The organism is Pseudomonas sp. MWU13-2862 (assembly GCF_023242495.1).
GTDB lineage: Bacteria > Pseudomonadota > Gammaproteobacteria > Pseudomonadales > Pseudomonadaceae > Aquipseudomonas > Aquipseudomonas gingeri_D.
On record NZ_JALMEZ010000009.1, the window covers coordinates 113783 to 169510 of the forward strand.

Below are 55728 nucleotides of genomic sequence, written 5' to 3' on the forward strand. Positions count from 1 at the left end.
TCATTACCACGCGACCGGGGCGGATAAAAAGCATGTCACTGGCAGCGCCCCGGCCATAAGAGGGGCGCGATTGTCCGGGATTAAGCTTGAGAAGCAAAGGGTTAGCTGAGTAACGGTCGATTGCAGCGGCAGTTTTATCCGCCATCGCCCGTGGAGTATTGATACACTGTAACAATCAACTTCAGCCTCTCGATCAGTGCCCTCCCATGACCCCCGTGCAATGTCGTGCCTGTTTTACCGCCCTTGTCCTGTTACTGGGCTGCTCCTCGGCCCCGGCTGACGACCTGATCATCACCTGGCCCGGCGACTGGGAAGTACAGACCCTGCCTCCGGCCCAGAACGCCGCGGGCGAAGCGATCAGTGGCCTGCGCCAGCGCGCGGTGAAGAATGATGCCAACGGCGACCCGCTGATGGTCATGGAGTTGACCGAGTCGGGACTCAACCCCGACCACGCAGTCAACCTCCCCGGGGTGTTGCTGGAGATGCGCAAGGCGGTGCAGAAGAACTTCGTCGAGCGCGGTTTCATGAGTGTCTGCAACCGGATTCACGACAGCACCCTGGGCGGCATGGCGGCGGTAGAGACTACCTGCACCATCACCCAGAACGGCGGGCACGTGATGACCCAGACCCTGGTGGCCGCAGCCCGCGACGGCAAGGCGTATTCCTTGCTTTATGCCGGGTCGGCGGACGGTTACAAGAGTGTGGAGCCAGTGGTCAATGGCATCCGGGCGAGCCTGCACCTGCAGCCCTGATTCCCCAGCTACCCGGCCAGGAATCCCCGGGCCATGCCGCTGGCGGCAATCACCATCAGCATGATCAACAAGGCTTCGATATGGCTGCTCCGCGCGAATAGCCGGGCACGGCCGATATCGATGACCGAGCCCTTCTTCCGGGCGATACGCCATTTGATCAAGGTGATCATCGGCGCCAGTTCCAGCAGCAGGATAATCACGAACAAGGTCAACTTAAGGTGGAACAGCGGCTGGTGCAGGTAGTAATCCGTGCCCTTCTCGAAACCGCCGAAAGCACGCAGAGCGCCGGTGATCAACAGGACACCGGCGCTGATGCCCCAGAGATTGTCCCAGACAAACACCTGCCGCAGCTCGGCCGGACTGGTGCCGGTGAGACGACGCAAGGTCCCGCCGCGTGCGAGGACCGCCGCCAGGGCGATACCGAACGCCAGAAGGTGAAGCGCTGCCAGGGACCAGTGAGCAAACATTGAGTCGTCTCCTTGAATGAGCAAGACAGTTGTAGCTCAAGCCGCCGATATTTGCGCAGGTCCCCGGCTCGACTCAGGGTCTCAAGGCAACAGGATCACCTTGTCACTACCGCCCTGATTGACCTCGGCATAACGCGCCAGGCCCTCGGACAGCGGCGACTCCAGCAACCCCGTCGGCAGCTCCAGCAAGCCCTCGTCAAAGAAGCGCCCGAACTGATCGAGCATTCGCGCACAGGCCTCGGTGCCATAGAGCAACGAGTTGATCCCGACCACCGAACCGCCCTTGCGGTACAACGCCAGTGCCGGCAATTGCACATGGCCGTCCACCGGCGCGGCGATGATCGCGATCCGACCGAAAGGCGCCAGGGCCGTCACGGCCGGCGGCAGCCAGAAGCCAGTGGTGTCGAAGATCACATCGGCGCCACCGGGGAATACACCATTGACCGACGCCGCGAGGTCTTCCGGCTTGTCCAGTTGAATGGCATCAAAGCCCTTGTCCTGAAGCGCCTTGACCTGCTCCGCACGGCGCACCGCGCCCAGCACCCGGGCCCCGCGAATCTTCGCCAGGGCCAGCGCGGCGCTGCCGACGGCGCCATTGGCACCGATCACCAGCAAACGCGTGTCGGCCTTCACCAGGCTGCGTTCCAGGGCATCCCAGGCGGTGGTGAACGGCACGCCGAGGCTGGCGGCCTGGGCGAAGCTCAGGTGCGTCGGCTTGATCGCCACACCGCTGGCGGGCAGGGTCAGGTATTGGGCGTGGGAACCGTCGCCGGTAAAGCCCAGTTCCTTGCCGGTGCCCCAGACTTCCTGGCCCAGCAGCGATTGCGGCCCTTCGATCACCACCCCGGCGAAGTCCCGGCCGGGAATCCGTGGCAGCGTGGTGTAGGAGAAACGCCCCAGCACGTTTTTCACATCGCTGGGGTTCAGGCCGGCCGCCTTGATCTGCACCAGGACTTCTCCGGCAGCAGGCACAGGGGTGGGCACGTCGACCAGTTGCAGGGCCGAGAGATCGCCGGTTTTCGCAAATTGCAGGGCTTTCATAAAGTACGTATCCAGTCAGAGAAAAACGCGGGATTCAGGACAGCCAGCCGGCGACCAATTGCTTGCCCAGGGGCCAGGCCTTTTCACCCAGTTGCATGCCCAAAAGGCCAACCAGGGCCACGGCGGGCGGTGCCGGGGAACGGAAGTCGAGCCCGCCGTAAAGCAGGCCGACAGCTATGCCGATGACGAGAGAAACAAGGTAGCTCATGACGAACTCCAGGCTCGGTGAGGGAATGCCCAGAGTCTATGACCGGCAAAGCGGGGGCGTCGGTCAAAGGCTTCTGTCTTTCGGCCAAAGCACCCTCCTCCGCAGGAACAGTGCTCGTCAGCCCGCCGGATAGTGGGACGGGGCAACGCCCAGGGCACGCCGGAACATATCGCTGAAGCTGCTGGGCGAATAACCCAGCTCCCGGGCGATACGACTGACCGGCACGCCCTGGATCAACTCCGCCACGGCCGTCGCCAATTGCACCTGGCGCCGCCATTCGGCGAAGCCCATGCCCAGCTCGCCCTGGAACAAACGCGCCAGGGTTCGCACGCTGGCCCCGGCCGATTGGGCGTGCTGTTCGAAAGAGATGTCCAGCGACGGCGCGCTCATGACCGCCTGACACAGGTTCATCAGGCGGCGATCACTGTCCGAGGGCATGGGAATCTTCAGAAATGCGCGGCGTGCCCGCTTGAGTTCCAGCAGCGCCAGGTTGACCAACGCTTCGTAATAGTCGCCCCGGGGATCCTCGGCCTGCTCCACCAGATGCACGATCAGCTCGCGCAGCAAGCCGCCGACCTCGATCACCTGGACCGTGTCTTCAAGGGTTTCGGCCAACGCCGGGCGCAGGTAGATATTGCGCATCTGCAGGTCCGATACCACCCGGATCCCGTGGGGAACACCGGGCGGCAGCCAAACCGCGCGCTGCGGCGGGACCGCCAGGGCTTCGTGGGGCGTCTCGACCCACATCACCCCCGACATCGCATAGAGCAACTGGCCCCAGGCATGGGCATGGGGCTCGATAAACAAGCCCCGCGGGTAAGTCCGGGCCAGAGGTTGTACCGGCCTGTCGGTGTCGCTCAGGTCCGGCGGTGCGGCCAGGGCCATGGTTCAGCCGGCAACCGGCGTGCGCATGGTGACGAACTCTTCGGCCGCCGTCGGGTGCACGCCGATGGTTTCGTCGAAATGCTGCTTGGTGGCGCCGGCTTTCAAGGCAATGGCCAGCCCCTGGACGATTTCCCCGGCATCCGGCCCAACCATGTGACAACCCAGCACCTTATCGGTCTTGGCATCCACCACCAGCTTCATCAGGGTCCGTTCCTGGCACTCGGTCAGGGTCAGCTTCATCGGCCGGAAGCGGCTTTCGAAGATCTGCACTTCATGGCCCTGCTCCCGCGCCTGCTCTTCGCTCAGGCCGACGGTGCCGATATTCGGCAGGCTGAATACCGCCGTCGGAATCATCGCGTAGTCCACCGGACGATACTGCTCAGGCTTGAACAGACGACGGGCCACCGCCATGCCTTCGGCCAGGGCCACCGGGGTCAGCTGCACACGACCGATGACATCACCCAGGGCGAGGATCGACGGTTCGTCGGTCTGGTATTGCTCGTCGACCTGGATAAAGCCGTTCTTGTCCAGCTTCACCCCGGTGTTTTCCAGGCCCAGATTGTCCAGCATCGGCCGCCGGCCGGTGGCGTAGAAGATGCAGTCCGCTTCCAGCTCGCGACCGTCCTTGAGGGTAGCCTTGAGGCTACCGTCGGCCTGCTTGTCGATCCGCTCGATATCGGCGTTGAAGTTCAGGCCCAGCCCGCGCTTGGTCAACTCTTCCTTCAGATGACGGCGCACCGAACCGTCAAAACCGCGCAGGAACAGGTCACCGCGATACAGCAACTGGGTATCGGCGCCCAGGCCGTGGAAGATCCCGGCGAATTCAACGGCAATGTAGCCGCCGCCGACCACCAGGATGCGCTTGGGCAGTTCCTTGAGGAAAAACGCTTCATTGGAACTGATGGCGTGCTCGCTGCCAGGGATATCGGGAATCTGCGGCCAGCCGCCGGTGGCGATCAGGATGTGTTTGGCACTGTAGCGTTGGCTGTTGACTTCGACCTGATGCGGGTCCACCAGCTTGCCGTGGCCTTCGAGCAGCGTCACGCCGCTGTTGACCAGCAAGCTGCGGTAGATGTCATTGAGGCGGTGAATTTCCTTGTCCTTGTTGGCGATCAGGGTCGCCCAGTCGAAGTCCGCCTCGCCCAGCGACCAGCCAAAACCCTGGGCCTGTTCGAAGTCCTCGGCGAAATGCGCGCCATACACCAGCAGCTTTTTCGGCACACAGCCGACGTTGACGCAGGTCCCGCCCAGGTAGCGGCTTTCGACCACCGCCACCTTGGCACCAAACCCCGCGGCAAACCGCGCCGCCCGTACACCGCCGGAACCGGCGCCAATCACAAACAGGTCAAAATCGTAGGCCATTTCAATCTCCTCGGCAGGCGCACAGCATACCCGCTGTAGCCTTCTGGGTCAGCGTCAGGCCTACATGAGGGCGCACTAACGAAAAAGCCACCCGGGTGGGTGGCTTTCTTTCTACGTGGTACTGTCTACAACAGCAGGCTCGATCAGTAAGCCTTGCCGGTCTTGTAGAAGTGCTCAAAGCAGAAGTTGGTCGCTTCGATGTAGCCTTCGGCGCCGCCGCAGTCGAAACGTTTGCCTTTGAACTTATAGGCAATCACGCAGCCGTCCTGGGCCTGTTTCATCAGGGCGTCGGTGATCTGGATCTCCCCACCCTTGCCTGGCTCGGTCTGCTCGATCAGGGCGAAGATGTCCGGGGTCAGGATGTAACGACCGATGATCGCCAGGTTCGACGGCGCATCTTCCGGCTTCGGCTTCTCGACCATGTTGCGTACGCGGTACAGGTCGTCACCGATCAGGTCGCCGGCAATCACGCCGTACTTGTTGGTTTCCTGCGGATCGACTTCCTGGATCGCGACGATGGTGCAGCGATACTGCTTGTACAGCTTGACCATCTGGGTCAGGACGCCGTCGCCTTCGAGGTTGACGCACAGGTCGTCCGCCAGTACCACGGCGAAGGGTTCGTCACCGATCAATGGACGGCCGGTCAGGATCGCGTGACCCAGGCCTTTCATTTCGGTCTGACGGGTGTAGGAGAACGAGCACTCGTCCAGCAGTTTGCGGATACCGACCAGGTACTTTTCCTTGTCGGTGCCCTTGATCTGGTTTTCCAGCTCGTAGCTGATGTCGAAGTGGTCTTCCAGCGCGCGCTTGCCGCGACCGGTGACGATCGAGATCTCGGTCAAGCCGGCATCCAGCGCTTCCTCGACGCCGTACTGGATCAGTGGCTTGTTCACCACCGGCAGCATTTCCTTGGGCATGGCTTTAGTCGCTGGGAGGAAGCGAGTACCGTAACCGGCTGCTGGGAACAAGCATTTCTTGATCATATAAGTCCTTGAAAGGGCGGTGTGTACAAGTTTCGGCGCAGTCTAATCAGGCAGCGGCCACCTTACAATGCCCTGCTGATAGCAGACTGACGTCAATCTAGAGAAACCTGGCGGCAGATAGTTCCGGGATTGTGTCAAATTTTGCTACATCCGGCGCTCACAGGCCCGGTCAAGCCTCGACCTTTACGCTTCGGCCAGCAACTCTAGCCGCTATTGACGGTTTATGCCTTGATCTGAGCTATCATCAGCACCTTTCATCAGCCCATGAGACAGATCGATGTCGGCAGCAAAGAACGTGAACGGTTACCTGATCAATCAAGCAAAAGATGGCCAATGGTGGCTGACCGGTGTCGATGGCGAACCTGTTGCCGGTCCGTTCCCGAGCGAAGCCCTGGCCATTGAAGTGGCCTCGGTGTTCGAAGATACACCCGCCCCCGCCGCCCGGCGTCGTGGCAACAAGGACTGAAGCCGGCATGAACAAATTTCTGGCATTGATCGCTCTACTGGCCCTTGGCGGCTGCGCCACGGCGTCCAAAACCTACCTGAACAACGGCCAGCAGGGCCTGGCTATCGACTGTTCGGGCGAGGCGATGTCCTGGGCCAAGTGCTACGAGAAGGCCGATGCCTCCTGTGCCGGTACCGGCTACACCATCGTCGGCACCGACGGCACCCCGTCGCCCAAGGAAAGCGACAAGACCCTGGGCGTCGACGTGGGCAACTTCAAAAGCCGTACGGTGATCGTCAAGTGCAAATAGCCGCAGGCCCCGTCGGGGCATGCGCGCTGGCCGGTTCAGCCTGAAATGCAATGTTCCGCAGCATTGAGTACAGCCTTGGAGCGCAAGGGGAAATTCGACATGCTCTCGAAGACCTTGATGCTGCTGCCGCTGGAACGCTCTTCAATAATCAGCACCGCCGACGGATGGGTGGAGAATTGGTCACGCACGACCACCTTGACCCCATCCTTGTGATAAGGCTCGATCAACGAAGGCCCCCGATCCTTGGTCAACCGCGTATCGAAGCACTGGGCATAAACCATGGGCTTCTTGCCGGAAATCACGGCCATCGTCGGCGGTGACTGCTCGATGTCCGATACGCTCGCACACCCACTCATGACCAGAGCAACCAACGCCCACACACCCCACTTCATAAGCAAATCTCCGATAAAGACGGTAGGACAGCGCTCAAGGGATTTTTCTCCCGAGCTCAAGGATTTAATCCAACTTTTATGGCGACAAGCCTACACAATCCGTCAAACTGGCGCCTGTGCCGGTCGAATAAATCCGCCAGCGCGCTAAAAACGCCCTGCGCCACATGCTATCTTTTTGATTTTGTAGAAAAAGCCTTCTGGAGACGCCCTTGAAATTCATCCACCAGCGCGAGCACCTCAACGAAGACGACATCGTCGTGATCGAATGCTCCCAGACGTGCAACATCCGCCTGATGAACGACGCCAACTTTCGCAGTTTCAAGAATGGCGGCCGACACACCTACCACGGCGGCGCCTTTGATACCTTTCCGGCGAAGATCACCATCCCGAGCACCGGTTTCTGGAACATCACCATTGATACCGTGGTGACCAAGCGCGCCATCAGCGTTACCCGCAAGCCGAACCTGACGCACTCGATTCGCATCATCCGACGCTCCAGCTCGAAACTGCGCTGAATCGCCACCGCTGTCCATCTTCTCGTTACTGGAATCGCCGTGAACACCACACCCACCACCAAGTACGTCATCAAATACAAGCTCAACGGTGAGCGTCGCTTCGAATTCGCCCAACTGGAAAACGGCAGCGACGAGCAAGCCCTGGCCGCGCTGAAAGCCATTCATGGTGAAAGTGGCGATGTCATCAGCGATGTGAAAGCGAGCAAGGCCCTGTAAACCTCGCCACCCGCAGCCTGCCATGACCCTCGATCTGTTTGCCGACGCCGACCTGCAGCAACCCGAACGCTTCGAAGCCATAGGCGCGCAATCCTGCGTGCTGCGCGGCTTCGCCCTGCCCTGGGTCGAGCGCCTGTTGCCGGCCCTGGCCGAAGTGCTGGTAGAGGCGCCGTTTCGGCAGATGGTCACCCCGGGTGGTTTCACCATGTCCGCCAGCCTGAGCAGTTGTGGCGAACTGGGCTGGACCACCGATCGCGACGGCTACCGCTATACCCGCATCGACCCGCAAAGCGGTCGACCCTGGCCGGAAATGCCCGAGGTGTTCCGGCAACTGGCGGTGGAGGCGGCCGAGGCGGCGGGGTTTACCCACTTCAGTCCCGATGCCTGCCTGATCAATCGCTACCTGCCGGGGGCGAAGATGTCCCTGCACCAGGACCGCAACGAACGCGATTTCAGCGCGCCCGTGGTCTCGGTCTCCCTGGGGCTGCCGGCGATCTTCCTGTTCGGCGGCCACGAACGCAGCGACAAGACCCGGCGCATCCCGTTGTTTCACGGCGATATCGTGGTGTGGGGCGGCGTCGACCGGCTGCGTTTCCATGGTGTCCTGCCGATCAAGGAAGGCCATCACCCACAGTTGGGGGCCGAGCGCCTCAACTTCACCTTGCGCAGCGCCGGTTAGCCGCCTGTGGCTTAGCGGTTGACGTCCACCACCACCCGACCGCGCACCTGCCCGGCGAGCAATCGCGGTGCTAGTTCAAGCGCCTCGCTCAGACTGATTTCCTGGCTGATCAGCGCCAGCAGCCCACGGTCGAGATCTTTTGCCAGGCGCTCCCAGGCGAGGATTCGTTGCGCCTTGGGTTGCGTCACGCTGTTGATCCCGGCCAGGGTCACGCCGCGCAGAATGAAGGGGGCCACCGAGGCCGGAAAGTCCATGCCCTGGGCCAGGCCGCAAGCGGCCACCGTGCCGTTGGCGCGGATACCGGCGCAGACGTTGGCCAGGGTGTGGCTGCCCACCGAATCGATGGCGGCCGCCCAGCGCTCTTTCGCCAGTGGTTTGCCCGGCTGCGACAGGGTCTCGCGATCGATGATCTCGGCCGCGCCCAGTTGTTGCAGGTAGGCATGCTCGGCGGTACGTCCGGTCGAGGCCACCACCCGATAGCCCAGCCGCGCGAGCAAGGCCACGGCAAAACTGCCGACGCCGCCGTTGGCCCCGGTCACCAGCACATCGCCCTGATCCGGCGTCAGGCCATTGCGCTCCAGGGCCAGGATGCTGAGCATGGCGGTGAAACCCGCGGTGCCGATGGCCATGGTCTGCGCCGGGGTGAAGCCCGCTGGCATCGGGATCAACCAGTCACCGTTGAGCCGGGCTTTCTGCGCCAGGCCACCCCAATGCCCTTCGCCGACACCCCAGCCATTAAGCAGCACCCCATCGCCGACCCGATAATCGGCGTGGCTGCTCTGCTCCACCGTTCCCACCAGATCGATTCCCGGCACCATCGGAAACTGTCGCACCACCGGGCTTGCGCCGGTGATCGCCAAGGCATCCTTGAAATTCAGGGTGCTGTAGGCCACCCGCACCGTCACATCGCCTTCCGGCAACTGCGCCTCGCTGATGGATGCCAGGTTGGCCCGATAACCGTCCGCGTCCTTTTCGATCAAGATGCCACTGAACATGCTTGCCTCCAATTTAGACCGATCGCCTAGAAATAAACCCAAAAAAATCAACCTGCCAGACTGCGTACAAATCCCTGCATGAAAATTTCCAACGGTGCATCGCTACGCACCAGCCGGGCGCGCAATACCGCACCTTCCCAGCCGATCCAGAAAAAACTCGCCAAGGCCTCGCAATCCGCATCCGCCGCCAACTCGCCCGCGGCTTGCGCCGCTTGCAGACAGCGTGACAGACGCAACTCCCAACTGCGAAACACCGCCTCCAGCTGCTCGTGGTAACTGTCCGGCAACAGCGTCACTTCCTGCCCGAGATTGCCCACCAGGCAACCGCGACGAAATTCATGCCGGGCCATGCCGGCCTTGGCCTCGTCGACAAAACCGCGCAGGCGCTGCAACGGCGCCAGGGACGCATCCAGCAGCCAGCGGTCGAGCTTGCGGGCAAAATACCCGGCGTAACTCTCAAGCACTGCATGGCCAAACGCTTCCTTGCTGTCGAAGTAATGGTAGAACGAGCCCTTGGGCACCCCCACCCGCTTGAGCACGGTATCGATCCCCGTGGCCATGAAACCTTGCTCGGTGAGGATCTCGGTGCCGCAACGAATCAGCATCTCGCGGGTTTGCAGGTTCTCCCGGGGGATCTTCGGCGGACGGCCAGGCTTGCGCGGTGCGGGGGTTATCGAGGTCATGGGCACAATATAGACCGATCGGCTACAAAATACATACGACCAAAGAGGTAGTCCCGGCTCAATCGACGACGCCGATATACACCGCCACACTGTCAGGCCCGGTATAGGCTTCGAAATCCGTGGCAAAACGACGCTGCCCGGGATGCTGCTCGAAGTAGGACCAGATCCGCCCCCAGGTGTCGATCACGGTTTGCGGCATGACGCCACGGCCCTCGAAGACCAGGTAGGGACCCGCCTGTACCTGCAGCGTCTCATAGCCTGGCGCGGGCGCGCTGACCGCCACCGCAGCCGTCACATCGAAATAGCCGCTGGCATCGGACTCGTAACCGGAATAGACGCCATACACCAGCGAGTCGGGCTGCCGGGTACTGATGCGTTCGGCCAATCCCTCGGCGAAAAAGCTGCCCCACAGCCCGCCGATCCTTGCCGTCCGAGGTTGCTGTTCATCCTGATTGCGGGTGCGGACCTGCGGGCCGCAGACCTGGAAAGCGGCCACTTCCACGCGTTTCACGTCCATCTGATTTGTGCTCCTGAGCGGGTGTTTTGAAGTGCGACAACTTTAGGTGGATTTTCCGGCGACGTCACCGGGAGGCATTTTTTTGCGTGTCCAAACAAGACAGCGGCTGGCCTTGCAGACCTTATTCCTGATACAAACCAGCCCTGTTCTCGTCGTTATCCTCTTATCTGCCCCGGAGAAAAGTCGTCATGAGCACCTGGCCCGACACCCGTATTCTTGACCTGTTCGGCATCGAACTCCCGATCATCCAGGGGCCGCTGGCCGGGGCGACCACGTCCGCCATGATGATCGGCGTTGCCCGGGCCGGCGGCCTCGCGTCCCTGCCCTGCGCGATGCTGACCCCGGAGCAGATTCGTCAGGAGGTGCAGCTCTTTCGCGGCGCGACCCAGGCGCCCTTGAACATCAACTTCTTCTGCCACCAACCGCCGGCCGCGGACCCGGAGCGGGAAAAACGCTGGAAAGAGCGCCTGGCCCCCTACTACCGTGAACTGGGCGTGGATTTCAATGCGCCGACACCGGTGTCCAGCCGTGCCCCCTTCGATGAAACCAGTTGCCAACTGGTGGAAGAGCTGCGCCCGGAGATCGTCAGTTTCCACTTCGGCCTGCCGCCCGAAGCCCTGCTCAACCGGGTGAAAGCCACCGGCGCGACCATCGTCGGTTGCGCCACCACTGTGGATGAGGCGCGCTGGCTGGAAGAGCGTGGCTGCCACGCGATCATCGCCATGGGCAACGAAGCCGGCGGCCATCGCGGTATCTTCCTGAGCAGCGACCTCAACACCCAGGTCGGCACCATCGCCCTGGTGCCACAGATCGCCGATGCGGTGGATGTGCCGGTGATTGCCGCCGGCGGTATCGGCGACGGCCGTGGCATCGCGGCGGCCTTTATGCTCGGGGCCTCGGCGGTACAGTTGGGGACCGCTTACCTGTTCACTCCAGAGGCCAAGGTCTCGGCGTCCCATCACCAGGCACTGCGCACGGCGAAGGAAAGCGAAACGGCCCTGACCAACCTGTTCACCGGCCGGCCGGCACGGGGCATCATGAACCGAGTGATGCGTGAGCTGGGGCCGATCAGCGACATGGCCCCGGCGTTTCCCCTGGCCGGCGGTGCGCTGCTGCCGCTGCGGGCCAAGGGCGAGGCGGACTTCAGCAATCTCTGGTCGGGCCAGGCATTGCGGCTGAGCGTGGAGCTGCCGGCCGAGGCGTTGACCCGGCAGCTGGCGGAACAGGCCCAGGCGATATTGACCAGACGCTGAGCAGGAGCCGGGCCCCTCGCCAGGGCCATCAAATCGCTATATATTTATTTATATAGCGATTTACCCTCTCAGCGCCGCACACTTCCTATAACAAGCGGCGCATTTGCCTGTCCCTTTCCTTTGAACGGAGCCGCTTCATGATCATTCGTGCCTCACGCTTTGCCCCGACTTGCCTGGCCACCCTCCTCGGCGTGCTCGCTTTCAGCTCGGCCCAGGCCGCCGAAGTCCAGGTCGCCGTCGCGGCCAACTTCACCGCGCCGATCCAGGCCATCGCCGCCGACTTCGAAAAAGACACCGGCCACAAGCTGGTCGCGGCCTATGGGGCCACCGGCCAGTTCTACACCCAGATCAAGAACGGCGCACCGTTCGAAGTCTTCCTCGCCGCCGACGACAGCACCCCCGCCAAGCTGGAAAAAGAAGGCGATATCGTTGCCGGCTCGCGCTTCACCTATGCCACCGGCACCCTGGCCCTGTGGTCGGCCAAGGACGGTTATGTCGATGCCAAGGGCCAGGTGCTCAAGGACAACCAGTACCAGCACCTGTCCATCGCCGACCCGAAAGCCGCGCCTTACGGCCTGGCCGCCACCCAGGTCCTGGCCAGACTCGGCCTGACCGACAAGGTCAAGGACAAGCTGGTCACCGGCCAGAACATCACCCAGGCCTACCAGTTCGTCTCCACCGGCAATGCCGAGTTGGGTTTTGTCGCCCTGTCGCAAATCTACAAGGACGGCAAGGTCACCAGCGGTTCGGCGTGGATCGTTCCGGCCGACATGCATGAGGCGATCAAGCAGGACGCGGTGATCCTGACCAAGGGCAAGGACAACGCCGCCGCCAAGGCCCTGGTCGAATACCTGAAGGGCCCGAAAGCCGCCGCCATCATCAAGTCCTACGGTTACCAGCTCTAAATGCCGCTCACGAGTGCTGATTTCGCCGCCATCTGGCTGACCCTGAAACTGGCGTCCCTGGTCACGCTCATCCTGTTGCTGATCGGCACTCCGATTGCACTCTGGCTGGCCCGCACCCGCTCCTGGCTGCGCGGACCGGTCGGCGCGGTGGTGGCGCTGCCGCTGGTGCTGCCGCCGACGGTGATCGGCTTCTACTTGCTGATCGCCTTCGGCCCCCACGGCTATATCGGCCAGTTCACCCAGTCCATCGGGCTGGGCACCCTCACCTTCAGCTTCACCGGGTTGGTGATCGGCTCGGTGATCTACTCGATGCCCTTTGTGGTGCAACCGCTGCAGAACGCGTTCAGTGCCATCGGCACACGCCCGCTGGAGGTGGCGGCGACCTTGCGCGCCAACCCCTGGGACACTTTTTTCAGCGTGGTCCTGCCCCTGGCACGACCCGGTTTTATCACCGCCGCGATCCTCGGCTTTGCCCATACCGTCGGCGAGTTCGGCGTGGTGTTGATGATCGGCGGCAATATCCCGGAAAAGACCCGGGTGGTCTCGGTGCAGATCTACGACCATGTCGAGGCCATGGAATACCTCCAGGCCCACTGGCTGGCCGGCGCCATGCTGGTGTTTTCCTTTATCGTGTTGCTGGCGCTTTACTCGAGCCGCAAGACCAAAATGGGCTGGAGTTGAGCCATGGCTTCTTCGATACAGGTTCGCCTGCACCTGGATTATCCGGACTTTGCCCTGGACCTCGACTTGCAACTGCCCGGCCGTGGCGTCACCGCCCTGTACGGGCACTCGGGCTCGGGCAAGACCACCTGCCTGCGCTGCATCGCCGGCCTGGAAAAAGCCCCCGAGGCCTTTATCCGGATCAACGACCAGGTCTGGCAGGACAGCGCCCGTAAACTCTTCGTCCCGCCCCACAAGCGCGCCCTGGGCTATGTGTTCCAGGAGGCCAGCCTGTTTGCGCACCTGTCGGTGCGGGCCAACCTGGAGTTCGGCCTGCGCCGCATTCCCCGCGCACAACGCCGGGTCGACATGGCCCACGCCACCCACTTGCTGGGCATCGGGCATCTACTCGACCGCCACCCACAGCACCTGTCCGGCGGCGAGCGCCAGCGCATCGGCATCGCCCGGGCACTGCTCACCAGCCCGCAACTGCTGCTGATGGACGAACCGCTGGCGGCGCTCGACAGCCAGCGCAAGAACGAGATCCTGCCATACCTCGAACGTCTGCATGACGAACTGGATATCCCGGTGCTCTACGTCAGTCACTCCCAGGACGAAGTGGCGCGCCTGGCCGACCATATCGTCCTGCTCAGCGCGGGCAAGGCTCTGGCCAGCGGTCCCATCGGTGAAACCCTGGCCCGGCTCGACCTGCCCATGGCCCTGGGCGATGACGCCGGGGTGGTGATCGAGGGCACGGTCAGCGCCTACGACGACCAGTATCAACTGCTGACCCTGCAATTGCCCGGCAGCCTGCTGAACGTGCGAGTGGCCCACGCACCGCTGGCCACGGGCAAGCGCCTGCGCGTCAAGATCCAGGCCCGGGACGTCAGCCTCAGCCGGCAACCGGGCGAACACAGCAGCATTCTCAATCTGTTGCCGGTGACCCTCATAGGGGAAATCCCCGCCGACAACAACGCCCATGTGCTGATCCGCCTGGAGGCCGCGGGTACCCCGTTGCTGGCGCGGATCACCCGTTACTCCCGTGACCAGCTCAAGCTGGCTCCGGGACAGACCCTCTGGGCACAGATCAAGTCGGTGGCGGTGCTCGCCTGACGGCACTCGATTCCCGCAAGACCGTCGCCGCGTTCTACACTGCTGCTCACTCCCCGAGCGACGGAAGACCCGATGACGGCCAAACCAACAGCGACGCTTCTCGACACCCTTGAAGGCCTGCGCCTGGCCGGTGAGGATGCCACCCGCTGGCGCGAATGGGGACCATACCTGAGTGAACGGCAATGGGGCACGGTACGCGAGGACTACAGCACCGACGGCGATGCCTGGGCCTATTTTCCCCACGAGCACGCCCGTAGTCGGGCCTATCGCTGGGGCGAGGAAGGTCTTGCGGGGTTTTCCGACAAGTCCCAGCACTGGTGCCTCGGACTGGCCCTCTGGAACGAGCGCGACCCGATTCTCAAGGAGCGCCTGTTCGGCCTGAACAATGCCGAAGGCAACCACGGCGAAGACGTCAAGGAGCTGTACTTCTACCTCGACGGCGTGCCCAGCCATGCCTATATGCGCATGCTCTACAAATACCCGCAGGCGGCCTTCCCCTACAACGACCTGATCACCGAAAACGCCCGGCGCGGCCTGGCCGATGCCGAGTACGAGATCCTCGATACCGGGGTGTTCGAGGACAACCGCTATTTCGATATCACGGTCGAGTACGCCAAGCAGGGCCCGAACGATATCGTCATGCGGGTCAGTGTGCATAACCGCTTTCACCAACCTGCCCGCCTGCGCGTGCTGCCCCATCTCTGGGCGCGCAATGACTGGAGCTGGAGCGACCACGCCCGACGGCCGCGCCTGGTCCTGGAAGGTGACAAAATCAGCGCCCAGCACGCCGGCTGCGACCCCATGCAAGCCAGCGCCTGGGGCGATGACAGCTTTGAGTGGCTGTTCTGCGAAAACGAAACCAACACTCGGCGACTGTATGGCTCGCAAGACCGCGGACCGTTCAAGGATGGTATCAACGACCATGTGGTGAACGGTGCCGATAGCATTCGCCGGGATACCGGGACACGGGTGGCAGCGCACTTTTCCCTGGCGCTGCAAGGGGATGAAACCCGCACGGTCTACCTGCGTTTCGCGCCGCCCGATGCCGCAAAAATCAATGCCCGCCACCTGTTCGAAAAGCGCCGCCAGGAAGCCGATGACTTCTATGCCGCCCTGCAGGACGGTCTCGAAGACGCCGACGCGCGCAATGTCCAGCGCCAGGCCCTGGCCGGCCTGCTGTGGTCCAAGCAGCTCTATTACTTCGATGTGAACCAGTGGCTCGACGGCGACCCGACCCAACCGCAACCACCGGCCGAACGCCTGCACATCCGCAACACCCACTGGCGGCACCTGTCGAACTTCGACATCGTCTCCATGCCGGACAAATGGGAATACCCCTGGTACGCCTCCTGGGACCTGGGTTTCCAGGCGGTGGCCTTCGCCCTGATCGATCCGGGCTTCGCCAAGCACCAGTTGCTGCTTCTGGTCAAAGACCGCTTCATGCACCCCAACGGCCAATTGCCCGCCTACGAGTGGCGTTTCGACGACGCCAACCCACCGGTGCATGCCTGGGCGTCATGGCGGGTCTACCAACGGGAAAAACAGCTGACCGGCAGCGGTGACCTGGATTTCCTCGAGCGGATCTTCCACAAACTGCTGCTGAACTTCTCCTGGTGGGTCAACCGCAAGGATGCCGAAGGCCGCAACCTGTTCCAGGGCGGCTTCCTGGGCCTGGACAATATCGCCCTGTTCAACCGCTCCGACGACATCCCGCCCGGCTACACCCTCGACCAGGCCGACGGCACCGCCTGGGTCGCCGCCTATGCCCTGGACATGATGCGCATCGCCCTGGAACTGGCCAAGCGCAACCCGGTGTATGTCGATATCGCGGTGAAATTCTTCGAGCACTTCCTCTATATCGCCGGGGCGATCAATCGGGTCGACGACAGCGCCGAAGGCCTCTGGGACAACCAGGACGAATTTTTCTACGACGTGCTGCAACACCCGGACGGCCAAAGCGAACCGGTGCGCCTGCGCTCCATCGTCGGCTTGATGCCACTGTTCGCCGTGCTGGTGCTGGAGCAGCGCGAACACGAAGGCCTGCCCGGCCTGCGCGAGCGGTTGCTGGGGTTCATGCACCATCGGCCCGACCTCGCGGCACTGGTCTCACGCTGGAACGAACCTGGCGACGGCAATCGCCTGCTGCTGGCCCTGCTGCGTGGCGAACGCACCAAGAACCTGCTCAAGCGCATGCTCGATGAAGCCGAGTTCCTCTCCGACTTTGGCATCCGCTCACTGTCCAAGGTGTTTGCCGAACAGCCGCTGGCGATGCAGCTCGACGGCAAGACCCTGAGCGCCCGCTACCAACCGGCGGAGTCCGACTCGCGCCTGTACGGCGGCAACTCCAACTGGCGCGGGCCGTTGTGGATGCCGGTCAACTACCTGCTGATCGAATCGCTGCGCGAATTCCACCGCTACTACGACGATCACTTTTCCGTGGAATACCCCAGCGGCTCGGGCTATCTGTCGTCCCTGGACGAAGTCGCCGACAGCCTGGGCCAACGCCTGACCTCACTGTTCCTGCTCGACGAGAACGGATGTCGCCCAGCCATGGCGGCCTACACGCAATTGCAGGCCGATCCGGCGAGTCGCGACCTGGTGCTGTTTCATGAATATTTCCATGGCGACAGCGGACGCGGCCTGGGGGCCTCCCATCAGACCGGCTGGAGCGCGTTGGTGGCCTTGCTGCTGCAACCGAGGCGCTGATCCGCGATAAAAAAGTCCGGTCAAAAAATTAAGTGGATATGTACTCGAGCGCCACGGCGATACATATTCACCTCATTGAAACAAACAACTTCAGAACTCAATACCCGAAGACTATCTCCTTCACTTCAGCTTATATTCAGGTTACTCCAACAAAACGCTGCATTTGATATTGACTTCAAGCACCCCGTTGAGTAAATTCCCCCTGCCTGCTGCTCAGGCCTTTTTTCAACTCACAAAAGAACCCAATGGACACAGTATCTAGACGCTGTCCGGTTCCCGCGAATGCGGCTCACCGGGCGCTTAACCCAGAAAATGACGGGACTCGACGTACAGGTCGGGTGAGCTGCGCCAGGGCTTGATGCTCTTTCCGTAACTCGCCTCTGCCGGCGCCAGTCCGGTCGAGAGGTGTGTTATGACTTTCAAAACCTACGTAATGCCAGGCGTTCGCGCCTTTGCTTCGAACATGCGCGTCAAATTGTCCCGTGAGCCGGTGAAGTCGGCCCGCGGCAACGCCCTGTTCGCCGCCCCCTCCTCCAAGGCTTCGGCACGCGCTTGCGTCTGCTGGCGTATCTGCCCGGCCACCGGCCAGCTGCAACAACGCTGGAATTTCGATGACAGCCAGGACCCGCAGAGTCCCGGGCTTGCGCAGCTGTTCCAGCGCGCCGGCCTGACCCTGAACCTGTATGTCGAGGCCCGCGCCGCTTAATTATCCGGCACTGACACTGACAACTACCGCCCCTGCACTCCCCACTTGGAAGTGCACGGCATAGTTATGCCTTTAATTATTAAAACTTGAGTATTTCATTATGGACGAAGCCAGTAGGCGGTTCGCTGTTCGTCATTATTTGGTGAACGGGCAGCGAACGTTAAAACCTTATACACCCTCTTACTCGAATCACTCGCATCCGCGTGACTCGGCCTGTATTCGTTCGCCTGTTGAATAGGTGAGTCGTCTATATGCCCGGTCACGAAGACGTGACAGAGGCATCGCTATGAACGCAGTCAAAGACCCTATCCGGCCCACCGGAAACCGTGCGACGCAAGACACCAAACTGTCGATGCGCGCCGCTCGCGAATCGCAACACACCCTGGCCACCACCCTGAGCAACGTCAACGCCAGCCGTGACGGCCTGACCGAACTGGACGCCGCCGGACGCCTGCAACGCGAAGGCTTCAACGAAGTCGCCCACGACAAGCCGCCACACGTCCTGATCCAGTTCCTCCAGGCGCTGAACAACCCCTTCATCTACGTGCTGCTGATCCTGGCCGGCATCAGCTTCTTCACCGACTTCTGGCTGGCCGAGCGCGCCGGTGAAGAAGGCGACCTGACCAAGGTCATCATCATCATGACCATGGTGACCCTGAGCAGCACCCTGCGCTTCTGGCAGGAACACCGCTCGGCCAAATCTGCCGAAGCCCTCAAGGCCATGGTCCGGACCACCGCCACGGTGCTGCGCCGCGAGCAGCTGGGCAACAAGCCAGTACTGCGCGAAGTGCCGATGCGCGAACTGGTGGCCGGCGATATCGTGCAGTTGTCGGCCGGCGACATGATTCCGGCGGATATCCGCCTGATCGAATCCCGCGACCTGTTTATCAGCCAGGCGGTGCTCACCGGTGAAGCCTTGCCGGTGGAGAAGTACGACACCCTCGGCGATGTCGCGGCCAAATCCGCCTCCACCGGCACCGACCAGAGCAATCTGCTGGACCTGCAGAACATCTGCTTCATGGGCACCAACGTGGTCAGCGGCACCGCCAAGGCCGTGGTGGTCGCCACCGGTGCGCGTACCTACTTCGGCTCGCTGGCCAAGGCGATTGTCGGCTCGCGGGTGCAGACCGCCTTCGATCGCGGGGTGAACAGTGTCAGCTGGCTGCTGATCCGCTTCATGCTGGTGATGGTGCCGATCGTGTTCCTGCTCAACGGTTTCTCCAAAGGCGACTGGAGCGATGCCCTGCTCTTCGCCCTGGCGGTCGCCGTCGGCCTGACCCCGGAAATGCTGCCGATGATCGTCAGCGCCAACCTCGCCAAGGGCGCCATGGCCATGGCCCGGCGCAAGGTGGTGGCCAAGCGCCTGAATGCCATCCAGAACTTCGGCTCCATGGACGTGCTGTGCACCGACAAGACCGGCACCCTGACCCAGGACAAGATCATCCTCGAGCACCACGTCGACGCCACCGGCCAGCGCGATGACGCGGTGCTGGGCCTGGCCTGGCTCAACAGCTACCACCAGAGCGGCATGAAGAACCTGATGGACCAGGCGGTGCTGCAGTTCTCCCGGGAGAACCCCAACTTCCAGGAGCCGTTCGCCTACAGCAAAGTCGATGAACTGCCCTTCGACTTCGTCCGTCGGCGCCTGTCGATCATCGTCCAGGACAGCCGCAACGATCACCTGCTGGTGTGCAAGGGCGCGGTCGAGGAAATGCTCGCCATCTCCAGCCACGTCATGGAAGGCAACGAAGTCGTGGCCCTGGACGAGCAGCGTCGCAAGACCCTGCTGGCCCTGGCCAATGATTACAACAAGGACGGCTTCCGCGTCCTGCTGCTGGCCACCCGCGACATTCTCAAAGGCCAGACCAAGGGGCAATACAAGACCGCCGACGAGCGTGACCTGGTCATCCGCGGCTTCCTGACTTTCCTCGATCCGCCGAAGGAAACCGCCGGGCCGGCGATTGCCGCCCTGCGTGAGATCGGCGTCACGGTCAAGGTGCTGACTGGCGACAACGCCGTGGTCACCTGCAAGATCTGCCGTGAAGTCGGCCTGGAGCCAGGCCTGCCGCTGCTGGGCCAGGACATCGAGCATATGGACGACGCGACCCTCAAGCTGCGGGTCGAGGAGCGCACGGTCTTTGCCAAGCTGACCCCGTTGCAGAAATCCCGGGTGCTCAAGGCCCTGCAATCCAACGGCCATACCGTCGGTTTCCTCGGCGACGGCATCAACGACGCCCCGGCCCTGCGGGATGCCGACGTCGGGATCTCGGTGGACAGCGGCACGGACATCGCCAAGGAATCGGCCGACATCATCCTGCTGGAAAAGAGCCTGATGGTGCTGGAAGAAGGCGTGCTCAAGGGCCGCGAAACCTTCGGCAATATCATGAAGTACCTGAACATGACCGCCAGCTCCAACTTCGGCAACGTGTTCTCGGTGCTGGTGGCCAGTGCGTTCATCCCGTTCCTGCCGATGCTGTCGATCCACCTGCTGCTGCAGAACCTGATCTACGACATCTCCCAGCTGGCCCTGCCGTGGGACAAGATGGACAAGGAATACCTGCGCAAGCCACGCAAGTGGGACGCGAAGAACATCGGGCGTTTCATGCTGTGGATCGGGCCGACCTCGTCGATCTTCGACATGACCACCTTTGCCCTGATGTGGTACGTGTTCGCCGCCAACAGCGTGGAAGCCCAGGCATTGTTCCAGTCCGGCTGGTTTATCGAAGGCCTGCTGTCGCAGACCTTGGTGGTGCACATGCTGCGGACCCAGAAGATCCCGTTCTTCCAGAGCACCGCGTCGCTGCCGATCATCGTCATGACCTGTCTGGCGGTGTCCATCGGCATCTACCTGCCGTTCTCGCAACTGGGCACGCTGGTGGGCCTGGTGCCGTTGCCGATGGCGTACTTCCCATGGCTGGTGGGCACCCTGCTGGCCTACTGCGTGGTGGCCCAGAGCATGAAGATGTTCTATATCCGCCGCTTCAAGCAGTGGTTCTGATGCGGTTCGTCAGATAACACCGAACCTTGTAGGAGCAGGGCTTGCCCGCGAAGGGGACCTCGAGACCGCTAAAAGCTTCGCGGGCAAGCCCTGCTCCTACAGGTGCGTGGTGTTCATACGATTGTATTCGCGCATTGGCACCTATAACCCGGCCATCCCCCGGAGCCCACCATGGAACCACTCAGCCAGTTCCTCGCCGTTCTCGACTACAGCTATCGGGCGCTGTCGGTCCTGTTCCTGACCAAAGCGGCAAAAGTGGTCAGGCGGGTCACCGTGAAGCTCTATGTTCGCGGGACGCTGACCGCTATCGAAATGCGCTACCTGCTGGCGTTCTCCAGCACCATCAGTCGTGTCTCGGTGAGGTTGCTGCGCCCACCCAGAAAGTAAAAAACCAGTACGTGGAGAATCCTCATGTCTGGAACCGCTCTGTTGATCCACCTCGCCGGCGCCATCGCCTTGTTGCTCTGGGGCACCCATATGATTTCAACCGCCCTGCTGCGCGGCTTCGGCACCCAGCTGCGCAATGGCCTGGGCCGCAATCTCGATAAACGCTGGAAGGCCCTGCTCTGTGGCATCGGCATCACCACCGTGCTGCAAAGCAGTACCGCGGTAAGCCTGATGGCCAGCTCTTTCACCGCCGCCGGCACCCTCAGTCTCGCTCCGGCGCTGGCGGTGATGCTGGGGGCCAATATCGGCTCGACCCTGGTTGTGCAACTCCTCAGCTTCGACACCTCGATCGCCATCCCCCTGGTACTGCTGGCGGGCTTCGTGGTGTTCCGCCTGCGCGACGACTCGCGTTATGAAAGCGTCGGCTGCGCCCTGATCGGCCTCGGCCTGATGCTGCTGGCGCTGAGCCTGCTGGGTGCCGCCCTCGGGCAGATGGAAAGCACGCCGTTGTTCCATGTGGTCATGCAAGGCCTTGACGGCGACCTGTTGATCGCCTTGCTGGTGGCGCTGCTGCTGACCTGGATGTGCCATTCCAGTGTCGCGGTGATCCTGTTGATCACCTCCCTGGCCAGCACCGGGCTGATGTCGCCGGTGACCACTCTGGCCCTGGTGCTCGGGGTTAATATCGGTGGCGCCTTGCCGTCGGTGATGAATGCCAGCACTCCGGTCGCTCGACGCCTGCCCCTGGGCAATCTGCTGGTACGGCTGTTCGGCGCGCTGCTGGTGCTGCCCTTCGCCGACCTGCTGGGCAAGGGCCTGGCGGCTACCGCCATCGCCCCCGCGCAGCTGGTGGTGTACCTGCATATCGCCTTCAACCTGCTTCTGGGCCTGGGCTTTATCGGTTTGGTGGATTGGCTTGCCAAGGGCCTGACCCGACTGCTGCCGACACCGGAGCAGGCCGCCGACCCGGGCATGCCGCAGTACCTCGACGAAGCCGGCCTGGAAGTGGCCAATATCGGTCTCTCGAACGCCGTGCGCGAAGCCCTGCGCATCGCCGACATGCTCTCGGTGATGCTCGATCGGGCACTGCAACTGTTCCAGAAACCCGGCGAGGTGTCGGCCGAGGCTATCCGCCAGCTCGACCAGTCCCTGGACCTGCTCAGCGCGGCGATCCGCGCCTACCTCGCGGATATCGGCCAGGACGGCCTGAGCGACGAGGATGCCGACCGCGCCCAGGAAATCCTGATGTTCGTGATCAACCTGGAACATGCCGGCGACATTCTCTCGACCAACCTCGCCCAATTGGCGGCGCGCCGTCGGCGCCGTGGCGAACGCTTCTCGGAGTTCGAACTGGGGCACATCTATCCGTTGCACGAAGAGCTGCGCGAAAGCCTGAGCCTGGCGGTCACCGTGTTCCTGCGCGAAGACACCGTCACGGCCCATCGACTGGTGGAGCGCAAGGAGGTGATTCGCCGCCTGGAAGCCGGCGCCAGCCGCGAACACTTTCGTAAACTCAGTGCCGACAAGAGCACCTGGGCCGAATCGGGGGATATTTTCCAGCGGGTGCTGCGCGATTACCGGCGTGTACACCACCACATCGCGGCACTCGCCTATCCAGTGCTCGAACGCTCGGGAGAACGCGTCCTGGAAACTCAGTCCCCGGGCGCGAACGAGCCTGCACCCGGGCCTGTACACGCCCTTGAACTCAACGACGAGCCCCGGCTCGACAAGGATAACTACCCATGCGCGTCCTGATCTGCGCCGGGCGCTATTACCTGAACGCGGCGATGTGCCGCAAGGTGCTGGAGGCTTATCACCAGACCCACAGGATCAGTGTCCTGATTCATGGCGGCAACCAGTTCCTGGGCAGTGAGATCGAGGATTGGGCCCGGGAAAATGGTACGCACCTGGTGCGCTATCCGTCCAATTGGCAGCTCTATGGCAAGCAGGCCGAACGCCGGCGCAACCAGTTCATGCTGATGGACAGCGAACCGCAGCTGGTGATTGCCTTTCCCGGCGGCCACGACACTGAAGAGCTGGTGGCCCAGGCCAGGGCCATGGAGATCGATGTCCTGTCCCTGGAGGACTGAGCGTCTGTTCACCCCTTATCAAGCAACACCCTGCCCGGCCTTTTACCTAGGTAGAGGTCAGGCCATTGCCTGCACGCGGTCACTGACCGCCCACCCCGAAGGAGCATCAAGCATGAATGAAGAACCCGGTTGTAACGCGTACCACCACGACCTCCATACCCCTTTGCCCGTTTCACGACGACGCGCATTCGACGCGCGCGCCCGTGAGCATCTGATCACCGAGGCCTGCCATGAAAAAATCCACTTCTCGCCACACCAAGCGAACGACCACCGCCCGGCCGACGCCGACGGTTTCCAGCTCCCTGCTTAAACACCTGCCCCCGGCCCAGCGCCGCGCCCTGCAACGCGCGGTGGTGCTTGTCGGTGCCACCTTCGGCACCTTCCTGCTGCTTTCGCTCTACTCCAAGGCCCATGCGGCCGGCGGTTCCTACGTCGTCGACGATGGCGGGATCAACGACCCTGGCCAGTGCAATATCGACACCTGGTACAAGAGCGGTCGGCACAACGCCGCCAGCGGCGAAACCGTGCTGTCGGCGGACTGCACACCGACCGGCCTGCCCGCCGTGCAACTCGGTGCCGATATCAACCGCAGTCGTGACGACGGCGAGCACACCACGATGCTGAGTCCGCACCTGAAGGCCTCGATTTTCACTCGGGAAGACCTGGGGCTCGAAGCCGCGGTACTGACCCAGGCCCACGTCGCCACGGATCGCCGGCATGCCTTCGACGGCGCCGACGTCGCGCTGCCACTGACCTACACGCCATTCGAAGCCTTGCGCCTGACCGTCAGTGCCGGCTGGTACCACGCCCATAACGACGGCGCGCCCAGCGAGGGCCGGACCTGGGGCGGCGGTGTGGAATACGATGTGCTGAAGTCGCTGACCCTGGTGGCCGAACGTTTCGGCCAACAAAATGGCGACCAGGGCTGGCAGGCCGGACCGCGCCTGCATATTGGCAAAAATCTCGACATCGACCTGGTGGCCGGTCAGCACCTGTCGGGCGATCGCGATCGTTGGTTCACCACCGGCGCGACGGTGCGCTTCTAAGCCACCGGCAACGAACCTGGCGCTTGCACGCCAGGTTCATCAGCCTTACTGCCCAGGCACCTCATCCAACAGCAGGACCTGGCGCTCACTCAACAAATCGCCGATCGCCGCGGCCATCGCCTTGTAGTGCGCGGTGCCGCGGTGGTGTTCGATGGAGGCCTGATCGATCCAGCGCTCGACGAAGATGAAACGCTCGGGGTCGGCCTGATCGACATGCAGGATATATTCACGGCAACCAGGTTCGGCGCGGGACGGGACCACGCAAGCCCTGAGATGGGATTCCAGCTCTGCTGCCTTGCCCGGTTTGGCATGAAGAATGGCAACAACACGAATTTCATGGTTCATGGGATTTCCTGGCAAAGGGAGATGAAGTCGTCAGCGATCATGGGCCCTTGCTCCGACACCTTCAAGTCAAAGGAGTGCATTCGCCACTGGCGTGATATTGATTGGGACCGGGTTTTCAACGGCAGACGAACAACACAGCCCGGCTTTGCACCGGGCTGTGTGTCTCAAGGTTTGAGCGGCAGTTCTTCATCAAGCTCAGAAAGGCTTTTGCCATCGTCGGGGTGTTTCCAGGTTTGCGGCACCTGGTGATCGTCTTCGTTGCCGGGGGTCTCACTGAGCGGTTCTTGATCCTCATCCGGGATCGGCACCTTGCGCCAGGGCATGGCCTGGACACGCGGGTACGCAAACGCCGTGAACGGGGAAGCAGGTTGAGTATCCATACGCACCTCGCATCAGCAGCCCGGACCATCCGGGCTGTCAGTTTCAGTGTAGGCCTAGCCTGCCGCCCCCTCCACCTTGTGGCTGTCGACTGCGACTATTTGGCATCCAGCGCGTGTTTCGCCGCCTGCTCGATCAGCGCCGCCACTTCCTTGGGGTGGGACTCGTAGACCGCATGGCTGGCGCCAGCGATTTCAATGGTGTGGCTGTTGGCGCGCTTGGCGTACATGCGCTCCAGGTCCGGGTTGATGATGCGGTCGGACTTCGCCACGGCGTACCAGCTCGGCTTGGTTTTCCAGGCGGCCGAGGTGGCGGCGGTGGTAAACACCGAGGCGGAAGTCAGGGACTGCGCATTGGCTTCGAATTCAGCCTGGGCCTTGGGCAGGTCGCCAGCGAAATCAGCAGGATAGAACGCCGGATCCAGGTAGAGGAACCCATCCGGGGTTTTCTTCACGGCCTTGGTCGCGTTCGGATAAAGCTTGCCGTTGGCGGCTTCGGTTTCACCGATATCCAGGGCATGGGCGGCGATATAGACCAGACCCACCACATGGTCATCGGTACCGGCATCGGAAATCACCGCGCCGCCGTAGCTGTGGCCGACGAGAATGGTCGGGCCGTCCTGCATCGCCAGGATCCGCTTGACCGCCGTCACGTCATCGCTGAAAGCGGTCAGCGGATGCTGCGCCACCGAGACGTGGTAACCGTCCTTGACCAGGATGTCGTAGACCGGCTTCCAGCCCGCGCCATTCACAAAGGCGCCGTGGACCAGAACGATATTGTGCACGGGGGCCGCTGCCGGAGCCGGGGCCGCCGTTGCGCTGCCGGCCATCGCCAGGGTCATGCAGGCCAGGGAAACGGCCGCCAACAGGGAAGGTACTTTCGCAAATTTCATGGGAATTCGTCTCGCTCGGGATTCGGGTGATCGCCCGGCCTTGTCGGCCATTGCGCCAGTACAAAGTGGCTTGCCCTAGTCCGACGCGCACCACGCCGAGTTATTCCACGACCCGCTGAAAAATATTCGAAAAGCCCGTACCGGCATGCTGCTTACACGCCGTCGGACAGCGGCCGTCACCAGGGTGAGGTCAGAGAAAATGGCAGGCGCAGGGGCTCGATGGGACCATCACGCATACCGCACATCTCGTCGTGGACGACGTGTTGCACCAGCACACAGGGTAGCGACGGCAACTCGCGCAACAACTCACGCACATGACTCATGGAACGCAGCCGCAGCACTTCACCGCGCGCGTCCAGCAAGGTACGCATGCCCTGCTCCAGTCGAGCTCGCAGCAGGTAGAAGCCGCCCTCCAGCGATAGCAGCTCCAGTTCCTGGACACGCCCTTCGGCGGCCCATTCGCTCAAAGTCTGAAGGTTCATTGCGACACCACCGGCTGCCGGCGGAAAAACAGGGTCACCTGACCCAGTTCGACGCCGAGCTTGCTCATGCTCGAACGATTGATCAAGGTGTCCTCATCCATCAGGTACATCCAGTCGTCGAGGCTCACCTCCCAGGTCGAACCGTCCACCGGCAGGTTCATCTGATAGCGCCAGCGCAGGGCATTGCCCGCTACTTCACCACGCGCCTCGCCGACCACATCGGCGGCACGGCCGGTCCAGTGCCCGGAGACCCCTGGGGTCAGGGTCCAGATCCGCTGCTGGCGGCTGCCGTCGCTATAGAGGAAATGTTCGTCGAGAATCAGCTGCTCACCTTCGCGACGACTGGCGATCTGCACATGGAATCTCTTGACCACCTCCCCCGAACGTTTCTGGAAGATCCCCCAGGCCTCCACCGGTTGCGAAAAGAAGCGCACCAGATCAAGCGAGGGACGTTCGGCGGCGTAGTGATCGACTTCGACGTTGCCGCAACTGCCCAGCAAGAAGCAACAAAGCGCCATCAGCAGGATTCGCATGCTCCAACACCTCGTAGACTCCGAAAAACTTCAGGAGAACACTCGAAATACTATACAGAAAATAATAATTGTAAAGGTTTTGCCCGACCGGCATCAATTCGACTCCTGTCGAGATATTTGCGAGTCAGAGTGGTAGGCAGCGCGACAGAAAAATCTTGCATCACAGCCGGAAACAACCTGTAGAGCTTGATTTTTCGAGCAGGACGACTCAAATGCAACGCTGTGCATCGGCTCGATGCCGAGCCCAAGAGAACAGCGCTTACCTCCCCGGCATAAGCGATCAAAAAACGATAACCGCCAAAAACCGACACAGAATGAACAACTTATTCAATAAATTCCTATACAAAAACTCACAGCCGTACAGATACGTCCACCCACACCGAGATGAAATCAAAGCGCCATCATCCGCTCGCCTTGAACAGGACGGAAAAGGACTATGCTCTGGGAACCCGAAAATATTTCAGGCATTAGCACGAGTGAATCGCTATGAACACGACCCATGGTTCATCCGCAAGCTGTCTTGCTTGTAAAGAGGGCACCGCTCTCGAGTTCGATTTCAGCATGGCATTCCAGCCAATCGTGGACGTCCGCACACACCAGGTATTTGCCTACGAAGCCTTGGTCCGCGGACTTGACGGAAGTGGCGCCCAAAGTATTTTGAGCCAGGTTTCTGAAAGCAATCGTTATGCATTCGACCAGGCTTGCCGGGTAAAAGCAGTCGAATTGGCCGCTCGACTCGTAATACCTTGCTATCTCAGTATCAACTTCCTACCCAATGCGGTGTACCAGCCGGCGGCCTGCATCCGTGCCACGCTGGAAGCGGCAAGGCGCTTCAATTTCCCGACGAGTCGAATTATCTTCGAAGTCACCGAAAACGAGTATCTGGTTGATAAACAGCATATTAGGCAAATCATGCTGGAATATAGAAAACAAGGCTTCAAGACCGCCATCGATGACTTTGGTGCAGGTTATTCCGGGCTCTGTTTTCTCGCCGAGTTTCAACCCGACATCATCAAGCTCGACATGGAGCTCATCCGAAATATCCATGATGACCGAGTCAGGCTGATCATCGTCGAAAGCGTGCTGAGCATGTGTCGATCTCTCGACATGCAGGTGATTGCCGAGGGCGTCGAAAGCAAAGAAGAATATCTCCAGCTCCGCCGCCTTGGCGTCGAACTCTTCCAGGGCTACCTGTTCGCCCGCCCCCAGTTCGAGGCACTGCCTGGCATCACATGGCCAACCGAACCTGCTGGCAACGGCCAGGACGCTTGAACAAGCCGTTGACCTGCTCCGCGCACCGGTAAAAACAAACGAAAAGCCCGTGCTAGCATGCTGCCTTTGCCCTGCGACAAGGGCTGACAGTGGAGAACGGAGATGGTTGAAGGTCAGCGATTCGCGGCGTTTCTATTCGATATGGATGGAACCCTGCTCAATTCCATCGCCAGCGCCGAGCGCGTCTGGGCCCGATGGGCAGCGCGCCACGGCCTTGATGTAGAAGCCTTTCTGCAGACCATTCACGGTGTGCGCAGTATCGAGACCGTACGCCGCCAGAACCTCCCGGGCATCGATCCCGAGCGTGAAGCTGCAGTAATCACACAGGCCGAAATCGACGACGTCGAAGGCGTGATCGCCATCGAGGGCGCAAAAGCCTTTCTCGCCAGCTTGCCACCGGAGCGCTGGGCCATTGTCACTTCGGCACCGCGCGCCCTGGCCGAACGCCGGATGGCCGCTGCCGGCCTGGACTTTCCATCCCTGGTGATCACTGCCGAAGATATCGCCCACGGCAAGCCGGCGCCCGACTGCTACCTGCTGGCAGCACGGCGCCTGGGCGTTCGCCCACAAGATTGCCTGGTGTTTGAAGATGCCCCGGCGGGTATTACCGCTGGAGAAGCGGCTGAGGCGCGGGTGGTGGTGATCAGTGCCACCCACGCCCACCCGATGGAAACCCCGCACCGGGTGCTGGCCGATTACCAGCAGGTCGCCGTCGATATCAACGATCTGGGCCTGGCGCTGGTCCAGGCCTGATCGAATCGGTCAGGCGTACTGTACGCCCAGCGATGCCAGGGCCTTCCAGTAATCCGGGTAGGTCTTGGCCACGCAATCGGGATCCTGGATACGGATACCGGCGACTTTCAGGCCGGCCAGGGCGAAGCACATGGCGATGCGATGGTCGGAGTGGGTGTCGATCAGGGCATCGCAGGTGGTGCCGGCCAGGGCCGGATCGGCGGCGACCAGCAGGTCGTCACCTTCCACGCTCGCCAGGCCCGGGCGAATGCCGTTGAGGCCATCGAACAGCGCCTGGACCCGGTCGCATTCCTTGACCCGCAGGTTCGCCAGCTCGACGAAACGCACCGGGGTTTTATTGAACGCCGCCAGTACCGCCAGGGTCGGAATCGCGTCCTGCATCTGGGAACCGTTGATCACGGCAGGCATGTGCGGGAACTGCTGGATCACCTCCAGCGCCCTGGCGTCCGGCTGGGTGAAGTCTTCGCCGGCCACGCCCAGGTCGATATGGCCGTCGGTCAGGGCTTGCGCCGCCCACAGGTAGGTGGCCGCCGAAGCGTCCGGCTCAATCCGGTAGTCACAGGCCTGGTAGCCGGTGGCGGCAACGCGCCAGAGAGTCTCGTCCAGCACTTCGACCTGGGCACCGAAGGCCTGCATGCAGGCGATGGTCAGGTCGACGTAACCACGGGCACCGATGTCCTTGCCGGTCAGTGCCACTTCGATCGGGGCCTCGCCACAGGCCGCCAGCATCAGCAAGGCCGATACGTACTGGCTGGACAAGCCGCCATCGATCTCGAAACGCTTGGCCTGCACGCCGCCACGACCGTTCACGATCACCGGCGGGCAACCGGTCTCGCTGGCTACGTCCAGGCCGCCGCGCTGCAGGGCCTCGAGCAATGGGCCGATCGGACGCTTGCGCATATAGTGGTCGCCATCCAACACCACTCGGCCATTCACCGTAGCCACTGCCGCAGTCAGGAAGCGCACCGCGGTCCCGGCATTACCGAGGAACAGGGGTTGCTCCGGCACGTGCAGCTTGCCGTTGCCGGTGACCACGAAGGTGGTCTCGTCCGGCTCGTCGATCTGCACGCCCATCTGCCGCAGGGCGGTGGACATATGGCGGGTGTCATCGCTTTTCAACGCACCGGACAGGCGGCTGGTGCCCTTGGCCAGGGCGGCGAGCAACAGGGCCCGGTTAGTGATCGACTTCGAACCGGGCGGCGTCACCTTTCCGTTCAGGGACGCGTTCGGCGGGATCACGGTGAGGGTTTGCTGCACAGCCATTCATCAACTCTCCAGGCTCGAAAGATAAGCGCACAAGCTCGTGCACCTCGACAGTCCGCCATGATGCCATTAATGCGCCCGCTGGATCATCCGTTTCCGTCGTCGGCGGCAATGGCTTTCAGGTAGTTGTAAACCGTCGCCCGGGAAATCTCGAAGTATTCGGCGAAATAATCGACGAAATTGCGGATATCCAACAGCCCGCCGGCCTTGGCCTCAATCAGTGCCAGGCGGATTTCGGCGCGGCCGAAATCGCTTCGGCGCACGCATTGGCGGGCCGAGATGGCTTCGACGATATCGTTGAGCTTTTCCCGCCAGTCGGCATTGAACAAGGCTTGTGGGCGTGGTTGTGGCTTGAGGCCGGCGGCAAATCCGCTGAGCAGCTTCTGCACCTGGGACAGGGCCGTGACATCGAAATTCAGGCACAGCAGGGCGACGATCTCGCCGCTGTCGGCGCGCGCGGCGATGCTGATGGAACGCAACTGGCGATTGTTGGCGCCGTTCTTTTCATAGGGGCCGATGACGTCCGCGCCCTGCTCCAGTTCAGCAAGATCGTCGAGCAACGAGGGATCGCCGACCTTGCGCCGGGAGAAACCGTTGGCGATGTGGGTGATCCGTCCGTTGCGGACATCGTGGACCACCGCTTCAAGGTCGGGAAACAGCAGCGCCGCGAAACCATCGGCGGCGGCGTTCATAAAGGCGATATCGACCATAGGGGAGCCGGGCCATTGAAAATAAGCGGGAATTGTACGCAATGCCCCCTGCAGGAGCGAGCTTGGTGGCGAGGCCCCCGGCGCCTAACGCTCCGCGTTGCGCAGCGACTCGATCGCCAGGCTGGCAATGGCAATGTCATGGGCCGCCAGTCCCGTCAGGTCGGCCACGGTCACATCGTCATCGCTGAAGCGCCCCGGGACCTTGCCCGCCAGCACCTGGCCCAGCGAAACATCCGCTCCGGCCTCCACCAACCCCGCCGCCAAGGCATGGGCCAACTCACCCCGCTCGGCGCACTGATGCCGATCATCGGTCATGATCACCCGGGCCCGGGCCAGGATCGCCGGGTCCAGCTCCTGTTTGCCGAGGCTGTCGGCTCCCAGTGCAACAATATGGGTACCGGGCCGTACCGCCGAAGCCGGGACCAGCGCCTCGGTTGAAGGCGTGCAGGTCATCACCACGTTGCAACGCTCGAACAACAGCTCAACGCTCGGCAACGCCTGGGCGATCAGGCCCTGATGGCTGAGACTGGCCGCCAACCGCGCGGCTTTGTCCGGGCTGCGGCCCCAGATAAACACCCGGTCGACCCCCAGCATCTCGGCGGTCCAGCGCGCCTGGTGCTCGGCCTGATGGCCGCTGCCGACAATGCCCAGCGCCGTGACCCGCGACGGCGCACCGGCCTTGGCCGCCAGCGCGCCGGCGGCAGCGGTCCGCCAACTGGTCAGCCAGCCTTCATCATTGAGCACGGCCAGGGTCGCCCCGGTCCGCGCATCGAAGACCAGCATCAGGCCGTTATTGGTCTCAAGGCCCTTGGCGGCGTTCTCATAGAACCCCATCGCCACCTTGACCACAAACACCCCGCCACCACAGAAATGGCCAAACTTGATATGACAGTCCCCCGGCGGATCCTGGAACAGCAACTCACCGCCACGGGGCGCGACGACTTCACCCTCGGCATGGCGGATAAAGGCCTCACGCACCACCCGCAACATGTCCTTGCGCAGCAGCACGTCGCGCAACTCCCCCAGGCCATGGACCGGCAACGCTATCGGGCTCATGGACGGCGACCGCGCAGGTAGTTGGCAAACACCTCCAGCCCCTCCTCCATATGGGCCCGGCCATAACCGATACGAAAGCGATCCCGGGGCACCGGCCCCAGCGCCGACTCGTAGATGCTCGACGGCAACAGCAGCACGCCAGTGCGCTCCACCAAGTCGGTGGCGAAACGCTCGACCCCTTCGGCCCCGAGGTAACGCGGGTAGGCAATGCAGCCGCCATCAGGGCGATACCACTCGAACAACTCTTCAAACTCGCGGAAGAATCCATCCAGCAGCGTGAGGTTGTGGCGCATCAACTGGTGGATCCGCGCCAGTATCGGCTCGCGAGCCTTGAGCGCGATCCGTGCCAGCACTTCACTCGGGCCGGCGTTACAGATCGACAGGTAATGTTTCATGCGCTCCATGCGCGACAGCAACCCACGGTCCTGGCAGGCGATCCAGCCGATGCGCAGCCCCGGCAAGCCATAGGGCTTGGACATCACCGCCAGGGACAGACCACGTTCGTAGACATCGGCCACCGCCGGCAGTTGCCCGCCCTCACCCAGGCCCAGCAAGCGATAGGCCTCGTCGCTGAACAGGTAGATACCGTGCTGGCGGCACAGGTCGACCAGAGCGTCGAAACGCTCGCGTTCAAGGATCTTGCCGGTGGGGTTATGGGGAAAGTTGATGGAGATCAGCCGGGTATTGGGGCGGATCGCCGCCGCCACCGCGTCGATATCCAGCGTCCAGCCCTGCTCCGGGTCCAGGGCCACGCCCGTGACCTCGCAGAGACTCAAGGGGATGGTTTCCGAGGACTGGTAGTTGGGCGTTACCACAATGGCGTGGTCGCCTTTATCCAGCAGCGCATGCATGGCCACATAGAGCCCTTCCTCGGCCCCGGCGAAGCAGAGCAGATCGGCCGGAGCCAGACGCTCGTAGGTCGAGGCGATCACCTCCAGCAACTCGGGCGCGCCAAATGTCTGGGTGTAGCCCAGGGACAAGGTCTCGAAGGCTTCGCGGTCCGGCGCATCGGCCAACGCCAGCAACGCCTTGATGGTCAGGCTTTGCGCATCGGATGCGGTCATATGGTAGCGCGCGGAAAACTCCCACTTGGAAAAGTAGGTTTCCAGGCGGAAATCCGGAAGTGTGGCCATGTGATTTTTCCCCAGGTCAATTCAAGTCACGGCCCTTGCGTCAGGACATCAGGCCTTGGAACGAGAATACCCAGAACAATACATATTGTCTAATTTTTACAAATTATATAAAAACACATTCTCAAGCCATCACGCTCTTGTGTTCGGACCCACTCAATCTGAGAGGCAGAATCACCAGGGGAATGCCATCCAGATGAAGTCGGCGCTGCAGCAGCAAGGGCGTCTGGTTGTGCAGCCACTCGCTGAAACCCCAGCTGTCCTGCAGGATCAGCTTGTTGCTGAAACAGACGCAGCCCGGGTAATGCCGGGTCGCCTCACCAAGCAGCTTCTGCAACTCGGCGACCGGGTCGGTGCCGTAGCCGATTCGCCGTGTCGCGCTGATACCGGCCTGGGCACAGAAGGCCTCCAACTGATCCATGGACTCGTCGAGCCGGGTCTTGCGCCGTTGCACACCGTCGATCCGCCCCCACACATGCCCCTCCACCTTGACGATGCCGACGAACACCACATTGGCGAAACGGTTCGGGAACAGACGCTGCACCCAAAGCAAGGTATGGATCGCCGCGCCCCAATGTTCGGTGGCCAGGATCACCGCCGTCGGCGCGTCTGGCGTGGGCTCGATGCGGGTGACGGTTGCCAGCACCTGCGCCGGCAGGGTGAACTCGGTATCCATCTGCAGGCGCAGGGTTTCCACCTTGGCGTAGTGGTGCCGGACCAGGGCGCAGCCGCCGATCACCAGCAGGGTCAGGCAAAGGGTCGCCCAACCGCCTTCGAAGAACTTTTCCGTCAGGGTCACCAGCAGAATGCCCGAGGCCACGCAAAAGCCCGTGACCGACACCAGCATCCGTCCGAGCCAAGGCCCTTCGCGGCGATGCTGCCACCAGTGGCGGCACAGCCCGGCTTTGGCCAGGGCCAGGCTGAGAAACACATTGATGCTATAGAGCACCACCAGCAGCCCCAGCGATCCCCTTGATAACAGCAGGATCAGCAGCGCGCAGGCCCCCACGAAAACCACCCCGTTCTGCTTGACCAGGCGGTTCGACAGGTTGCAGAAACGGTGCGGCAGCCAGGAGTCGGCGGCCATGCGGCCGAGCAGCGAGGGGGCGAAGATCAGGATCGAATTGGCCGCCACGAAGACAATCGCACCTTCCAGTGCCAGGGTCAGCAGGAGCAGCCCATGACTGGCACCCGGTGCAATCCCGAGTTGTTCGATAACGGCCTTGAACACCACTGCGTTCAGGGTCTGCCCATAGGTCGGTTGCGCCCCCCAGAGGCTGTACAGAAGAATCATGCCGCCGGCCATGAATGCCAGGGAAAAGCCCACCGAGAGCAAGGCGGTGCGACCGGTCTTGATCCGGGGCTCGGCCAGCAGGTTGACGTTGTTGGCAATCGCTTCGGACCCCGCGTAGGTACTGCCCCCCAGGGAATAAGCCCGCAGGAACAGCGCCACCAGCAAAGGCCAGCCGATATCCCCGGACAAGGCCACGGTATCAGCGGAGCTGCGCACCAGCGTGCCCGTCAGGTCACCGGCTTTCGAGGCAACGCCATAGACGATCAGCCCCACATGCACCAACACAAACCCCAGCGTCAGGGGCAGCAGCAAGCGGATCGAGTCGGCGATGCCGCGCAGATTAAACAGGATCAGCAGCAGCACCAGGCCGACCTCCACCACCAGCTTGTGGCTCTGCCACTCAACCGGCAACAGGCTGAACAACGCATCGGTGCCACTGGACAGGCAAACCGCAATGGTCAGCACATAGTCGACCAGCAAGGCGCAACCGGCCACCAGGCCGAGCCTGGGGCCCAGCAGTTTCGAGACGATCTTGTAGTTGCCGCCGCCCGAAGGAAACAGCTCGACCACCTGACGATAGGCCAGCGACAGGACCCAGACGGTCAGCAGCGTCGCCAGGGCCAGGAACACCCCCAGCTCGGGATGGGCCCCCAGCGCCAGATAAGCTCTTTCCGGGCCATAACTGACCGAAGCCAAACCGCTGGCTCCCAGGCCCGCCCAGGCCAGCAGACCGACCAGCAGCGTATGGGCGCGTGTATCGGGGGCCAATGGGTCGCGCGCGGGCCCGATAATCCCCTGTGCCAGCCGTTCCAGTTTGAGCATGAGCGCCGCCTTGAATGCGTTGTTAATAGCCTTGATGTCAGTTAGGACCCCAGGTATCAATTCGCCAAGTTTCTTTACGGAAAATTGATAGCGCCAACGCCTAAAAAGACACAGGCCTTATCAGACCCGAATAATCCGATACTTATACTGAAACTGTACCCACCGAGATCGGCCAGACCGATTGAAAGTGCCCACTAACGCTACAGGTATCGAGGACTAACATCATGTTACTCAGCGCACTCCTGTTTGCAGCGATCATCGGCTTTTATCTGTTATGCGGGCTGGTCGTCTACTTTGCCGACAACGTCATCACGCCCTCGAAAGCCCCGGATATAAAGCCCGTGCTGCCGAACCGGCACAGCCGCAACTGATCCTGGAAACGGCTCGCCGACCGATTTCAAGTCACGCAGCGGGCGTGCCCCGTCCGCTGCCCCCCACTCAAACACGGCAAGAAGGAATACTCGACATGGCCATTGATCTATTACTGGCGCTGGTGGTTGGCGTAGTGATCTATCTGTTCTACGCCGTTATCAATCCGGAAAAGTTCTGACGGCCTGTTTCTGTTTAATAGCGCACGCCAGAACAGTCCGCTGATTCAGGAGTTAACGCAATGTCACACCTCTGGCTACAAATCATTATTACCTTGATCGCCACCCTGGCACTGAGCCTGGTGGCGGGACGTTATCTGGCCAGGGTGGTGACTGATCAGAAAACCGTGCTCGACCGGGCGCTCGATCCACTGGACAACCTGCTCTACCGGCTGATCGGCAAACAGGCCTGCAGCCAGGCGATGAACTGGAAAAGCTACACCCTGCACATGCTGGCGACCAACCTGGTGATGGCCCTGCTCATCTACCTGGTGCTGATCTTCCAGAATGTCCTGCCGCTCAACCCGCAGCATTTCGCCGGCATGGAACCGATGCAGGCGTTCAACACCGCCATCAGCTTTATCACCAACACCAACTGGCAGAGTTATGGCGGCGAAAGCACCCTGTCCAACTTCAGCCAGATGGCCGCCATCACCTTTCCGATGTTCACCTCGGCGGCGACCGGTTTCGTGGTGGCAATTGCCTTTATCCGTGCCTTGCTGGTCACCGACGGCGGCGCCAATCTGGGCAACTTCTACCGCGACCTGATCCGCTTTATCACCCGGGTGCTGCTGCCCGTGGTGCTGGTGCTGAGCCTGTTCCTGATCTGGCAAGGCGTGCCGCAGACCCTGGATGCCAGCCTGGTGACCGATACCCTGCAAGGCGGCCACCAAACCCTGACCCTGGGCCCGATCGCCGCACAGGAAGCGATTGAAAACCTCGGGACCAACGGCGGCGGCTTCTTCAACGTCAACGCCGCGCACCCGTTCCAGAACCCCAACGCCCTGACCAACTTCGTGCTGATCCTGCTGATGGCCAGCCTGCCCGCCGCCCTGGTGGTGATGTTCGGCCATATGATCAAGAACCATCGCCAGAGCGCGGTGATCTATAGCGTCATGGCCCTGATGCTGGTGGGTTTCCTGCTGCTCTGCGTGATTCCGGAGCAGGCCGGTACGCCGCTGCTGAGCCAGCTGGGTATCGATCCCCATGCCAGCGCCCTGCAGGCCGGCGGCAATATGGAAGGCAAGGAAGTGCGTTTCGGCATCGCCGAAAGCGGACTCTACGCCGCCTACACCACGGCATTCACCACCGGCTCGATCAACTCGATGCACGACAGCTTCACCCCACTGGGCGGTCTCTCGACCCTGGTGCAGATGATGCTGCAATGCGTCTTCGGCGGTAAGGGCGTGGGCTTCCTCAATTTCCTGATCTACGGCCTGGTCGGGATCTTCGTCGCCGGCCTGATGGTCGGGCGCACCCCGGAGTTTCTCGGCAAGAAGATCGAGAAGCGCGAAATCATCCTGGTTTCGCTGGCCATGCTGATTCACCCGCTGGTGATCCTCGCGCCCTCGGCCTGGTCGATGGTGATGCCCTACGGCGTGGCCGCGCTGGGCAATGCCGGGGTGCATGGCTATTCGGAAGTGCTCTATGCCTTCACCTCCGCCGCCGCCAACAACGGCTCGGCCTTTGGCGGCCTGAACGCCAATACGCCCTGGTACAACCTCGCCATCGCCTGCGTGATCGTGATCGGTCGCTACCCCTCGATCATCTTCCTGATGGCGGTAGCCGGCTCACTGGCGGCCAAGCCGACCCTGCAGCCCAACATAGGCACCCTGCGTACCGATACCCCGATGTTCGGCATCTGGTGGCTGGCGACGATCGCTATCGTCGGCGCACTGACCTTCCTGCCGGCGCTGGTCCTGGGACCGATCGCCGAGTTTTTCGCCATGAACAAGCACTTGCTGTTCTAAGGGTGAGGAGACTGAGATGAAAGTTGAAAAAGCATTGCCACTGGCCCCGCTGTCGACCCCGGTTGCGGCCCGCAAGGCGCCGCGCGCGGAGAGCCGGCAGGAGCGTCTGCGGCTGATCCTGGTCGAACCGCTGAAAAAGTTCGATCCACGGGTGCAGATCAAGAACCCGGTCATGTTCGTGGTCTGGATCGGCACCCTGGTGACCGCTGCGCTGACGATCAACCCGCAACTGTTCGGACCATCGAATGCCACGTCGCTGTACAACGGCGTGGTGACCTTCATCCTGTTTATCACGGTGTGGTTCGCCAACCTCGCCGAAGCCATGGCCGAGGGCCGTGGCAAGGCCAAGGCCGCTTCGTTGCGCCACACCACCACGCAGCTCAATGCCACCCGGCTGCTCTCTGACGGTCGCCAGGAATTGGTGTCCGCTGCATCGTTGCGCAAGGACGACCTGGTCAAGGTCAACCGCGGCGAACTGATTCCCATGGACGGCGAAGTGGTCGAAGGCGCGGCTTATGTCGACGAGTCGATGATCACTGGCGAATCCGCACCGGTGATCAAGGAGTCCGGTTCGGACGTCAACTCCACGGTCACCGGCGGGACCAAGGTGATCTCCGACTCGTTGGTGATCCTGGTCACCGCGTCGCCCGGCAACACCTTTCTCGACCGCATGATCAGCCTGGTAGAAGGCGCCAAACGGCAGAAGACCCCGAACGAGATCGCGCTGACGGTGCTGCTCTCGGTGCTGACCCTGATCTTCGTGATCGTGGTCACGGCCATCGCCCCGGTGGCGAGCTACCTCAATGCGCAGATCAACGTCGCCGACCTGGTGGCCCTGATCGTCGCGCTGATCCCCACCACCATCGGCGCCCTGCTCTCGGCCATCGGTATTGCCGGGATCGACCGCACGCTGCGCTTCAATATGCTGGCGATGTCCGGCAAGGCGGTGGAGGCCGCCGGCGACGTCAACACCCTGCTGCTGGACAAGACCGGCACCATCACCATCGGCAATCGCCAGGCCACCGAGCTGCTGCCGGTCAAGGGTGTCACCCGCCAGGAGCTGCAACAGGGGGCTTACCTCGCCTCGCTGTTCGACAGCACCCCGGAAGGCAAGTCCACCACCGCCTATGCCAAGAGCCTGGGTGTCCATGAAGAAAGCCGGCTGGAAGAAGCCATCGGCATGGACTTCTCGGCACAAACCCGCATGAGCGGTTCCGATCTGGCCGACGGGCGCGTGGTGCGCAAGGGCGCGGTGGATTCCCTGGTCAACTACGTCAGGGACAGCTACGGCAGCGAGATTCCCGCCGACCTCGAGCGCCTGGCCCTCGGCGTCAGCCAGCAAGGCGCGACGCCCCTGGCGGTGGCCATCGACGGGCGGATCCTCGGCATCATCAACCTGTCCGACGTACTCAAGCCAGGAATCCGCGAGCGGGCCGCACAACTGCGGGCCATGGGCATCCGCACGGTAATGGTCACCGGCGACAACCCGACCACCGCCAGTGTGATCGCCGCCCAGGCCGGCCTCGACGATTTCGTCGCCCAGGCCACCCCCGAGGACAAGCTCAAGCTGATCCGCAGTGAACAGGCGGCCGGACACCTGGTGGCCATGACCGGCGACGGCACCAACGACGCCCCGGCCCTGGCCCAGGCGGATGTCGGCCTGGCCATGTACACCGGGACCATGCCGGCCAAGGAGGCGGCGAATATCATCGACCTGGACTCCGACCCGACCAAGCTGCTGGACCTGGTCACCATCGGCAAGCGCATGCTGATCACCCGCGGTGCCCTGACGACCTTTTCCATCGCCAATGACGTGGCCAAGTACTTCGCCATTCTGCCGGCGCTGTTCATGGTCGCCCTGCCGGGCCTGGCGGCGTTGAACCTGATGCACCTGGCCACGCCGCAAAGCGCGATCCTCTCGGCACTGATTTTCAACGCGCTGATCATTCCGGCGCTGATTCCCCTGGCCTTGCGCGGAGTCAACTTCATGCCCAAGAGCGCGGAAACCATGTTCTATCGCAACTTGCTGGTATACGGCGTCGGCGGGCTGATTGCGCCCTTTATCGGCATCAAGCTGATCGACCTGTGCCTGGCGCCCTTCCTGTAGGAGGATCTGATCATGATCAAGTTCTTGTCACCGGCCCTGCGTGTTACAGCCGTCACCTTCGTGCTGTGCGGCCTGGCCTACCCCTTTGCCGTCACCGGGATCGGGCAACTGCTGTTTCCCGCCCAGGCCAATGGCAGCCTGGTGAAAAACCCAGAGGGCCAGGTCATCGGCTCGGCGCTGATCGGCCAGCAATGGGATGCCCCACAGTGGTTCCATGGGCGACCATCGGCCACCACCGACACCGATCCCAAGGACCCGCTGAAAACCGTGCCATCGCCCTATAACGCCGCCAGTTCCTCGGGCTCCAACCTGGGGCCGACCAGCCAGGCCTTGAGCGATCGGCTGACCGCCGACCGGCATGCCCTGGAGCAGTCCCAGCCGGAACTGGCCGGCCAGACCCTGCCCGCCGATATGCTGACCACCTCGGCCTCCGGCCTGGACCCGGACATCAGCCCGGCCAATGCCGCCTTGCAGGCCACCCGCGTGGCGCAACAACGCGGCGCACCGCTGGATAACGTGCTGGCGTTGGTCCAGGCCAATACCCAGGCGCCGGCGCTGGGGGTGTTCGGTGAATCGCGGGTCAATGTGCTGACCCTGAACCTGGCCTTGCAACGGGACTATCCGAGCCATCAATAAGGCGGGACAATAGGCGGGACTTAACCTGCAATAGCGACACAGCCATGAACGTACAAGCTTCACGCAACGCCCCGTCCCTGTTCTGCCTGCTGGTGCTGGCGATCAGTTTTTCAATGATCGCCGGTTGTTCGGGGAGAGGTTCGCAAACCCCGGTCGGCGGTTACGCCTGCTACGCCAAGGCTGTGCCGACGCAGGGAGATGGCGGATTGGCGTGGGGGCCGAACGTGAAAAGCGCCAGCGTCAAGGCCATGGGTAACTGCCAGCGCTATGCCGCCGAGTCGGGCGGAACGCCCTCGACCTGCAAGGTCACGCTGACCGGCTGCCGTTAAAACAGCACCCCCCCCCCTGTAGGAGCCGGCCTGCCGGCGATGGCGTCCGCAAGATCGATGCAAGACTTGCCGGCCTCATCGCCGGCAGGCCGGCGCCTACAGGTTTTGCGGCGCGATCGAGAGAACAGACGCAGACAAACTTTCATGAAGGGGCTTGCACGCTCAATATTATGGTATACCATCATACCATATGATAAACGTGCACCCAGGAGCCCCCCCTATGAGTTTCGAAATCCGCAAGATCGTCAGCTATTCCGAACAGACCCTGATCGAAGGCGGCAAGGCCGCGGACAAACCGGTGACCATGATCGGCCTCGCCGTGGTGATGAAAAACCCCTGGCTGGGTCGGGGTTTCGTCGAAGACCTGAAACCGGAAATCCGCGCCCACTGCTCCGACCTCGGCGCCATGATGGTCGAGCGCCTGGTGGCCGCCATCGGCGGTGCCGACAAGATCGAGGCTTACGGCAAGGCCGCAGTAGTCGGCGCCGACGGTGAAATCGAACATGCCTCGGCGGTGATCCACACCCTGCGCTTCGGCAACCACTACCGCGAGGCGGTCCAGGCCAAAAGCTACCTGAGCTTCACCAACAAGCGCGGCGGCCCCGGCACCTCGATCCAGATCCCGATGATGCACAAGGACGACGAAGGCCTGCGCTCGCACTACATCACCCTGGAAATGCGCATCGAAGACGCTCCGCGCGCCGACGAGATCGTCGTCGTGCTCGGTTGCGCCGACGGTGGTCGCCTGCACCCGCGCATCGGCAACCGCTATATCGACCTGGAAGAACTGGCCGCAGAGAAAGCGCGGTAATCAATAAGAAAGGCAGGAGCGCTCCATGATTCGGCTCACCGCTGAACGCACCCCGGCTGGCACCAGTTACCTGGCGACCGGCCAAGGCCAGCCTGTGGTCTTGATCCACGGCGTGGGCCTGAATAAAGAAATGTGGGGCGGCCAGATCGTTGGCCTGGCCACGACGTACCGCGTGATCACCTACGACATGCTCGGCCACGGCGCCAGCCCGCGCCCGGCCAGCGGCACCCCGCTGCTCGGCTATGCCGACCAGTTGCTGGAGCTGCTCGACCATCTGCAATTGCCCCAGGCAAGCGTGATCGGCTTTTCCATGGGCGGGCTGGTAGCGCGGGCGTTTGCCTTGCACTACCCGCAACGTCTGCAAGCCCTGGTGGTGCTCAATAGCGTGTTCAATCGCAGCGCCGAACAGCGCGCCGGCGTTATCGCCCGCACCGCCCAGGCCGCCGAGCACGGACCGGACGCCAACGCCGAAGCCGCGCTGTCGCGCTGGTTCAGCCGCGAATACCAGGCGGCCAATCCCGCGCAAATCGCCGCCCTGCGCCAGACGTTGGCGGACAATGACCCACAAGGTTACCTGACCACCTATGAACTGTTCGCCACCCAGGACATGTACCGTGCCGAGGATCTGGGCGGCATTCAGGTGCCGACCCTGATCGCCACCGGTGAGCTGGACCCGGGGTCGACCCCGGAAATGGCCCGCCAATTGGCCGAACGTATTCCCGGCGCCACGGTTGCCGTGCTCGCCGAGCAACGGCATATGATGCCCGTGGAGTCGCCGCGCCTGGTCAACCAGGTGCTGCTGGACTTCCTCGCCAACGCCCACGCCCGACAAAACCAGATAAAGGGGATCGTTGCATGACACTCACCCGCTTCCAGATGTGCATCGACGGTGAATGGGTCGATGCCCTGTCCGGCCAGACCTTCGACAGCCTCGACCCGGCCCTGGCCGAACCCTGGGCACAGTTGCCCGACGCCGGCGAAGCCGATGTCGAGCGCGCGGTCCAGGCCGCGCAACGGGCTTTCGACAACCCGACCTGGCGTGGCCTCAGTGCCACCGCCCGGGGCAAGCTGCTGCGTCGCCTCGGCGATCTGATCGCGGAAAACAAGGAGCGCCTGGCCCAACTGGAAAGCCGCGACAACGGCAAGCTGATCCGCGAAACCCGCGGCCAGGTCAGCTACCTGCCGGAGTTCTTCCATTACACCGCGGGCCTGGCCGACAAACTCGAAGGCGGCACCCTGCCGCTGGACAAGCCGGACCTGTTCGCCTACACCGTGCACGAACCCATGGGCGTGGTCGCCGCGATCATCCCCTGGAACAGCCCGCTCTACCTGACCGCGATCAAACTGGCACCGGCCCTCGCGGCGGGCAACACCATCGTGCTCAAACCTTCCGAGCACGCCTCGGCCACCGTCCTGGAACTGGCGCGCCTGGCCCTGGAAGCCGGCATTCCGCCCGGCGTGGTCAATGTCATCACCGGTTACGGCGCAAGCACCGGTGCCGCCCTGACCCGCCACCCTTTGGTGCGCAAGATCGCCTTCACCGGCGGCGCGGCCACCGCCCGCCATGTGGTGCGTAGCAGCGCCGAGAACTTCGCCAAGCTGTCCCTGGAACTGGGCGGCAAGTCGCCGAACATCATCTTTGCCGATGCCGACCTGGACAGCGCGATCAACGGTGCCATTGCCGGGATCTACGCGGCGTCCGGCCAGAGTTGCGTCTCAGGTTCACGGCTGCTGGTCCAGGACGACATCTATGACGAATTCGTCGAGCGCCTGGTGGCACGCGCCCGGCGCATTCGCATCGGCAACCCGCAGGACGACGCCAGCGAGATGGGCCCCATGGCCACCGCGCAGCAACTGGCCGTGGTCGAAGGCCTGGTGGCCGACGCCCTGGCCGAGGGCGCGCGCCTGCGCCTGGGCGGCAAGCGCCCGCCGAACCTGGGTAACGGCTGGTTCTACGAGCCGACCCTGTTCGAGTGCGACCGCAACTCGATGAAGATCATGCAGGAGGAAGTCTTCGGTCCGGTGGCTTCGGTGATCCGTTTCAAGGATGAGGCCGAGGCCCTGGCCATCGCCAACGACTCGCAGTTCGGCCTCGCCGCCGGCATCTGGACCCGCGACCTGGGCCGCGCCCATCGCCTGGCCCGGGACATCCGCTCCGGGATCATCTGGGTCAACACCTACCGCGCGGTCTCGGCCATGGCACCCATCGGCGGTTTCAAGAACAGCGGCTACGGTCGCGAGAGCGGCATCGATTCGGTGCTGGCCTATACCGAGCTGAAAACGGTGTGGATCAACCTCTCGTCAGCCCCCATGCCCGACCCCTTCGTGATGCGCTAGGAGACAAACGAGATGATCGAACCCGGTATCTACAAAGAAGTCATGGGCTCCTTCCCGTCGGGCGTCACGGTGGTCACCACCCTGGACGCCGAGGGGGGCATCGTCGGCATCACCGCCAGTGCCTTCAGCGCCCTGTCCATCGACCCGGCGCTGGTGCTGTTCTGCCCCAACTACGCCTCGGACACCTACCCGATCCTGCGGGACAGCAAGCAGTTCGCGATTCACCTGCTGTCCGCCGACCAGACCGCCGAAGCCTACGCATTCGCCGGCAAAGGCAAGGACAAGGCCAAGGGGATCGCCTGGCACCTGAGCGCCCTGGGCAACCCGCTGCTGGACAAGGCCACCGCCATCATCGAGTGCGAACTGTGGCGCGAATACGACGGCGGCGATCACGCCATCATCGTCGGCGCGGTCAAGAACCTGATCCTGCCCGAGCAAGCGGTGACGCCGATGATCTACCACAAGGGCAAGCTCGGCCCGCTGCCCGCGCTGGCCTGAGGTTTTGCCACGGCGCGAGCCGACGCGGATGAACGGCGCATGATAAGCTTGCCGGTGATTTCGGCCCTCGATCGGCCCCACGAACTTTTAGAGCGGATCCCATGAAACGCCTGCCACTCGACGACAGCTTCAAGGTCAATCGCAACCCCGTTACCCTGCGCGAAATCGTGCTGGACAAGCTGCGAAGCGCCATCATGAACTTCCAACTCATGCCGGGGGACCGCCTGGTCGAGCGCGACCTCTGCGAGCGCCTCGGCGTCAGCCGCACCTCCGTGCGCGAAGCCCTGCGCCACCTCGAGTCCGAAGGCCTGGTGGCGTTTGCCGATGCCAAGGGGCCGAGCGTCGCCATCATCACCCTGGACGATGCGGTCGATATCTACGAACTGCGCTGTGTGCTGGAGGGCCTGATCGTCCAGCTGTTCACCCTGCGGGCCAAGGCCAAGGACATCAAGGCCCTGGAAAAGGCCCTCGAAGTCAATCGCAAGACCCTCAAGGACGGCGAGCTGCAGCAGGTCATCGATTCGGTGCAGGGTTTCTACGACGTCCTGCTCGAAGGCTCGGGCAACCGTGCCGCGGCCACCCAGTTGCGCCAGTTGCAGGCCCGGATCAGCTACCTGCGGGCCACCTCGGTGTCCCAGGAAAACCGGCGCGGCGCCAGCAACCAGGAAATGGAACGCATCGTCGAGGCCATCAAGAGCGGCGACCCGCTGGCCGCCCACCAGGCCTCGGTCGACCACGTGCGCGCGGCGGCCAAGGTGGCGCTGGAATACCTCAAGCGCAAGCAGGACGAAACCGGCCCGGCCCCCGAGATCACCGCGCCCATCGCCCTCAAAGAACCCCGTATGGGCCGCTGACATGCCCAGCCCGCGCTTCTGCCCGCAGTGCGGCGTCGCCGACCTCGCTCGGCAAGTGCCGCCGGGCGATACCCATGAACGCCTGATGTGCGCGGGCTGCGGCTACATCCACTACGTCAACCCGAAGATCATCGCCGGCTGCATCATCGAGCGCGACGGCAAGTACCTGCTGTGCCAACGGGCGATCCCGCCACGGCCCGGCACCTGGACCCTGCCGGCGGGCTTCATGGAAGGTGGCGAGACCACCGAGCAGGCGGCCCTGCGGGAAGTCTGGGAAGAGAGCGGCGTGCGCGCGGAAATCCTCTCGCCCTACTCGATCTTCAGCGTGCCGCAGATCAGCGAGGTGTACATCATCTTCCGCGCCATCGCGCTGGAGATCACCGGCCAGTTCGGGCCGGAAACCCTGGACTACCAATTCTTCGCGCCCGAGGACATCCCCTGGGACAGCATCTACTACCCGGCGATCCGGCAGATCCTCGAACGCTACATCGAGGAACGCCAGGCCGGGGTCTACGGCATCTACATCGGCAACGACGACAGCGGCAAGATTCACTTTATCCGCTGAGCGCCCTCAGGGCGCCATGCCCTCGACAATGATCACTTCGGCCCGGGCCGCGCCTTCGCGGTGCCCGCGCGCCTCCTGATACTCCGCCGAACGATAGCAGGCCAGCGCCTGGTCGTAGGAGTCGAACTCGATCACCACATTACGCTGTGGCGTTTCCCGCCCCTCCAGGGCCTCGGCGCGCCCGCCCCGTGCCAGCATGCGCCCGCCGTAGCGGGCAAATACCACTGGGGCGCGGCTTGTGTACTCGGTGTATTGCTCGGGGTCCGTGACATCCACATGGGCAATCCAGTAAGCCTTCATCGATGACCTCATTGCTGGTTGATTTTGTATTATGGTATACCATAAGTCACACTTTCAGACAGAGCGAGCGCCGGCATGGCCTTTGACAGTATCCAGGACATCATCGACGACTACCGCCAGGGCAAGATGGTCCTGCTGGTGGATGACGAAGATCGCGAAAACGAAGGCGACCTGCTGATCGCCGCCGACCGTTGCAACGCCCAGGCTATCAGCTTCATGGCCCGCGAGGCACGCGGGCTGATCTGCCTGACCCTGACCGACGAGCATTGCCGGCGCCTGGGCTTGGAACAGATGGTGCCGAGCAACGGCAGCGCGTTCAGCACCGCCTTTACCGTGTCCATCGAAGCCGCCCAAGGCGTGACCACCGGCATTTCCGCCGCCGACCGCGCCCGCACCGTCGAAGCCGCGGTGGCCGCCGATGCCCGCGCCGAAGACCTGGTCCAGCCCGGGCATATCTTCCCCCTGCGGGCCCGGGAAGGCGGCGTGCTGACCCGTGCCGGGCACACCGAGGCCGGTTGCGACCTGGCGCGCCTGGCCGGCTTTACCCCCGCCTCGGTGATCGTCGAAGTGATGAACGATGACGGCAGCATGGCCCGGCGCCCGGACCTGGAAGTATTTGCGCGAAAACATGGCATCCGGATCGGCACCATCGCCGACCTGATCCACTACCGCCTCAGCACCGAGCACACGGTGCTGCGGATCGGCGAACGGGAACTGCCGACGGTGCACGGCATGTTTCGCCTGATCACCTTCGAGGACCGCATTGAAGGCGGCGTGCATATGGCCATGGTGATGGGCGATATCCGCCGCGATACGCCGACACTGGTGCGAGTCCACGTCATCGATCCGCTGCGTGACCTGGTCGGCGCCGACTACCACGGGCCGAGCAACTGGACGCTCTGGGCGGCGCTGCAACGGGTCGCCGAGGAAGGCTGCGGCGTCGTCGTGGTGCTGGCCAACCACGAATCGTCCCAGGCGCTGCTGGAGCGCGTACCGCAGCTGACCCGGCCAGCGCGCCAGTACAGCCGTTCGCAATCGCGGATCTATTCGCAGATCGGTACCGGGGCACAGATACTGCAGGACATCGGTGTCGGCCAACTGCGCCACCTGGGGCCGCCGCTCAAATATGCCGGGCTGACCGGCTACGATCTGCAGGTGGTGGAAAGCATCCCCTTCACGCAACCCTGATACCCCGTAAAAAAGCGCCAAGGCCGGATCACCGGTAAGGCAAAGTGCTTGCAGAAAGTTTGGAATACCATAATATGATATTCCGTAGACCGGAGATATTTGCCAAGTGCCCCCGACAGGGAAAGCACCCATAAAAGCCCTTGGCGCGGTCGTCTTAAAAGGCCCCGATGGACCTACTGCTCCCGATAGGCGGGCATCAACAACCCGCTCAAAAACACAACAAATGAGGGCGTGAAAATGGTGTTGAACAAAGGTGCAACCGCGACATTGCTCGCGGGTTTCCTGGCAATCGGCAGTTCCTTCGCCATGGCCGCCGACAGCGTCAACTTCGTCAGTTGGGGCGGCAGCACCCAGGACGCGCAGAAACAGGCCTGGGCCGACCCGTTCAGCAAGGCCAGCGGCATCACCGTGGTCCAGGACGGCCCCACCGACTACGGCAAGCTCAAGGCCATGGTCGAAAGCGGTAACGTGCAGTGGGACGTGGTCGACGTCGAAGCCGACTTCGCCCTGCGCGCCGCCGCCGAAGGCCTGCTCGAGCCGCTGGACTTCAGCCAGATCCAGCGCGACAAGATCGACCCGCGCTTCGTCTCGGACCATGGCGTCGGTTCGTTCTACTTCTCCTTTGTCCTCGGCTACAACCAGGGCAAGCTGGGCGCAGGCAAGCCCCAGGACTGGAGCGCCCTGTTCGACACCAAGACCTACCCGGGCAAACGCGCCCTCTACAAATGGCCGAGCCCCGGCGTGCTGGAGTTGGCCCTGCTGGCCGACGGCGTGCCCTCCGACAAGCTCTACCCGCTGGACCTGGATCGCGCCTTCAAGAAACTCGACACCATCAAGAAAGACATCGTCTGGTGGGGCGGCGGCGCGCAGTCCCAGCAGTTGCTGGCCTCCGGTGAAGCGAGCATCGGACAGTTCTGGAACGGCCGGATCTACGCCTTGCAGCAGGACGGCGCAGCGGTGGGCGTGAGCTGGAAACAGAACCTGGTTATGGCCGACATCCTGGTCGTCCCCAAAGGCACGAAAAACAAGGCGGCGGCCATGAAGTTCCTGGCCAGTGCCAGCAGCGCCAAGGGCCAGGCCGACTTCTCCAACCTGACCGCCTATGCCCCGGTCAACATCGACAGCGTCGCGCGCCTGGACTCGGTACTGGCACCGAACCTGCCGACTGCCTACGCTAAGGATCAGATCACACTCGACTTCGCATACTGGGCCAAGAACGGTCCGGCCATTGCGACACGGTGGAACGAATGGCTGGTCAAATGAAAATGACGGCCACGCTTTCCCCTGACACCCGTCCGACCGGGAGCGCCCCTGGCGCTGCCGGCCTGGCCAGCAGCAAGGCGGCGGTCATGCAGCAGTCTTCCACGTATGCGCAGCGCTGGCGGGGGGCGGGTAACCTGTTACCCGCCCTGCTGTTCCTCGGCCTGTTTTTCCTCGCACCACTGATCGGCCTGTTGCTGCGTGGCGTCCTGGAGCCCACGCCGGGGCTTGAAAACTACCAGCAACTGTTCGCCAACTCGGCCTACGCCCGGGTCCTGCTCAACACCTTTTCGGTGGCCGGGCTGGTCACGCTGTTCAGCCTGCTGCTGGGCTTTCCCCTGGCCTGGGCGATTACCCTGGTGCCCCGTGGCTGGGGCCGTTGGCTGCTGAATATCGTGCTGCTGTCGATGTGGACCAGCCTGCTGGCCCGGACCTATTCGTGGCTGGTGCTGCTACAGGCTTCCGGGGTGATCAACAAGGCATTGATGGCCATGGGCATTATCGACCAGCCGCTGGAGATGGTGCACAACCTGACCGGCGTGGTGATCGGCATGAGCTACATCATGATCCCGTTCATCGTCCTGCCGTTGCAGGCGACCATGCAGGCCATCGATCCGATGATCCTGCAGGCCGGGGCCATCTGCGGGGCCAGCCCGTGGCGCAACTTCCTGCGGGTGTTCCTGCCGCTGTGCCGGCCGGGGCTGTTTTCCGGCGGGCTGATGGTCTTCGTCATGTCCCTGGGTTACTACGTCACCCCGGCCCTGCTGGGCGGCGCGCAGAACATGATGTTGCCGGAGTTCATCATTCAACAGGTGCAGTCGTTCCTCAACTGGGGCCTGGCCAGTGCCGGTGCCGCCCTGCTGGTGCTGATCACCCTGGTGTTGTTCTACTTCTACCTGAAGCTCCAGCCGGAATCCCCGGTCGGCGCCAGTAACGCGAGGTAAGCCGTCATGCTCCTGACTCCCAATGCCATGAGCCGGCGCCTGCGCCTGGGCCTCTACCTCACCACCGGACTGATCGCCCTGTTCCTGCTGCTGCCGATCGTGTTCATCGTGCTGCTGTCGTTCGGCTCCTCCCAATGGCTGGTGTTTCCGCCACCGGGCTGGACGCTGAAATGGTACGGCCAGTTCTTTTCCAACCCGGACTGGATGAACGCCGCCCTGGCCAGTTTGAAGGTGGCGATCCTGACCACCTTCTTCGCGGTCGCTCTCGGCCTGCCGACGGCCTTCGCCCTGGTCCGTGGACGCTTTCCCGGCCGCGAACTGCTCTACGGCCTGTTCACCCTGCCGATGATCGTGCCCCTGGTGATCATCGCCGTGGCGGTGTACGCGCTGTTTCTCAAACTCGGCTACACGGGGACGCTGTTCGCCTTCGTGGTCAGCCACGTCATCGTCGCGCTGCCCTTCACCATCATCTCGATCATCAACTCGCTGAAGCTGTTCGACCAGTCGATCGAGGATGCCGCGGTGATCTGCGGTGCCTCGCGCCTGCAGGCGGTGTTCAAGGTGACCTTCCCGGCGATTCGTCCCGGCATGGTCGCCGGGGCGCTGTTCGCCTTCCTGGTGTCGTGGGATGAAGTGGTGCTGAGCGTGATGATGGCCAGCCCGACCCTGCAGACCTTGCCCGTGAAAATGTGGACCACCCTGCGCCAGGACCTGACCCCGGTGATCGCCGTCGCTTCGACGCTGCTGATCGCCCTGTCGGTGCTGGTGATGGTGATCGCCGCCGCCCTGCGCCGGCGCAATGAACTTCGCGCCTGAGCGCCAAGGAGTAGAACATGAGTGCCGTGATCAAAGACCCCGCGCAACAACCCGACCGCCCCCTGGTCAGCCTGCGCAACCTGAACAAGCACTACGGCGACTTCGCCGCCGTGGACAATATTTCCCTGGATATCCGGGAGGGTGAATTCCTCACCTTCCTCGGCTCCAGTGGCTCGGGCAAAAGCACCACCCTGTCGATGCTGGCCGGTTTCGAGACGCCCAGCAGCGGTGAAATCCTGGTGGGTGGACAGTCCCTGGTCAAGGTGCCGCCGCACAAACGCGATATCGGCATGGTGTTCCAGCGTTACTCGCTGTTTCCCCACCTGTCGGTGCGTGACAACATCGCCTTCCCGCTGACCCTGCGCAAGCTCAGCAGCGAGGAGCGCGAGCGCCGGGTCGACGCCATGCTCAAGCTGGTGCAGCTCGAAACCTTTGCCCATCGCCGCCCCTCCCAGCTCTCCGGCGGCCAGCAACAGCGTGTGGCGATTGCCCGGGCGCTGGTCTACGAACCGCGCATCCTGCTGATGGACGAACCCCTCGGCGCCCTGGACAAGAAGCTGCGCGAAGACCTGCAGGACGAGCTGCGCCAACTGCATCGTCGGCTGGGCATCACCATCGTCTACGTGACCCATGACCAGGAGGAAGCCATGCGCCTGTCCCAGCGCATCGCGATCTTCAGTCACGGCAAGATCGTCGGCCTGGGCAGCGGCTACGACCTCTACCAGAACCCGCCGAACGCCTTTGTCGCCTCATTCCTCGGCAACTCGAACTTCCTCAAGCTCAAGGCCCGGGGCAATGCCGCGGGGGATTTCGAGGGACAGCCCCTGACGATCCGGCCGACCAGCGGGGTTTCCAGCGAGCAGCCGCTGTTGCTGATGGTGCGCCCGGAGAAAGCCCTGGCCCTGAGCCTCGAACAGGCCGCCGCCGAACCCTTGCCGGCAGGCTGGAACGAGGTCTCGGCCAAGGTCGGCGAAATGCTCTTTCTCGGCGAAAGCCAGACCTGCAGCGTGGTCACCGACGGCGGCACGGCGATGACGGTCAAGGCGCTGTCGGCCACCGGCATGCCGCTCAAGGCCGGCGATCCACTGCGGGTACGCTGGGCCAGCGCGGACGCTTGCGTCTATACCCAATGGAGCGAGGGCGATCTGAACAAAGCAGCCGGCGCCCATTGAATAAAACCCGGGCTCAGGTGTTATATCCGGGTAGCCAGGCACTATCGGCCGTGCAACCCGGAGATCCGAATGAACATCCTGTTATCTGCGACAGCGCTGGCCAGTGCTCTTCTCAGCACGACAACACTGGCGGCGCCCCCGGACTGGCAGTTGGCCAAGGACGAAGACGGCATCCAGGTCTACCTCCGCCACGTCCCGGGCTCGCGCTACCAGAGCTTTCGCGGCGAGACGCGGATCAAGGCCGATGTCGGCACCCTGAGCAACCTCCAGGAAAACCTGCGGGTCGCCTGCAAATGGCTGTATGCCTGCGCCGATATGCGCCTGCTGAAAAATGACGGTGACGACACCTGGGTCTATCTGACCACTGCACTGCCGTGGCCGGCGCAAACCCGTGACATGGTGATCCATGTGCACAGCGAGCGCGCCGACGACGGCAGCCTGACCCGTTATCTGGAGGCGGTACCCGGCTTCGTCCCCCTCGTGCCGGGACAGATCCGTGTCAGCCAGATGAAGGGCACCTGGACCATGCACCCCGAAAGCGACACGCAAACCCGCGTGACCTATGAGCTGCAAGCCGAGCCGGCCGGCGATATCCCCTCCTGGCTGGCCAACCAGTTCGTGGTCGACGCACCGATGGTCAGCCTCAGGACCTTGCGCGTGGTGGCCGAACACCAGGGCATACGCGACGCCGAAACGGCACCGTAGTCAGGCCTGGAGCCGGACCTTGAAGTCCTCGATCCAGGCCCGGACCATGGCCGAATAAGGCGCCTCGGGCCGGGCCATGCGCTTCATTTCACTGAGAATCCGGTCCTGGAGGAAGTACAGGCGCTTGGCGATACTGGCGACCGTGGCCGAGGGCGGCGCCTCGGGATCAGGTAAAAGCTCATCCGCCATAGTCCCCACTTCCAGCGCGAGCATTTCCAGGAACTCCAGCTGGCGCAACAGACGCGTGCGCTCCTGCACCAAGCCCAGCCGGTTCAAACCGTAGACATGAATCGAGACGCTGCCCTTGAGGCTCAGCCCGGCGGCCAGTGCTTCCTGGAGATTTCCATCCATGGCCGCATCAGTCATGGCAGGAAGGTCCGCCCCCGTGTGCGGCCTGGGCAGTACCAGGCCGATCAGGTTGTCCCGGTCGATATGAAACCTCAGGTGTTCGTCGGGGTTGTCACGACACGGGTCGAGCAGCAGCGGGTATTCGTCGGCAAAGTCCTGCGCAGCGGACATCGCCCGCCGGCCGAGAATAGGGAAGCTGTCCTTCTTGCCGGAAAGCAGCAGGCTGCCCTGGTTGAACCCCTGGCGGTCGTCCCGCAGGGTCAGCAGTTTGGCCGACAACCTGGGGGTGACCTGCTTGCGCTTGCGGTTGCAGTCGATGCAACTGGGCAGCAGATTGTCCCAGTCCATGGCCACCCACCAGTAACCGGGATGGCTGGCGTCCTCGGACACCGCGCCCTTGGGCCGATAGTGCTCGACATCCACCGGCGCGGTGGAGGCAAAGAAGCTCTCGCAATAGGCGCATTTGCCGTGGAACAGCTCATCAAGCTGCTTCTTGACGCTATCGGATTTGTACACCGCAAAAGCCGGTGGGTTGCCAGTCGGTGCGGCGAACCAGGCCTTGAGTTTTTGCAGCTCCTTGGCGGCGGGCGAGTCGGCTCCGGACAGGGCATCCGGCGCCTTGGCAATCGTTCGAATGACCGCACGCATGCTTCAGATGCCCTCCAGGACAGCGAGGATCCGCTTTTTGGATTCCTTACGCAGCTCGCCGAGCTTGAGCGCACTGACCTGTCGACGGTTCTGCAGGTATTCCACCACCGCTTCCTGTACCAGCCGCTGGACTTCGGTGGCTCCCACCGGCAAGGCGTCGCTGATATCCCGTTCGAAGCGGCTCCAGGCGTGCTGCTGGGCGTCGCTCAGGGACTGGCCCTGCTCGCGGGCGGCCAGCAGATCGGCGAACATCGCCAGCTCGCGCTCGGTATCCGGCTGGTCGGTGGAGGTGAGGCTGAAAAAGTCCGAGGTCAACAGTTGCTCGATGGTCAGTTGGCTGACGTTGGGCAGGCGGACCACCTGCTCCACCATCACCGGCCAATCACTGTCGGGATTGTCCTCGCTGGCGACCCTCTGCATGACGATCACCTCCCCCTCTCGCATGCCGCGCAGGCACAGGGGGTCGTGGGTGGTGGCGATAAAGGTCACGTTCGGCAAGGCGCTACGCAACGCGCCCATGATCTGGATTTTCCAGCGCGGGTGCAGATGGGCTTCGACCTCGTCGATCAACACCACCGCCTGGGCGGTTTCCAGGCTCTCGAAGTAAGGGTTGATGCGCCGGTTCATCAGGCCCTGGATGATGTCGCAGACCATGGCCAGCACCGAGCGGTAGCCTGAGGACGCCAGGCTCAATGGGGTTCGGCACAGGGTCCGGCTACCGGCCGTGGCCGTGACGATCAGGCAGCGCTGGTTTTCAACATCACGCTCCATGACTTCGAACTCGCCCTCGATGGAGAGGATATCCCGCAGGGCCCGCACCACGCTGTCGAACTCGACCGGTTTGAGGCTCAACAGCCATTTTTCCGGGTTGGACAACAGGGCCGTGGCGTCGAAAAGGTTGATGATCGATTTGCCCGGGCTGTAGCGCCGCACCTGTTTCTGGTATTGGCGGAAGGCACCGTAGGCAAAGACCGGTGGCGCGACGGGTGTGCCTTCGAGCCAGTAGTCGCCACCGGCGATGGTCAATTCCCGCTGACTGCCGTCCTGGAAGGTCAAGGCAACGGTAGCCGAGGTGCATCGAGGCATCTGCCCCGCGCCCAGCAGTTCGGGATCGAGGGGCAATGCTGCAACGTCGACCGGCAATTGTGCCCGCGCTTCTTCGCTGCACAACGCCAGGGCCGTGGCTTCGAGGATGGAGCTTTTGCCAGCGGCGTTTTCACCGAGGATCAGCAGGGCCGGTCGAGCGGGCTTCGAGCTCGAAGCTGGGGTCTCTTGCGTGGGAGGCATGAGCAATTCGAGCGCCTCGATGCCCTTGAAGTTACTCAAGTGAATCGATGCCAGCGACGAGTACTCCCGAGGCAAGGGCTGCGCCGGCTCCGAAGTCGGGGAAAGCCTCTGCACAACCGGAAACGCCAATCTGGTTTCAAGCCCTCCGCACCAGTCCTCATTACTCAGACTTTCGAGAATCCGGCGTAGCGTCGCGCAAATGCGTCCGGACGAAAGTGCTCGCGGCGCTACTGGGGTCGGTGAAAGCTCCAACACGATACGACGGCACAATAGATACCAGAGACCGCCAAACTCCAGCGCGGCAAAGTCCAGGAGTGGCGGGAATGACGACATGCCCTCTTCTTGCGCCGGCAGTCCAATGTCGATCAGTTCATCGAAATAAACCTTGAGCTTTCTTCCGCGCAGCCTGAACAACTGAGGGCGATTGAGCTTGAAATGGGCAATCGTTTCACGCCCGCGCTCTGTCAGTGCGGACAGCTCGCCCGAAAGATCGACAGACAGGTGATCAGCGAGACGGATGCGCTCGCAGGGATCGAGCAGGACATGACGCTCCTTGAGCGGATAGCCGGGCCATGTACCCTGATTCTCTGCCACATAGGTTTCAAGCTGAAGTTCGCCAGGTAACGGTGAGCGTCTGCCCCGAACCGGGAAGTATTCCGGTCGGTCAGGTCGACAGTCCTCGCATATGGAATAGATGTTCTCCCAGGCACTGCTCAGCCAGATGTAATACAAATGGGCATCTGGTGCTCGCTCTGCAGGGATCGCCCCCGGCCCCGGACGAAACCGGTAATGGGAGGTGGTGACCGCGCGTTCACAGAACGCACACTTGCCACGAAACAACCGACTCAAGCTGGCATGGACTGACGCCTCATCCAGATCGAGGCTCAGTTCAAGGGCCCGGGTCTGCGCTCTCCTTGTCGGCTCCGCCAGAAAAATCCTAGCCAGTGCCTGCCGGCTGGCGCTGGCCTCCGGCCCCTGCAAGAGACTCGGCGGCGGCACGAAACTGCGATCAAACCTTTGCATGACTCTCTTCCCTAAGCAGTCAGGGGAAAGCCTGTCGCCCCCCCAAAAAGCACAGACTCTAAACGGCACCTAGGGAAAAGTGGAGCCGTTTCACACCGGCAGACTGTATCGAGCCAATACACCAGAAAAAAAGCTCTTGCATGCATGGTATTACGGTATACCATAATACTCAAATCCTACAAAAAGCAGCTCCAACCACCCGAGGACCGTCCCATGATCGATGCCGCCATCTACAAACAAGTCATGGGCTCGTTCCCGTCCGGAGTCACCGTGATCACCACCCTGGATGACGACGGCCAGGTGGTGGGCCTCACCGCC

At 62.6% G+C, this 55728-nt stretch carries 60 protein-coding genes (1 of these 60 running past the window's edge); 37 read left to right on the top strand and 23 right to left on the bottom strand.

Annotated elements, in window-relative coordinates:
* The first annotated feature begins 206 nt into the window (after positions 1–206).
* Positions 207–752, top strand: coding sequence for a DUF4946 domain-containing protein (locus M5C56_RS17530; protein ID WP_103494663.1), 546 nt, complete (start codon positions 207–209; stop codon positions 750–752).
* An 8-nt stretch (positions 753–760) separates the two neighbouring features.
* On the opposite strand, the gene M5C56_RS17535 is transcribed toward M5C56_RS17530, so the two are convergent.
* From M5C56_RS17535 to galU, 6 genes are all read right to left on the bottom strand, one after another.
* Positions 761–1219, bottom strand: coding sequence for a DUF2214 family protein (locus tag M5C56_RS17535; RefSeq protein WP_103494662.1), 459 nt, complete (start codon positions 1217–1219; stop codon positions 761–763).
* An 81-nt stretch (positions 1220–1300) separates the two neighbouring features.
* On the bottom strand, positions 1301–2260 hold the full coding sequence (locus M5C56_RS17540) for a zinc-binding alcohol dehydrogenase family protein (RefSeq protein ID WP_103494661.1): 960 nt from the start codon (positions 2258–2260) through the stop codon (positions 1301–1303).
* 34 nt (positions 2261–2294) lie between these two features.
* Positions 2295–2468, bottom strand: coding sequence for a DUF1427 family protein (locus tag M5C56_RS17545; RefSeq protein ID WP_103494660.1), 174 nt, complete (start codon positions 2466–2468; stop codon positions 2295–2297).
* A gap of 117 nt (positions 2469–2585) precedes the next feature.
* Positions 2586–3353, bottom strand: a complete 768-nt coding sequence (locus M5C56_RS17550) for a helix-turn-helix transcriptional regulator (protein WP_103494659.1) — start codon at positions 3351–3353, stop codon at positions 2586–2588.
* 3 nt (positions 3354–3356) lie between these two features.
* A complete protein-coding gene (gene gorA / locus M5C56_RS17555) occupies positions 3357–4715 on the bottom strand; it encodes a glutathione-disulfide reductase (RefSeq protein WP_103494658.1) in 1359 nt (452 codons plus the stop codon).
* Positions 4716–4858: 143 nt separating this feature from the next.
* The gene (galU, locus tag M5C56_RS17560; RefSeq protein WP_100943795.1) at positions 4859–5698 is read right to left on the bottom strand and encodes a UTP--glucose-1-phosphate uridylyltransferase GalU; all 840 of its coding nucleotides are present in this window, start codon (positions 5696–5698) and stop codon (positions 4859–4861) included.
* Positions 5699–5975: 277 nt separating this feature from the next.
* Between galU and M5C56_RS17565 the strand changes: the two genes are divergently transcribed.
* The gene (locus M5C56_RS17565) at positions 5976–6164 is read left to right on the top strand and encodes a hypothetical protein (RefSeq protein WP_103494657.1); all 189 of its coding nucleotides are present in this window, start codon (positions 5976–5978) and stop codon (positions 6162–6164) included.
* Positions 6165–6171: 7 nt separating this feature from the next.
* Positions 6172–6453 (top strand): hypothetical protein, encoded by a 282-nt coding sequence (locus M5C56_RS17570; protein WP_103494656.1) that lies wholly within the window; start codon positions 6172–6174, stop codon positions 6451–6453.
* 35 nt (positions 6454–6488) lie between these two features.
* Here the strand turns inward: M5C56_RS17570 and M5C56_RS17575 are convergent, their stop codons facing one another.
* On the bottom strand, positions 6489–6845 hold the full coding sequence (locus tag M5C56_RS17575; RefSeq protein ID WP_103494655.1) for a hypothetical protein: 357 nt from the start codon (positions 6843–6845) through the stop codon (positions 6489–6491).
* A 209-nt stretch (positions 6846–7054) separates the two neighbouring features.
* Here M5C56_RS17575 and M5C56_RS17580 point away from each other — a divergent pair, with 209 nt between their 5' ends.
* Genes M5C56_RS17580 through alkB form a run of 3 tightly spaced genes read left to right on the top strand, consistent with a single transcriptional unit; the run spans position 7055 to position 8255 of the window.
* Complete coding sequence (locus tag M5C56_RS17580) at positions 7055–7360, top strand: DUF1883 domain-containing protein (protein WP_100943791.1); 306 nt, start codon at positions 7055–7057, stop codon at positions 7358–7360.
* A gap of 39 nt (positions 7361–7399) precedes the next feature.
* Positions 7400–7576, top strand: a complete 177-nt coding sequence (locus tag M5C56_RS17585) for a hypothetical protein (RefSeq protein ID WP_178129839.1) — start codon at positions 7400–7402, stop codon at positions 7574–7576.
* 22 nt (positions 7577–7598) lie between these two features.
* The gene (gene alkB / locus M5C56_RS17590; protein ID WP_103494654.1) at positions 7599–8255 is read left to right on the top strand and encodes a DNA oxidative demethylase AlkB; all 657 of its coding nucleotides are present in this window, start codon (positions 7599–7601) and stop codon (positions 8253–8255) included.
* Between the two features lie 11 nt (positions 8256–8266).
* Here alkB and M5C56_RS17595 read toward each other — a convergent pair whose 3' ends face one another.
* The 3 genes from M5C56_RS17595 to M5C56_RS17605 are packed head-to-tail and all read right to left on the bottom strand — an operon-like array spanning position 8267 to position 10450.
* Entirely contained in the window at positions 8267–9250 is a 984-nt protein-coding gene (locus M5C56_RS17595) for an MDR family oxidoreductase (protein ID WP_103494653.1), read from the bottom strand.
* Positions 9251–9297: 47 nt separating this feature from the next.
* Positions 9298–9933, bottom strand: coding sequence for a TetR/AcrR family transcriptional regulator (locus tag M5C56_RS17600; RefSeq protein WP_103494652.1), 636 nt, complete (start codon positions 9931–9933; stop codon positions 9298–9300).
* A 58-nt stretch (positions 9934–9991) separates the two neighbouring features.
* Complete coding sequence (locus M5C56_RS17605; protein ID WP_103494651.1) at positions 9992–10450, bottom strand: GyrI-like domain-containing protein; 459 nt, start codon at positions 10448–10450, stop codon at positions 9992–9994.
* Positions 10451–10638: 188 nt separating this feature from the next.
* Here M5C56_RS17605 and M5C56_RS17610 point away from each other — a divergent pair, with 188 nt between their 5' ends.
* From M5C56_RS17610 to M5C56_RS17660, 11 genes are all read left to right on the top strand, one after another.
* Positions 10639–11703 (top strand): nitronate monooxygenase family protein, encoded by a 1065-nt coding sequence (locus M5C56_RS17610; RefSeq protein WP_103494650.1) that lies wholly within the window; start codon positions 10639–10641, stop codon positions 11701–11703.
* Positions 11704–11840: 137 nt separating this feature from the next.
* Positions 11841–12608 (top strand): molybdate ABC transporter substrate-binding protein, encoded by a 768-nt coding sequence (gene modA, locus M5C56_RS17615; protein ID WP_103494649.1) that lies wholly within the window; start codon positions 11841–11843, stop codon positions 12606–12608.
* A complete protein-coding gene (gene modB, locus M5C56_RS17620) occupies positions 12609–13289 on the top strand; it encodes a molybdate ABC transporter permease subunit (RefSeq protein ID WP_103494648.1) in 681 nt (226 codons plus the stop codon).
* Between the two features lie 3 nt (positions 13290–13292).
* A complete protein-coding gene (modC, locus tag M5C56_RS17625; protein WP_103494647.1) occupies positions 13293–14381 on the top strand; it encodes a molybdenum ABC transporter ATP-binding protein in 1089 nt (362 codons plus the stop codon).
* 72 nt (positions 14382–14453) lie between these two features.
* Positions 14454–17087, top strand: a complete 2634-nt coding sequence (locus M5C56_RS17630; protein WP_103494646.1) for a glucosidase — start codon at positions 14454–14456, stop codon at positions 17085–17087.
* Positions 17088–17499: 412 nt separating this feature from the next.
* Positions 17500–17793, top strand: coding sequence for a hypothetical protein (locus tag M5C56_RS17635; RefSeq protein WP_103494645.1), 294 nt, complete (start codon positions 17500–17502; stop codon positions 17791–17793).
* Positions 17794–18079: 286 nt separating this feature from the next.
* Entirely contained in the window at positions 18080–20791 is a 2712-nt protein-coding gene (gene mgtA, locus M5C56_RS17640; protein ID WP_103494644.1) for a magnesium-translocating P-type ATPase, read from the top strand.
* A gap of 171 nt (positions 20792–20962) precedes the next feature.
* Entirely contained in the window at positions 20963–21178 is a 216-nt protein-coding gene (locus M5C56_RS17645) for a hypothetical protein (RefSeq protein WP_100943779.1), read from the top strand.
* Positions 21179–21202: 24 nt separating this feature from the next.
* On the top strand, positions 21203–22933 hold the full coding sequence (locus M5C56_RS17650) for a Na/Pi cotransporter family protein (protein ID WP_103494643.1): 1731 nt from the start codon (positions 21203–21205) through the stop codon (positions 22931–22933).
* Positions 22921–23268 (top strand): DUF2493 domain-containing protein, encoded by a 348-nt coding sequence (locus M5C56_RS17655; protein ID WP_103494642.1) that lies wholly within the window; start codon positions 22921–22923, stop codon positions 23266–23268. The genes M5C56_RS17650 and M5C56_RS17655 overlap by 13 nt, the downstream gene beginning before the upstream one ends.
* Positions 23269–23498: 230 nt before the next feature.
* On the top strand, positions 23499–24314 hold the full coding sequence (locus M5C56_RS17660) for a hypothetical protein (protein WP_247263229.1): 816 nt from the start codon (positions 23499–23501) through the stop codon (positions 24312–24314).
* A 45-nt stretch (positions 24315–24359) separates the two neighbouring features.
* Here M5C56_RS17660 and M5C56_RS17665 read toward each other — a convergent pair whose 3' ends face one another.
* The 5 genes from M5C56_RS17665 to M5C56_RS17685 all read right to left on the bottom strand — a co-directional run bounded on the left by M5C56_RS17665 (position 24360) and on the right by M5C56_RS17685 (position 26944).
* Positions 24360–24659, bottom strand: a complete 300-nt coding sequence (locus tag M5C56_RS17665; protein ID WP_103494641.1) for a putative quinol monooxygenase — start codon at positions 24657–24659, stop codon at positions 24360–24362.
* Positions 24660–24823: 164 nt separating this feature from the next.
* Entirely contained in the window at positions 24824–25039 is a 216-nt protein-coding gene (locus M5C56_RS17670; RefSeq protein WP_103494640.1) for a hypothetical protein, read from the bottom strand.
* Positions 25040–25134: 95 nt separating this feature from the next.
* Positions 25135–25929 (bottom strand): alpha/beta hydrolase, encoded by a 795-nt coding sequence (locus M5C56_RS17675; protein WP_103494639.1) that lies wholly within the window; start codon positions 25927–25929, stop codon positions 25135–25137.
* 176 nt (positions 25930–26105) lie between these two features.
* The gene (locus M5C56_RS17680; RefSeq protein ID WP_103494638.1) at positions 26106–26411 is read right to left on the bottom strand and encodes a DUF6482 family protein; all 306 of its coding nucleotides are present in this window, start codon (positions 26409–26411) and stop codon (positions 26106–26108) included.
* Positions 26408–26944 (bottom strand): DUF3833 domain-containing protein, encoded by a 537-nt coding sequence (locus tag M5C56_RS17685; RefSeq protein ID WP_103494637.1) that lies wholly within the window; start codon positions 26942–26944, stop codon positions 26408–26410. The genes M5C56_RS17680 and M5C56_RS17685 overlap by 4 nt, the downstream gene beginning before the upstream one ends.
* Before the next feature lie 486 nt (positions 26945–27430).
* Here M5C56_RS17685 and M5C56_RS17690 point away from each other — a divergent pair, with 486 nt between their 5' ends.
* Together M5C56_RS17690 and M5C56_RS17695 are read left to right on the top strand one after the other, a co-directional pair.
* Complete coding sequence (locus tag M5C56_RS17690) at positions 27431–28216, top strand: EAL domain-containing protein (RefSeq protein WP_103494636.1); 786 nt, start codon at positions 27431–27433, stop codon at positions 28214–28216.
* A gap of 102 nt (positions 28217–28318) precedes the next feature.
* Complete coding sequence (locus M5C56_RS17695; protein WP_103494635.1) at positions 28319–28969, top strand: HAD family hydrolase; 651 nt, start codon at positions 28319–28321, stop codon at positions 28967–28969.
* A gap of 9 nt (positions 28970–28978) precedes the next feature.
* Here M5C56_RS17695 and M5C56_RS17700 read toward each other — a convergent pair whose 3' ends face one another.
* From M5C56_RS17700 to M5C56_RS17720, 5 genes are all read right to left on the bottom strand, one after another.
* Entirely contained in the window at positions 28979–30232 is a 1254-nt protein-coding gene (locus M5C56_RS17700; protein ID WP_103494634.1) for a 3-phosphoshikimate 1-carboxyvinyltransferase, read from the bottom strand.
* Between the two features lie 86 nt (positions 30233–30318).
* Positions 30319–30942 carry a PAS domain-containing protein gene (locus M5C56_RS17705; protein WP_103494633.1) on the bottom strand — a complete coding sequence of 208 codons (624 nt, stop codon included), beginning with the start codon at positions 30940–30942 and terminating at the stop codon, positions 30319–30321.
* Positions 30943–31026: 84 nt separating this feature from the next.
* Complete coding sequence (locus M5C56_RS17710; protein WP_103494632.1) at positions 31027–31998, bottom strand: ornithine cyclodeaminase; 972 nt, start codon at positions 31996–31998, stop codon at positions 31027–31029.
* On the bottom strand, positions 31995–33131 hold the full coding sequence (locus M5C56_RS17715) for an aminotransferase class I/II-fold pyridoxal phosphate-dependent enzyme (protein ID WP_103494631.1): 1137 nt from the start codon (positions 33129–33131) through the stop codon (positions 31995–31997). The genes M5C56_RS17710 and M5C56_RS17715 overlap by 4 nt, the downstream gene beginning before the upstream one ends.
* A gap of 121 nt (positions 33132–33252) precedes the next feature.
* Positions 33253–35244, bottom strand: a complete 1992-nt coding sequence (locus tag M5C56_RS17720) for an amino acid permease (protein WP_103494630.1) — start codon at positions 35242–35244, stop codon at positions 33253–33255.
* 224 nt (positions 35245–35468) lie between these two features.
* Between M5C56_RS17720 and M5C56_RS17725 the strand changes: the two genes are divergently transcribed.
* The 11 genes from M5C56_RS17725 to M5C56_RS17775 all read left to right on the top strand — a co-directional run bounded on the left by M5C56_RS17725 (position 35469) and on the right by M5C56_RS17775 (position 45719).
* Positions 35469–35615: a hypothetical protein gene (locus M5C56_RS17725; protein ID WP_164886179.1), complete on the top strand. Its 147-nt coding sequence runs from the start codon at positions 35469–35471 to the stop codon at positions 35613–35615.
* A 239-nt stretch (positions 35616–35854) separates the two neighbouring features.
* Entirely contained in the window at positions 35855–37582 is a 1728-nt protein-coding gene (gene kdpA / locus M5C56_RS17730) for a potassium-transporting ATPase subunit KdpA (RefSeq protein WP_103494628.1), read from the top strand.
* 16 nt (positions 37583–37598) lie between these two features.
* Positions 37599–39689, top strand: coding sequence for a potassium-transporting ATPase subunit KdpB (gene kdpB, locus M5C56_RS17735; protein ID WP_103494627.1), 2091 nt, complete (start codon positions 37599–37601; stop codon positions 39687–39689).
* Between the two features lie 12 nt (positions 39690–39701).
* A complete protein-coding gene (gene kdpC, locus M5C56_RS17740; RefSeq protein WP_103494626.1) occupies positions 39702–40325 on the top strand; it encodes a potassium-transporting ATPase subunit KdpC in 624 nt (207 codons plus the stop codon).
* 44 nt (positions 40326–40369) lie between these two features.
* Complete coding sequence (locus tag M5C56_RS17745; protein ID WP_103494625.1) at positions 40370–40654, top strand: hypothetical protein; 285 nt, start codon at positions 40370–40372, stop codon at positions 40652–40654.
* Between the two features lie 220 nt (positions 40655–40874).
* Positions 40875–41465, top strand: coding sequence for an amino acid synthesis family protein (locus M5C56_RS17750; RefSeq protein ID WP_103494624.1), 591 nt, complete (start codon positions 40875–40877; stop codon positions 41463–41465).
* 25 nt (positions 41466–41490) lie between these two features.
* Positions 41491–42324 carry an alpha/beta fold hydrolase gene (locus tag M5C56_RS17755; RefSeq protein ID WP_103494623.1) on the top strand — a complete coding sequence of 278 codons (834 nt, stop codon included), beginning with the start codon at positions 41491–41493 and terminating at the stop codon, positions 42322–42324.
* Positions 42321–43802 carry an aldehyde dehydrogenase gene (locus M5C56_RS17760; RefSeq protein WP_103494622.1) on the top strand — a complete coding sequence of 494 codons (1482 nt, stop codon included), beginning with the start codon at positions 42321–42323 and terminating at the stop codon, positions 43800–43802. The genes M5C56_RS17755 and M5C56_RS17760 overlap by 4 nt, the downstream gene beginning before the upstream one ends.
* Before the next feature lie 12 nt (positions 43803–43814).
* Positions 43815–44300 carry a flavin reductase family protein gene (locus M5C56_RS17765; RefSeq protein ID WP_103494621.1) on the top strand — a complete coding sequence of 162 codons (486 nt, stop codon included), beginning with the start codon at positions 43815–43817 and terminating at the stop codon, positions 44298–44300.
* 101 nt (positions 44301–44401) lie between these two features.
* On the top strand, positions 44402–45154 hold the full coding sequence (locus M5C56_RS17770; RefSeq protein WP_100943754.1) for a GntR family transcriptional regulator: 753 nt from the start codon (positions 44402–44404) through the stop codon (positions 45152–45154).
* 1 nt (position 45155) lies between these two features.
* A complete protein-coding gene (locus tag M5C56_RS17775; RefSeq protein ID WP_103494620.1) occupies positions 45156–45719 on the top strand; it encodes an NUDIX hydrolase in 564 nt (187 codons plus the stop codon).
* Between the two features lie 6 nt (positions 45720–45725).
* Here M5C56_RS17775 and M5C56_RS17780 read toward each other — a convergent pair whose 3' ends face one another.
* On the bottom strand, positions 45726–46019 hold the full coding sequence (locus tag M5C56_RS17780) for a DUF1330 domain-containing protein (RefSeq protein ID WP_103494619.1): 294 nt from the start codon (positions 46017–46019) through the stop codon (positions 45726–45728).
* Positions 46020–46094: 75 nt separating this feature from the next.
* On the opposite strand from M5C56_RS17780, the gene ribBA reads away from it, so the two are divergent.
* The 6 genes from ribBA to M5C56_RS17810 all read left to right on the top strand — a co-directional run bounded on the left by ribBA (position 46095) and on the right by M5C56_RS17810 (position 52104).
* Complete coding sequence (ribBA, locus tag M5C56_RS17785; RefSeq protein ID WP_103494618.1) at positions 46095–47207, top strand: bifunctional 3,4-dihydroxy-2-butanone-4-phosphate synthase/GTP cyclohydrolase II; 1113 nt, start codon at positions 46095–46097, stop codon at positions 47205–47207.
* A 237-nt stretch (positions 47208–47444) separates the two neighbouring features.
* Positions 47445–48470 (top strand): ABC transporter substrate-binding protein, encoded by a 1026-nt coding sequence (locus M5C56_RS17790; protein ID WP_103494617.1) that lies wholly within the window; start codon positions 47445–47447, stop codon positions 48468–48470.
* Positions 48467–49411 (top strand): ABC transporter permease, encoded by a 945-nt coding sequence (locus tag M5C56_RS17795; RefSeq protein ID WP_177098891.1) that lies wholly within the window; start codon positions 48467–48469, stop codon positions 49409–49411. The genes M5C56_RS17790 and M5C56_RS17795 overlap by 4 nt, the downstream gene beginning before the upstream one ends.
* A gap of 6 nt (positions 49412–49417) precedes the next feature.
* On the top strand, positions 49418–50227 hold the full coding sequence (locus tag M5C56_RS17800) for an ABC transporter permease (protein ID WP_103494615.1): 810 nt from the start codon (positions 49418–49420) through the stop codon (positions 50225–50227).
* 17 nt (positions 50228–50244) lie between these two features.
* Positions 50245–51399 (top strand): ABC transporter ATP-binding protein, encoded by a 1155-nt coding sequence (locus M5C56_RS17805; RefSeq protein WP_103494614.1) that lies wholly within the window; start codon positions 50245–50247, stop codon positions 51397–51399.
* Between the two features lie 69 nt (positions 51400–51468).
* On the top strand, positions 51469–52104 hold the full coding sequence (locus M5C56_RS17810) for an START domain-containing protein (RefSeq protein ID WP_103494613.1): 636 nt from the start codon (positions 51469–51471) through the stop codon (positions 52102–52104).
* Here M5C56_RS17810 and M5C56_RS17815 read toward each other — a convergent pair whose 3' ends face one another.
* Positions 52105–53100, bottom strand: coding sequence for an endonuclease (locus tag M5C56_RS17815; RefSeq protein ID WP_103494612.1), 996 nt, complete (start codon positions 53098–53100; stop codon positions 52105–52107).
* A gap of 3 nt (positions 53101–53103) precedes the next feature.
* Positions 53104–55410 (bottom strand): AAA family ATPase, encoded by a 2307-nt coding sequence (locus M5C56_RS17820; RefSeq protein WP_247263228.1) that lies wholly within the window; start codon positions 55408–55410, stop codon positions 53104–53106.
* 213 nt (positions 55411–55623) lie between these two features.
* On the opposite strand from M5C56_RS17820, the gene M5C56_RS17825 reads away from it, so the two are divergent.
* Positions 55624–55728: the 5' end (the start) of a flavin reductase family protein gene (locus tag M5C56_RS17825; RefSeq protein ID WP_103494610.1), read on the top strand. Its footprint extends 381 nt past the window's final position; 105 of the gene's 486 nt are visible here — the first part of the coding sequence; it begins with the start codon at positions 55624–55626; the stop codon falls past the right edge of the window.

Coding starts and splice junctions, on each gene's coding strand:
- M5C56_RS17685 (WP_103494637.1), bottom strand. CDS start 26,944: ATGCGAATCCTGCTGATGGCGCTTTGTTGCTTCTTGCTGGGCAGTTGC.
- M5C56_RS17725 (WP_164886179.1), top strand. CDS start 35,469: ATGTTACTCAGCGCACTCCTGTTTGCAGCGATCATCGGCTTTTATCTG.
- M5C56_RS17790 (WP_103494617.1), top strand. CDS start 47,445: ATGGTGTTGAACAAAGGTGCAACCGCGACATTGCTCGCGGGTTTCCTG.
- modA (WP_103494649.1), top strand. CDS start 11,841: ATGATCATTCGTGCCTCACGCTTTGCCCCGACTTGCCTGGCCACCCTC.
- M5C56_RS17805 (WP_103494614.1), top strand. CDS start 50,245: ATGAGTGCCGTGATCAAAGACCCCGCGCAACAACCCGACCGCCCCCTG.
- M5C56_RS17545 (WP_103494660.1), bottom strand. CDS start 2,468: ATGAGCTACCTTGTTTCTCTCGTCATCGGCATAGCTGTCGGCCTGCTT.
- M5C56_RS17745 (WP_103494625.1), top strand. CDS start 40,370: ATGAACGTACAAGCTTCACGCAACGCCCCGTCCCTGTTCTGCCTGCTG.
- M5C56_RS17650 (WP_103494643.1), top strand. CDS start 21,203: ATGTCTGGAACCGCTCTGTTGATCCACCTCGCCGGCGCCATCGCCTTG.
- M5C56_RS17810 (WP_103494613.1), top strand. CDS start 51,469: ATGAACATCCTGTTATCTGCGACAGCGCTGGCCAGTGCTCTTCTCAGC.
- M5C56_RS17695 (WP_103494635.1), top strand. CDS start 28,319: ATGGTTGAAGGTCAGCGATTCGCGGCGTTTCTATTCGATATGGATGGA.
- M5C56_RS17605 (WP_103494651.1), bottom strand. CDS start 10,450: ATGGACGTGAAACGCGTGGAAGTGGCCGCTTTCCAGGTCTGCGGCCCG.
- M5C56_RS17700 (WP_103494634.1), bottom strand. CDS start 30,232: ATGGCTGTGCAGCAAACCCTCACCGTGATCCCGCCGAACGCGTCCCTG.
- M5C56_RS17540 (WP_103494661.1), bottom strand. CDS start 2,260: ATGAAAGCCCTGCAATTTGCGAAAACCGGCGATCTCTCGGCCCTGCAA.
- M5C56_RS17800 (WP_103494615.1), top strand. CDS start 49,418: ATGCTCCTGACTCCCAATGCCATGAGCCGGCGCCTGCGCCTGGGCCTC.
- M5C56_RS17760 (WP_103494622.1), top strand. CDS start 42,321: ATGACACTCACCCGCTTCCAGATGTGCATCGACGGTGAATGGGTCGAT.
- M5C56_RS17690 (WP_103494636.1), top strand. CDS start 27,431: ATGAACACGACCCATGGTTCATCCGCAAGCTGTCTTGCTTGTAAAGAG.
- M5C56_RS17675 (WP_103494639.1), bottom strand. CDS start 25,929: ATGAAATTTGCGAAAGTACCTTCCCTGTTGGCGGCCGTTTCCCTGGCC.
- M5C56_RS17755 (WP_103494623.1), top strand. CDS start 41,491: ATGATTCGGCTCACCGCTGAACGCACCCCGGCTGGCACCAGTTACCTG.
- M5C56_RS17795 (WP_177098891.1), top strand. CDS start 48,467: ATGAAAATGACGGCCACGCTTTCCCCTGACACCCGTCCGACCGGGAGC.
- M5C56_RS17600 (WP_103494652.1), bottom strand. CDS start 9,933: ATGACCTCGATAACCCCCGCACCGCGCAAGCCTGGCCGTCCGCCGAAG.
- gorA (WP_103494658.1), bottom strand. CDS start 4,715: ATGGCCTACGATTTTGACCTGTTTGTGATTGGCGCCGGTTCCGGCGGT.
- M5C56_RS17815 (WP_103494612.1), bottom strand. CDS start 53,100: ATGCGTGCGGTCATTCGAACGATTGCCAAGGCGCCGGATGCCCTGTCC.
- kdpC (WP_103494626.1), top strand. CDS start 39,702: ATGATCAAGTTCTTGTCACCGGCCCTGCGTGTTACAGCCGTCACCTTC.
- M5C56_RS17710 (WP_103494632.1), bottom strand. CDS start 31,998: ATGAGCCCGATAGCGTTGCCGGTCCATGGCCTGGGGGAGTTGCGCGAC.
- M5C56_RS17775 (WP_103494620.1), top strand. CDS start 45,156: ATGCCCAGCCCGCGCTTCTGCCCGCAGTGCGGCGTCGCCGACCTCGCT.
- M5C56_RS17680 (WP_103494638.1), bottom strand. CDS start 26,411: ATGAACCTTCAGACTTTGAGCGAATGGGCCGCCGAAGGGCGTGTCCAG.
- M5C56_RS17655 (WP_103494642.1), top strand. CDS start 22,921: ATGCGCGTCCTGATCTGCGCCGGGCGCTATTACCTGAACGCGGCGATG.
- M5C56_RS17780 (WP_103494619.1), bottom strand. CDS start 46,019: ATGAAGGCTTACTGGATTGCCCATGTGGATGTCACGGACCCCGAGCAA.
- M5C56_RS17530 (WP_103494663.1), top strand. CDS start 207: ATGACCCCCGTGCAATGTCGTGCCTGTTTTACCGCCCTTGTCCTGTTA.
- M5C56_RS17820 (WP_247263228.1), bottom strand. CDS start 55,410: ATGCAAAGGTTTGATCGCAGTTTCGTGCCGCCGCCGAGTCTCTTGCAG.
- modC (WP_103494647.1), top strand. CDS start 13,293: ATGGCTTCTTCGATACAGGTTCGCCTGCACCTGGATTATCCGGACTTT.
- mgtA (WP_103494644.1), top strand. CDS start 18,080: ATGAACGCAGTCAAAGACCCTATCCGGCCCACCGGAAACCGTGCGACG.
- M5C56_RS17645 (WP_100943779.1), top strand. CDS start 20,963: ATGGAACCACTCAGCCAGTTCCTCGCCGTTCTCGACTACAGCTATCGG.
- kdpA (WP_103494628.1), top strand. CDS start 35,855: ATGTCACACCTCTGGCTACAAATCATTATTACCTTGATCGCCACCCTG.
- galU (WP_100943795.1), bottom strand. CDS start 5,698: ATGATCAAGAAATGCTTGTTCCCAGCAGCCGGTTACGGTACTCGCTTC.
- M5C56_RS17705 (WP_103494633.1), bottom strand. CDS start 30,942: ATGGTCGATATCGCCTTTATGAACGCCGCCGCCGATGGTTTCGCGGCG.
- M5C56_RS17565 (WP_103494657.1), top strand. CDS start 5,976: ATGTCGGCAGCAAAGAACGTGAACGGTTACCTGATCAATCAAGCAAAA.
- M5C56_RS17750 (WP_103494624.1), top strand. CDS start 40,875: ATGAGTTTCGAAATCCGCAAGATCGTCAGCTATTCCGAACAGACCCTG.
- M5C56_RS17715 (WP_103494631.1), bottom strand. CDS start 33,131: ATGGCCACACTTCCGGATTTCCGCCTGGAAACCTACTTTTCCAAGTGG.
- M5C56_RS17550 (WP_103494659.1), bottom strand. CDS start 3,353: ATGGCCCTGGCCGCACCGCCGGACCTGAGCGACACCGACAGGCCGGTA.
- alkB (WP_103494654.1), top strand. CDS start 7,599: ATGACCCTCGATCTGTTTGCCGACGCCGACCTGCAGCAACCCGAACGC.
- M5C56_RS17635 (WP_103494645.1), top strand. CDS start 17,500: ATGACTTTCAAAACCTACGTAATGCCAGGCGTTCGCGCCTTTGCTTCG.
- M5C56_RS17570 (WP_103494656.1), top strand. CDS start 6,172: ATGAACAAATTTCTGGCATTGATCGCTCTACTGGCCCTTGGCGGCTGC.
- M5C56_RS17665 (WP_103494641.1), bottom strand. CDS start 24,659: ATGAACCATGAAATTCGTGTTGTTGCCATTCTTCATGCCAAACCGGGC.
- M5C56_RS17575 (WP_103494655.1), bottom strand. CDS start 6,845: ATGAAGTGGGGTGTGTGGGCGTTGGTTGCTCTGGTCATGAGTGGGTGT.
- modB (WP_103494648.1), top strand. CDS start 12,609: ATGCCGCTCACGAGTGCTGATTTCGCCGCCATCTGGCTGACCCTGAAA.
- M5C56_RS17670 (WP_103494640.1), bottom strand. CDS start 25,039: ATGGATACTCAACCTGCTTCCCCGTTCACGGCGTTTGCGTACCCGCGT.
- M5C56_RS17535 (WP_103494662.1), bottom strand. CDS start 1,219: ATGTTTGCTCACTGGTCCCTGGCAGCGCTTCACCTTCTGGCGTTCGGT.
- M5C56_RS17610 (WP_103494650.1), top strand. CDS start 10,639: ATGAGCACCTGGCCCGACACCCGTATTCTTGACCTGTTCGGCATCGAA.
- M5C56_RS17720 (WP_103494630.1), bottom strand. CDS start 35,244: ATGCTCAAACTGGAACGGCTGGCACAGGGGATTATCGGGCCCGCGCGC.
- M5C56_RS17630 (WP_103494646.1), top strand. CDS start 14,454: ATGACGGCCAAACCAACAGCGACGCTTCTCGACACCCTTGAAGGCCTG.
- M5C56_RS17765 (WP_103494621.1), top strand. CDS start 43,815: ATGATCGAACCCGGTATCTACAAAGAAGTCATGGGCTCCTTCCCGTCG.
- ribBA (WP_103494618.1), top strand. CDS start 46,095: ATGGCCTTTGACAGTATCCAGGACATCATCGACGACTACCGCCAGGGC.
- M5C56_RS17770 (WP_100943754.1), top strand. CDS start 44,402: ATGAAACGCCTGCCACTCGACGACAGCTTCAAGGTCAATCGCAACCCC.
- M5C56_RS17660 (WP_247263229.1), top strand. CDS start 23,499: ATGAAAAAATCCACTTCTCGCCACACCAAGCGAACGACCACCGCCCGG.
- M5C56_RS17595 (WP_103494653.1), bottom strand. CDS start 9,250: ATGTTCAGTGGCATCTTGATCGAAAAGGACGCGGACGGTTATCGGGCC.
- kdpB (WP_103494627.1), top strand. CDS start 37,599: ATGAAAGTTGAAAAAGCATTGCCACTGGCCCCGCTGTCGACCCCGGTT.